Below are 57,671 nucleotides of genomic sequence, written 5' to 3' on the forward strand. Positions count from 1 at the left end.
GTTTATTTCGACACTAACAAATCGGATGTGAATGTGGCTTCACAAGAAACATTGAACAAGTTAGTCGATGTACTTAAAGAGTATGTTGAGACTAATGTAATTATTATCGGACACACAGATAGCTCAGGAAGTGATACTTATAACATGAAATTATCCGAAAGAAGAGCAAAATCTGTGACAGATTACTTCATTAAACAAGGTTTAAAATCAGATCGTTTCACTACAAAATGGTTTGGAGAAGAACAACCGACACACGACAACTCTACTGCTGAAGGTCGTGCTAAAAATAGACGTGTGAATGTGGTAATTGTTCCAAACGAAAAAATGAAGGAACAAGCTCAAAAAGAAGCAGGACAATAATTCTAAATATTTTTAAACGTAAAATTAAAGAGGGAAACTGTTCGAAAATTTTCGAACAGTTTCTTTTTTACAACCTTACATACAATCAAGAGAAGAGATTTACAAGTACAGTTCCAACCGAATAAAAAACATCCTCGTTTAAATTTATGTTACGGTCAAATTTCGTAACTTTGCCCTCGTATGATGCACGAGGTTTACATATCATTAGGAAGTAATATTGGCGACAGGAAAAGATTTCTGCAAGATGCTGTAAACGCTATAAATGAAAAAATAGGAAGCGTAAGGAATATTTCATCAATTTATGAAACGCCTTCATGGGGTTTTGAAGGTGAAGCGTTTTTCAATGTATGCTTATTGTTAAAAACTTGGTTGACACCTACCGAGGTTTTGACAGAACTTTTGAATATTGAGAGACAGCTCGGAAGAGTTCGGTCGAGCTTAAAAAAGGGGTATCAATCGCGATGCATCGATCTGGATATATTACTTTTCGATGACATCACATTGAATACGAACGAATTGACTATTCCACACCCACAGCTTCCAAATCGTAAATTTGTTTTGTTTCCGTTAGCAGAAATTGCTTCAGAAAAAAAACATCCTGTAATTCAGAAGAGCATCGCAACGCTAAAAGATGAGACATCCGACACTTCGGATATCCAAAAAATAACTGAAAAACTTATCTCTCCAAGATTCAATTCGCCTTTTGCGAACTACAATTATATTGCCATTGAAGGAAACATTGGAGCAGGAAAGACAACCTTAGCAACCAAAATTGCAGAAGATTTCAACGCAAAACTCATTTTAGAACGCTTTTCCGACAATCCGTTTTTACCAAAGTTTTATGAAAACCCAAAACGTTATGGGTTCACTCTTGAAATGTCCTTTCTTACGGAAAGGTATCAGGCCGTTTCTGAACAATTGATGCAGTTGGATCTATTCAAGCAATTTGTGGTATCTGACTACGATATTTTTAAATCTTTAATTTTCTCAAAAGTCACCCTAACCGAAGATGAATTTATTCTATACAGAAAATTGTTTTACATACTGCATAATCAAATTATAAAACCCGATTTATACGTATATTTATACCAAAATACAGACAGATTGATTGAAAATATCGCAAAAAGAGGACGATCTTATGAGAAAAACATATCTGCGGACTATCTAAAACGTATTCAGGAAGAGTATTTATCGTTTATTCAACAAAGTAATATGGAAAATACACTTATTATTGACATTACGTGCTTGGATTTTGTCAAAAATAAGGAAGATTACGATTATATAATTCAAAAAATAAGCAATTTTTCAAAATAGAAACGTAAAACCTCAGCTTTTAGCAACTCCTTCTGACAATAAAATATTGAATTGGAGGTAAAATTACATTACTATTTTGAACGGTGTAATTTTCGTTTCAAGTCACAACATAAAACTCTGATTATTATATGCTTACACCTGTTTTATCAACAAAAAAATTAAATCTTGACCAACAAAATAGATTATTAAACAAGGGGTATCAGTTGGTAGAATGGGATTTTATTACTACTGAATATATTGATATTCAATTGGACAGAATAGGAAATCTTTTGCTTTTTACAAGTCAAAACGCCGTGAAGAGTATACTCAGAAACAGAAACATTGACTCTCTGAAGCAAATTACAACAATCTGTGTAGGTGAAAAAACAGCTGATTTATTGACAAGAAATGGTTGGAAAGTACTTTGTTATAGAGAATATGCAACGGAATTAGGAGACTATATACTGCAAAATCACACTGAAGATAACATCACATTTTTCTGTGGAAATCTGCGTAGAGATGTACTACCTAATATATTAAAAAACAACAATATAACACATAAAGAATACGAAGTATATCGCACAAATTTTTGTTCTCGTCAAATTGAAATTCCTATCAAAGCTATTCTATTCTTTAGTCCCTCAGGTGTGATAAGTTATATGCAGAAAAACCTCATTTCGGATCAAATTTGCTTTTGTATTGGGACAACCACAGCTAATGAGGCATCGAAATACACAAAAAACGTAGTTATTGCCAAGAAGCCTACGATTGATTGTGTTATAGATGCGTGTACTGGATATTTTGAGAAGGATTATAGAGAAGTTAATGATGGCAAAGCCATTTAACGACTTTTAAAAAAAATCTCCTGTTTGAAATCTTTCGTTTATTTTTTCATATTCAAACATCTAAATTTCTGTAATCATCTCTTTAGACTTTTGCAGAAAGAATTTCTTACAAGGAGATTTTAAATTAACTTTAATTTTTCGTTGCAAAGATAGTGTTATTTTTTATCAATCCACATATTATAGCGAATTTTATAGTAAAATTAACATTTTTTACAATTGAATGAATAAAATATTCTCATAAAAACGTCTCAAATTACCTTTTTTGATTATTTTTTAGAATATTTCATTGAAGAAATATAATTTGAGAATATGACTTACAAGTTTTTCATGTTGAGAATTTTGATTCGCCATTCCTTCTTTGGTTTGCTGAAAGTTTATATGTGTAGTGAATTTAAAATAATTTGTTTTCCGTATCTTTGCCTTCGTGAAAAAATAAAGCAATGAAAAAAGTACTTATCACGGGCGGAGCAGGTTTTTTAGGTTCGCATCTATGCGAACGTTTCCTTACAGAGGGTTTTTATGTCATCGCTATGGATAATTTAATCACCGGAGACATCAAAAACATAGAGCATCTGTTACCTGACCCTAACTTCGAATTTCAACATTACGACGTAACCAAATTTGTACACGTTCCGGGAAATTTAGATTATATCCTACATTTTGCCTCTCCTGCAAGTCCAATTGATTATCTCAAAATACCTATACACACGCTCAAAGTAGGTTCTATCGGCACATACAATTTATTGGAATTGGCCAAAAATAAAAAAGCTCGTATCCTAATAGCTTCGACCTCTGAAGTTTATGGAGACCCCTTGGTGCATCCGCAATCGGAGGAATACTACGGAAATGTAAGCACTATTGGGCCTCGTGGAGTATATGACGAAGCCAAACGTTTCATGGAATCCATCACTATGGCATACCATCGTTCTTACGGATTGGAAACACGTATCGCGCGGATTTTCAACACGTATGGGGAACGTATGCGACTGAATGATGGACGCGTAATACCTGCCTTTATCGGACAAGTGCTTCGAGGTGAAGACCTTACCATTTTTGGCAATGGAGAGCAAACACGTTCTTTCTGTTACGTAAGTGACCAAATTGAAGGTATTTTTCGATTACTGATGAGCGACTATATTTATCCTATAAACATCGGTAATCCAGAAGAAATTTCTATCAATCAGTTCGCTCAAGAAATTTTAGAAATTACTCAAACTCAACAGAAAATCACTTATCTACCTCTACCAGAAAATGATCCTCTACAACGACAACCCGATATTAGCAAAGCACGGGAAATTCTGGGCTGGGAACCTCGTATAAGCCGAAAAGAAGGGATGCTACGGACGTATAACTACTTCAAATCATTACCTAAAGAAGAACTTCTTAAAAAGGAACATCGAAATTTTGAAGATTATTTATAACCTCCACTAATCATAAAAAATTCAACTCTTCTGGCGTTGGTAAAAAAGAGACGTGTCTCATCTCTAACTAAAATACAATTTGTATTTCTTCTTTGTAGTATTGTAGCGTAGCGTTAAGACTTGTCGTCCACCCATCTACAAAGATTTTACCGTTATTTTTGGAAATATCTTTAATGACGTTAGTAAAATAATCTTCACTAATGCGTTGACTGTTGGTAATGTAATAATAATGACCGATTTTGTATATACAATCCTTTAAAACCTCCTGTGGCACTTGGCTTGGCTCGTCTAAACCTACTTTGAAAATCATTGTATAGATACGCGAAAGGGCATCGTTGTGTAGGGTGGGCAACACGATTTGTCCGTTTTTGTCTTGGGTGAGTTTTGGGGCGTTGGTATGGTCAAAGACTTTAAAGCCGTAGTCCTCGCCCAATTCCTCTCCCCCCACCCTCTCCGAAAGAGAGGGAGCTTTTCCTTTATTAGAAGTCCCTCCTTCGGAGGGATTTAGGGAGGATACTCTCCTCAAACGCTCGATGGTGATGCTGGATATTACAGGCGGTAGGTCGTTGTCTATACAAAACTGATAGGCAGGCTTACCCTCGGCGATAGGCTCGTCTATCTGACAAAGGATAAACTTGCGGTTACCCCCATCTTCGGCATTAAGTGCCATTACGGCGTGTCCCGTGGTGCCCGAACCTGCGAAAAAATCAAGGATGATATCATTGTCTTGGGTACAAGAACTTATAATATCGTATACAAATTTAACTCCCTTTGGATAAGAAAAATACTCTACCAATTCCATTTCTTTTAATTCTTTGGTGGCTACTTGGTTCATATACTTGTTATCTGTAAAGTTCAAACTATCCAATGTACTATCCAAAGTTTTAAGGTCCTTTAAATATCTTTTATAGATAAATCCTCTTTCATCGGGTTTATGTTCTTTTTTAAAACAGATACGTCCTTCATCTATGTGTTTTTGAATCGTGTTTTTAGAAAACCTCCAAAACATTCCTTTTGGTGGATAATCTTCCTTACCTGTATAAGGGTTAATTACTGGGAAATAACCATTTTGAAAGTTCCCAGACTTGGCTGATGGGTCAGTAACAGCCCACCTGCCATTAGGGTCATTGTCTGGATTGGTATATTTTGTAGTATCTTTAAGACCTCCCTTCAGACGGTCTATTTTTTCGATATTTTTAGCATAACATAGTAAAAATTCGTGTTGATAATTTACGCCAGTTTTTGCGTCATTTGTTGTGGACTTTGTTTTACGAATAAAATCCGCCACAAAATTTTCTTCCCCAAAGATTTCATCGCAAAGGATTTTGAGGTTGGCTTGTTCGTTGTCGTCAATAGAGATAAAAATCACGCCGTCTTTTGCGAGTAGGTCGCGTGCCAATAGGAGGCGTGGGTACATAAAGGCGAGCCATCCGTTGTGGCTTTTTTTGGTTTTAAAGCTAAATTCCATACGGTCAAAATCCTCATCAGAAAGGCTTTCGGCAATGCCCAATACTTCGGCTTCGTGGCGGTCAAACTTATCGGGGTAAACAAACTCATCGCTACTGGTATTGTAGGGCGGGTCTATATAGATGCACTTTATCTTACCGCTATAATGGGGTTTTAGCAGTTTTAGGCTATCGAGGTTATCGCCTTTGAGTACCATATTTTGGGTAGTGTCGATATTCTTGCTTAGTGTTCGGTTGAGCAACAATTCTTTTTGAGTTTCTTGTGCGTATTTGGCACGCGCCACGCCACGCCCTACAAAGTTCAGCCCGTAGCCATTTACTTTTTCGTCAATGGGCAATCCTAAAATGGCTTTGAATTCAGTAAAATTGAGTTCGCCGTCTTTCAGTACTTGTGGATAGTGTTCTTTTATAAAATCTATCAATTTATTTTCCTTGTTTTCTGTGTCTAATACAGAAAAACCTTGTTGTATGAATGTTTGTTTATCGTTCATTTTTTTTCTTTTTTCGGTGGTAGAAAATTTTCACCTGTTATTACGCTTTTTCCTGTTTTTTGTTCTAGTTCTTTTCGTGCATTTTTGGCAATTGCTCCACCTTTTTTACTGGCTTGGGCGTTTTGGTTTACTCCCTTTGCGTTTTCACTTTCAGCAATTTGCCTCGTAGAAAGTTCAGCCAAAGCGGTAAAAAGTAGCTCTGCCTCACTCATATGGTCTCGTAAGTTTTGACTTTTAAGTCCTTTGAGTTCTTTGTGTTTTTTCACACTTAGCCCTGTCCATTCTTGGTGTATAATGTTAGTCAAATACGCAAAATCTTTCTTTTCTTCTATGCCTGATTCCTTCCAATAATCGGTGAGCTTGTTGCGGGTTTCTTGCCCTGTCATTCGCTGTTGAATCCACTTTTCGGAACGCCCCATTTTTTGCCAATTTTCTCTGGCTCGGTCTATGCTTTGGCTGGGGTCTTGAATTTCTTGAAGGCGTTCGTACCCCACTTTTGCCAACCATTGTTTAAAGGGTTCTGCTTTGGGGCTGGGTATAGACTGAATAAGGCGGAAAATTTGCTCTACATTGCCTACATCGGTCTTACGCATCTTGCCATCTTCAGCTTCCAATTTCAACTGGTTACAATTTGTAACCGTTTCGTTTCCTTCTTTTATAAGTCTATTTTTTAGCACTTTCCAATAATTCCTCGCCCCTTGATAATGTGGCTGGTCAGTAAGTATTCCTACAATATCAATGATTGAGAAATACCATACTTCCTCTTGTTCGTTGTAATGGCTACGGACTTTTTTGGTTTCAAATAGTTTTATTTCTTGCATTGTTTTAATGTTTTAAAAGGTTACTCAATTATTTCTTCCTGCTTTCTTTTTTGGCTTGTTTTTCCAATTGATGGAGGGTTTCTAGATAGCTTTCCTCTACGCTAGAAAGCGTTTTGGCGTTGTACTTTCGGTATTCGGTGAGGGCTTTTTCTTTGGCTTTATCGGTGGAGATTTTTCCTGCATCGGTCAGGATTTTTCGCCCTGTAGAGGAGAGGATATTGTCTAGCTCTCGTACATAATCTGCCATTTTCATTTCTCGCTCTTCGATGGCGTTGAGCTCTGCCAAATCAAAATACGCCGCTACCAAATTGTTGAGTACTTTGAGTTCTTGCTCTTTGAGGTAATTTTTGGCAATCATTGCTTCGGCTTGTGTGGGTTGTGAGCCTTTGAAATTCATTAGCCCAGCAAAGGGTTTGTTGCTATCCACGCGATAATAAATCACTTCGCTTGCGGTGTTGCCGTGTGCGGCGTAGTGGAGTTTGTTCTGCACGATTTTGAAAAAATCTTGACTCACTTTGCTCTTGGGGTCGTAGTCGGTAGCGGTGGCGTACAAGTCCAGTACTTGCCGATACATTACTTTTTCGGACGAACGAATATCGCGGATTCTGTCTAAAAGTTCTTTCCAATGATTGCCACCGCCGAGGTTTTTCAGGCGTTCGTCATTGAGGGTAAAGCCTTTTACGATGTATTCTTTGAGACGCTCTGTAGCCCAAATACGGAATTTAGTAGCAATGTGCGATTTGATACGATAGCCTAAGGAGATAATCATATCGAGGTTGTAATGCACTACATTGTAGGTTTTGCCATCGGTGGCAGTTGTTCGGAATTTCCGAACAACTGAATTTTCCTGCAATTCTCCTTCCTCAAAGATATGACTAATATGCTCACTTACATTCGATTTACTTGTTTGGTAAAGCTCTACTAATTGCTGTTGTGTGAGCCAAATATTTTCGTCTTCCAAACGGACTTTCAGTTGGTTATCTTCGGTGGTTTGGTAGATGATGATTTGTTTATTTTGGTTTTCCATTTTCTTTTTACTATTTTTCAGACTTTGACAAAGTGCCAAAACTTACCCCTTTACCAACGCCGACAACTGCGTTCGGTTAATGCGTTCTTTAAAGGATATTTTTATATTTTGGTTTTGGGCTCTGTAATATTCATTAAGGGTTTGGAAATATTTTTTGGCAAAATCAATTTTGGCTCGTTCGCTATCGGAAACATCACCCAATGTATCATACCCTTTGGCTTCTACTACCAAAAACACTTTATTGCCTTGCTCCCCTTTGATGGCGTAGCAAAAATCGGGGTTGTACTCACCTATTGGGGTTTTGATTTTGAGTTGTGGCAACTTCCCAAAAATGGCAATTTCCGAAATATTGGGGTCTTTCTCGATGATTTGTAATTCAAAATCACTATCGTACTCAATAACTTCTTCAAAAATCCATTTTTCTTTCAGGGCAAAATCCGTATCGATGTCCTTTTGGAATTTGCCCACGCTACCTTCTTTGAGATAGGTTTTGTCGTTTTCCGTTTTGAAAACATTGGCAAGGACTTTTCCACTGATGCCATCGTATCGGATATGGGCTTTTAGGGTATTGATGAGATTTTTATTGATGATTTTCTCTATTTCCTTTTGGGCTTGTGCAGGATTATTGGCAAGGTTTTCCGCCTTAAACTCTTTGCTTAACGCATTGAAAATCTTTACTATAAAAGCAAGTGGTGTTTTGGTTTTATTTGCCAGGAATTGCACCATTTCCAAAATATTGAGTTCTTTTTTTCGCTGTTGCGTACTCACAATCTCGGTAGTAATGGCATCTTTTCGGTCGATTTTATTTACATTGAGTGTTTCTCGTTTGGTTTGTAGGAATACTTCATCGATTTGCAAGTTTTCTATATCGGTTTTGATGTTTTCGATGAGTTGCTGTTGTTTTTCTTCGCCCAAAGTATCCAATACATAAAAAGCGTTTTGATTTATCGTATTCCAAAGGTCTTTAAACTCTTGCAGATGGCTTTGTTTGATAAATATTTTTTTCTTTTCTTTTACTTTATGGGCTTTTTGAATGAAAGTATTGATTTCCGAAGGCGACACAAATACATCCAGCAAGGCTTTTTCTTGCTCGGCAGGAAGATTTTGTTCTTTCAGTAGCGAAACGAAGTTATCAGCTTTTTCGAAAATCTCTTCTCCGTTAATCATTTCTTTAAATACAATCATTTCTGCATTTTCCAACTTGCGGAATAATTGACGAATGGTATTGACATCAAGATTTGTTTTTTCTTGTAAAATATTTTTAATTTCTTTTTCGGTAAAACTTTTAGACACAAGGAACGAATTACTTAAAATTTCATTTTGAATGCTCTCTACAAAGCCTTGTTCTTTGCTCGAAACTACGACATCCAAATTATTGATTTTCCAAAATTCTTCTTGATTATTGCCTAAATTCTTAAAAGTTTTTCGTTGCAGATTTTGATCTACACAGATACGCAAACCACGCCCAATTTGTTGCAGCTTAGAGATTTCGCTTCCTTGGTTAGAGAGTTTGCAAATGGTAAATACATTGGGGTTATCCCACCCCTCTTGCAACGCCCAAATGGAGAAAATAAAACGCGTAGGACTCTCAAAAGACAAAAGTTTTTTCTTGTCTTTGAGGATTTCGTCCACGCCGTCTTTTACTTTTTGGTCGGCATTTCCTTTATCGCCGGAAAAATACCCTTTATGCACTTGCAGATTTCCGTCCGTATCAAAGCTGTTTTTCAGATAGTGATAGTAGTCAGAATTTACATCAAGGGCAGCGATAACCTCATCATATTTCTTTTTAAATTCTTCTTCAAAAAAGGTTTTAATTTTCGGATTTTCGCCACGGAAAAGGCTCGTGTCGCTCTCCATAAAAAACAACGACAAGGCTTTGATACCCTGCTCAAAAAGCATCTGTTCTTTTTGGAAATGAATATCAATCGTTTGGGCTATCATCGCACGAAGCGACTCATCAGAGAGGTTATAATCTACCTTTTCGATGAAGTCATTTTCCAATACAATCGTATCTTTATTTATTTTTTTGATGGCTACTTCGTTAAATTTTCCGCCTACGCTTACTTCTCTTCGCACGATGGTTCCGTTGCTAAGCGTGTCAATCAAAGCAATGTTTTTTGAGCCTTTTTTCTCAATACCCACAAGCGTATCCACACTTTCCACGATATCTTGGGTATAAACCACAATTTTCTTTACCAAATTTTGGCGGAAAGACGAAATACTATCCAATACATACGCCACATTAGAGAGCTGTACGCTGTCTTTTTTTTGTGGAAAAGTAGCCCCAAAACGCAGGTAGTAATTATTAAATCCTTCGAAATACTTTTTAAATGCATCGCCGTCAAATCGGTGCGGTTCGTCCATTATCACAATCGGATTGAGCTGTTTGAGGCATTCCAAATAGGTTTTCGGAGTTTCAAAGTGGTCTTTATCTATCGTAAAAAGATTAATTTCGCGTTCCAAAGGTCTGTTCAGAATATTATCCTTGCTCGAAAACGAACTTGGCGTCATTATCAACACCGACAAATGTTGCGAATGAATAAAACTATTGACCGCCGAAATATTCCCACCCTCGTAGGTAAAAACTTCTATTTCTTTCTCCTTCTCGTTGGCATACAATCCTTTGAAATAGTCTTTGGTATCTTCCAAATTGGTTTTTGTTCCCTCGCGAATCGGCACGGTGGGAATGAGAATGATGAATTTTTGGTAGCCAAAGTTTCGGTTGAGTTCAAAAATAGTTTTGATGAAAGTAAAGGTTTTTCCTGTACCTGTTTCCATCATAATATCAATGTTTTTAGCATCTTGTACAGGGAAAGTGTACTGATTTTTATTTTTATGTTCGGTAAGCGTTTTTTCAAAAGAATCTTGCTCGTGCAAATTTTCAAAAATCTGTACAATATTATGGATACAATCTTCCTGATAAGATTGCGTTTCGTATTGAAATTGTTTTACTTTCATTACACTATCATATTTTTTTGTACTTTATCAAAAAATTAGACTTTGGACAAAGTGCTTATCTTTTAGCCTCGACAAATTTACACGGAAAAGCTGTACTTGCAAAATTATGATGTAAAGAAGAAAATTATGAGCGGAAAAAGTTAAACACGTTAAATATTATTTTGGGTACTATTTATAGCTAAACCACATAGATACATAGATTTTATTCTATATTTCTGTGTGGTTTAAAACTTTTCTACCTCTCAAAAGGCAAAAACAGGTCAAATGAACGGTTGATTATATGAAATTATTTTTTCTTGGCTCTACTTTTGACTACCTCGTTCATATCGTCGATGATTTTAGCTACTTTGTCGGCAAAAGCGGTGTATTTTGCCCCATCGACAAGGGTCATCGCCACCAAATACGGAATCAACTTTTTGTTTATCAATCCCAAAAGCGGTTTGCGAAGGCTACTAGCACTAACTTTTGAAAGGTTTTCGGTGAATGCTTCTTCGTATTGCAGACGTAATCTGGCAAATTCCTCCTGCGTGGTGCGGATTTGTGTAATCGCCTCGCTCACTCCCGAAAGTGCCGTCACAGATGCCTGAATCTCAGCCACCGACAAGTCTTTGAGCAACGAATCAATCAGGTTCGACTCGCTGGAATAGTTCTCTTCGGTAATTTTTACGCCGTATTTCTTGAAAATGAGAGCGATTTTCTGCCCGTGAGCTTTGGTATTTTCCACCGGAAACACCTCATAGGCTTTGAGCATTTTGTCCAACACACGAATAGCTTCGTCACGCTCGGCATCAGCATCTTCGAGTTTCGATACAGCTTTGTCTTTTTTTATGGCTTCGGTAATGGCATCGCCTTGGGTTTGTATTTCCGAAAGAAGGTTTTTCAAAAACGCATCGTCCTGCAAAGTAGCAGTACCTTTGTAAAGAACCGCCAATCGGTTGGCAACATCGCCCACTTCGGTAATTCTGGATTGATAATTTAATGGCTTCATAATAATATTTGTTAAATGTTTATGTCTGAATGTTTCATCGCAGTGAAAAGGGTGTTTTGTCTTTCGGTGAGGCTTTTCAATGGAGTGAAAGGAATGTTTGGTTTCTCGGTGAACGATTTCACTGCAATGAAAAAATCGTTAAGCTTACCGTTGAATGTTTTCACAACAGTGAAAAGGTCGTTTTGTTTTCCGTTTTGCTTTTTCACTATAGTGATTGCCAAATATAGAGAATATTTTTAATATTTCTGTAAAACAACATAAGGCTATCTAAAAACTTTTTAGGCAGCCTTATGTTTTATTAGAAAGGAAAGTTGTGCATCTCGCTCATCAAGTTGGTTTATATATTATTCCACTTGCACTTATTATGGGAAATTTCCCATATTTTTTATAAAATCCTTGTTGTAATTTGGTAATTGTTGGGCTTGAATTTTGGAAATCTTGAACAAGCGATAAAACCTAATATCTTTTCTTTGGTTAAAGAAGGTATTCGAGTTTTAATATGCTAGGAGTATCCCATAATCTGTGTAAGTTGAAAAGTTATTCTGAAATTTTTTGAGCCCTTAAAAGCTCAAAAAAAATTTCGGAAATAACTTTTTAACTATTTTTGACCCATAATTTAAACAGATATGATTAACAAGGAAGAATTGCTCAACAGCAAAGAATTTTACAAGTCATTTAAGACTGCTGAGGACTTGACAGGTTTCTTTAAAGAGCTCCACAAAAAAGCGGTGGAACATATGCTCAATGCCGAACTCGACGTTCACTTGGACAACGAAAAACACGACAAAACTAAAGATGGAAATTATCGTAACGGACACACTTCCAAGAAGATAAAAACTTCCTTTGGCGAAGAACAAATCCAAGTTCCTAGGGATAGAGACGGTAGTTTTAACCCAATGTTAGTCCCTAAACGCAAGAACGTTATCGATGGTTTGGAAAACATCATCGTATCGTTCTATGCCAAAGGAATGAGCGTGAGCGACATCGAAGAACAAATCCAAGAAATGTACGGCTTTGAAGTATCAACTTCCACAATATCAAGGATTACCAATGCGGTTACCAATGAAATGGTCGCTTGGCAGAACCGCCCGTTGGACGAGCTGTATCTGATTGTTTGGATGGACGGCATCGTTTTTAAAGTTCGTGAGAACTCAAAAGTTGTCAACAAAACCATTTACCTTGCTGTGGGCTTGAATCGAGAGGGAAAAAAGGAAGTTTTAGGAATGTGGCTCGGAAAGAATGAAAGTTCCGCCTTTTGGATGAGCGTTCTCACTGATTTAAAGGCTCGTGGAGTGGAAGATATTCTCATTACTGCCACCGATAATTTAAACGGATTTACGCAAACCATTCGCACGGTTTTTCCCCAATCACAAACGCAAATATGTGTGGTTCATCAGATTAGGAATGCTTGTAAGTATGTGGTTTACAAAGACAGAAAAGAATTTACAGCCGATATGAAACACATTTATACTGCCCCTAACAAGGAAGCTGCCAAGGTTGCTTTGGAGGATTTTGCCCAAAAATGGGAGTCAAAATACGGCTATGCTATCAAATCTTGGTATGACAATTGGGACGAATTGACCGTATTTTTCGATTTTCCGTTAGAGATAAGAAAAATTATTTACACAACCAATCTTATTGAGAATCTGAATGGTAAGATTCGGAAATACACCAAAAACAAGCTGTCTTTCCCAACAGACGAAGCTGTGCAAAAGTCCGTTTTCTTGGCTTTGAGAGAAGCTACCAAAAAGTGGAGTATGCCTATCCAAAATTGGGGGATTGTCTTGAACCAATTTATGCTTATATTTGCACAAAGACTCAAACTATAAAAACTTAACCCCAACTTTTTAACTTACACACTTAGAGGGATAGTGTCAATATGCTGTATAGTATTGTCTATCTGTTCAAATGCCTTGTCTATTTCACTTCCTTTGAGTTCCACAAAATAAAATTCGGTTTCATCAGATTTACATTCATAATCTCTTATAAAGAGATAATCACATTTCTTTGTTGTTTTATCAGCATTTAAACAGTCATCCACACGAATTTTCAGATAGTAATTCTTTGCACATTGAATCTCAAATCGTTTACCATTTTCCTTGGCGACCTTATTACTTTTAGCATCGCAACATTTAGGAAAATTTTCGATGATTGTTTGGATGCTACTCTTCATATCGAATACTTATTAGTTGATCTACCTGCTCGGTGATAATGTCTGAAACTTTGTCGATTGCATTAACATCTAAACCTTTAAATTCTTCATCTAAAAGTGAAATCACTTTACCGTCTTTTACTTCATAAGCTGATACATCTTCGTATCGAATCCATTTATCTTCCGAAATGATGTTTTTAATCTCCTCTTTTCTCTCTTCTTTTTCTATTGCCGTGTTACTTGCTAACATCATATTATTAAACGCTGAAAGTACATAAGGACTGTGGGTGGTTATTACCAACCGAGAGTTAATTCTATTGACGATAGAAACAATATGCTCAACAAGTTCTTTCTGTCGTTGAGGAAACAAACTAATTTCGGGCTCTTCTACACAAATCATTTGGTCAGAATCTTCCAAATCTTTTTTGGTCTCTGCTAAATAATTCAATACAACGATTAAAGGCAATATAGCTTGAACACCACTTGATGTATATTGTATATCCAATTTTTGCCCTTTGTATTCAATGTATTCTTTATCATCATTATTATGGTAAGTAAATCCTAAATCCGAATAATTTACTTTCGAACTATTTTTCTTAGCTACTTCATAATATCCCGCAAAATCTAAATAAGATTTAGACACGCTAACATTATTTGCCCATAATCCTGAGATACTTTTTCCTAACATTGAAAAAAACATTCTTTCTGCGGGGATGTAGATAATTTTGGAATATCTTTTTATAAAAGAACTTTCTTTGCGAAGTTCATCTATCTGTTGTTTTGCTTTTTCATATTGAGATTCGATTGTATCTAACTTTTCTTTATCTATATCATTCTTTAATAATTCAATGTCTTTTCCAATTTTTTTTATTATATCATCAAATGATATTTTCTGCATTATTTCTTTAATACGATATATATTAAGTAATTCGTCGCTTAGCTTTATTAAATTTTCTCCTTTAATTTTTACAAAATAATTATCCAAATAATACTCTATCTCAGAATCATCTTTCAAGAAATCAATATTGTAGTTTTTTAATAATGAATTAAAATCTTCTATCTTCTCAATACCCTCTTGCATAATCTTCTTAAAAATACAAATCAGTTTGGCTATGATACTTTTCCCTGTAGAAGTATCGCCTATCAAGAGTGTGTATTTTTTTATTTCAATTTCTACTTCGGAAATTGGACCAAAATTTTTAATGATTAATTTTTCCATTGTTCCTATCGTTTTTTGTACGATGTAAAAAAATTACCTCATACAGTTTTATTACTTTTTAATGGACGGATATCTCCCTACACCACCACATTCACGATTTGACGGATTTAAAAATATTTTTGTTTTAAAAATATTTCCAATTGAGTGTTTTGTTGTAGTAATTTTTCCGAATAGATTGCCTTATTGCAATCTTTTATACTATCAATCCTGTTTTTAGCAATTTCAAAATATTCTGGACTAATTTCAAAACCAATAAAATTTCTTTTTAATCGTTTTGCTACTACGCCTGTTGTTCCGCTTCCTGTAAATGGATCAAGAATAATATCTCCCTCTTGGCTCCCTAACAATAGAATTCTCTCTAAAAGTGTTTCAGGTTTTTCTGTGGGATGCGAGGTTTTGTGTCTTTCTGCATTGATTTCCCAAAGATTTCGCATTTGTTTTCCTCCATTTATCATTTTAGCCATTTCGTAATCAAAGTAATACTTTTTGGATTTACTGGCTACCCAAATGAGTTCTGTTGATGGAGCAAGGCGATTTTTTGATAGCAAAGGAGCTGCATTTCTTTTAAACCAAATAACATCATTAATAACCCATAAATTAAGTTTTTTTAAAATTACGCCAACTGATGGGTGATTATGCAATGTACCTGAAATCCAAATAGTTCCATTATCACTAAGAACACGAATACACTCCTTAATCCACAGCTCATTAAACTTATCTATATCTTCTATTATATCCCATTCCCCCTTATCACAAGTAACCATTTTTCCACTTTGAACCGTTTGAAATGTTGCTCCTGACAAATTGTAAGGTGGGTCTGCAAAAATTTGATCAATACTTCCTGATGGGATTTTTTTCAAAAGTTCTATACAATTTCCCAATTGTAAATTTATTGTAGTTTCAGATATAGTCATTATTCTAATATTAATCTTTGTTTTGCTATTTCGATATATTTAGGATTATTTTCTATTCCAATCCAATTTCGATTCAATTTTTGAGCAACAAAACCTGTTGTTCCTGTACCAAAAAAAGGGTCAAGAACAATATCATTCTCATTTGATGAAGCCTTAATGATAAGTTCCAAAAGTTTTTCGGGTTTTTGAGTTGGGTGTAACGCTCTTCCATTATCTCCTCTTAATCGTTCTTTACCTTGAACAATAGGTAATTCTATAAAATCCAAAAAATCACGCATTTGCTTGTCTTTTCCTTCCTTCGTCTTATTTGGATTAAATTTCTTAACTTCATCATAATTAAAAACCCAATTTTTGCCCTTTACAAACCAACAAACAAACTCCGTCGAATGCGTGTAAGTTCGTTTAGTAATATTTGGCATAGCATTAGTTTTATACCAAGTTAGTACATTATTGAGTTTAAAACCCATTTTTTTTGCTTCAACTAAAATTTCTCCTATATTATGTTGGGTACAAGAAATATAAAGACTTCCATTGTCTTTTAGTACTCTACGGCATCCTTTTAGCCAATTAGTTGTGAATTGTACATAATCATCATCATCAAATGTATCCCACTCTTCATTCACTTTGTAAAACGCTCCCCCCGTTTTATTATTTTCAAGATTTAATGTATTTCCTGAAAGATTATAAGGTGGATCTGCAAAAATCAAATTTATAGAATTTTCATCTATTTGATTTTTAAGGATTTCTACGCAATCTCCTTTGTATATTTTATTAATTTCCATTCGTAAAAATCTTATCTACTTCTTCTTTGTACCATTTAAAACCATCTCTTGTATCGGAATTTAACAATTTTGTAAACTTGTCTTGAAGTAATTCAAAATTATTTTCATTTTTCAAGAGATAAATCATATTTGAAACTGATAATGGCAGTATATCCATTGAATCTACAAAATATTCATCAGAATAGTACCAGGGAGAAAATTTATAATTTCTTAATACTACTAAATTATTTCTATCAAGTTGCCCTGCCACAAATAAAGCCAAACTATTAGGATTTACTTCTGATATATGTTTAGCCAAATGTCGTGGAACTGGTTCTGCTTCCATTTTCCTTTGTCCATCGTTATCACTCAATGTCGCTTCAATCAAATAATCCTTATCTTTATAACTAACAATAACATCAGCTTGTCCTCCTCCCATATGCGTTTTGGGCAAAAGATTTGCGTCCAAATTCGAATTAAGAATGTTGGATAATTTAACTTCTTTTCCTGAAAGCCAATAAAAAGATATTCCCAATAAATACTCAAATAAAGCAGGAATTGTTGCTTCGTATTCTTGATATTTATCCTTGATAAAATCCCTTATTTTTTTGTCATTTCTCGGATAAATATTCTCAAAAATAGTAATAATATTTTCTTTTGTAAATATATTGTTGATTAAATTTAATAATCGTTCTTCCTTTTTCTTTTGAGTAAAATTCTGTAACCCAAGTTTTTTAATTTCAGGAAAATCGGTAGCTATTTGAGCTGATAAATCTTTAAAATTTATTTTTAGAAAATCATATACATCTCCTATTTCTTTATGATTGGTCTCTAAATGTTTTCTATATTCTAAATTTGATGAAATAGGTTCTATACTCAGAAAATTATTTTTTACCGATTTAAATAAATACCAAAAGACAATATCAAGTTTGATGTTATCATACTCAAAAATAAAAATATCTAATAATTTCAAATGTCTTGTATTCAAATCTCTATATTCCTCACAAACAGATAATTTTTTAATATACATATACAGAATATGAAAATTCAGTATAAAATCTTTTTCTGTTTTAGATGCAATTAAAGATGTTTTTTCAAAAAATGAAATTATAGTGTTCCAATCCGAAGAATTATTTAATAATGTTGTATCAAATAATATTTCTAAGTAAAAACTTGGTTTTTTGCTTGAAATATCTTTATAGCGTGATTTTAGTCTGTTTTGAATAAAATTTCTTTTCTCTGTCTTATTCCATTGATTCTTATTTTTCCAATACAAATAAATGTCGTAAAATAATCCTATTGTTTTATCTTTAAAGCTGTTACCCTTTCCGTGAGGAAAAATTTCATACAAAAGTTCTGATAAATTCTCTGTGTGAGAAACATCAAAAGAATTAAAAAATAATTCAATATTTTCCTGTGCCGTTTTTGTACTTTCAGAATTTGCAATGGCTTTATAAACTACCTCACGATAATCAGAATTTAATTTATAATTTTCAATGTTTTGGACAAGTTCTTCCTTCGTTTGTGAACTTGCCCAAATATAAGTTACAAAATCAATTGGCAACTTATTTTCAAATTCGATCACCGAATAAATTAATGATAATAAAGGAAGAATTTTAAAATCATTCTGTTGATATTTTAAGAATTGCTTTAAGTAGGTATAACTATCTTTTGATATTTCAAAGTTATTAATATCATAGGATTGTGAATTTTCTATCAATTCTCTTCCTATATTTGTTACAACTCGTTCTTCCGTTGTAAAACCCAATTGCGAAATGAAACTTGTTTTTACTCTAACATCTTTATCTGAACTTACAACATTATTGGTTTTTATATCGAAAATATCAAGTTCAGTAAGTAACTTACCAAAATCTATTTGGTCTGCATTTTCCCAATTTGCATTTTGCTTTCTAAATTCAACAAGTGCAGATAAAATTTTTACATAAATCGCTCTTGGGTCGCTTAGTCTTGCTCCCGTATTCCCAAAGGAAACCAAACCACTATTTGATGTTATTTTTTTATAAATATTCATTTACTCAAATTTATTATATCTCGTCCCTACCCCACCACATTCACGATTTTCCCTTTTACTACGATGATTTTCTTCGGAGGGTTGCCACCGAGTTGGGCTTGGGTGCGTTCGTCTGCTAAGATTATTTTCTCTACCTCTTCGTTAGATAAATCCAAAGGCAATTCGATTTTGAAACGCACTTTTCCGTTGAACGACACCGGATATTCTTTGGTGCTTTCTACCAAATATTTCTCTTCAAAAGTTGGGAACGGCACTTGGCTGATGCTTTCGTTGTGTCCTAAAACTTCCCACAATTCTTCGGCAATGTGCGGTGCATACGGCGAAATCAGCACTGCCATCGGTTCTAAAATCGCTCGTTTGTTGCATTTTAGTTTTTGGAGTTCATTCACGGCAATCATAAACGCCGATACCGAAGTATTGAACGAGAAATTCTCAATGTCGTACGCCACTTTTTTGATGAGCGTATGCAAGATTTTGTATTCTTCTTTGGTTGGTTCTTCGTTGGAAATCGAAACCGCATCGCCATCGAAATACAGGTTGTAAAACTTCTTCAAGAAGCCTGAAACGCCTGTGATTCCTGCCGTGTTCCAAGGTTTTGCCTGTTCCAACGGACCTAAAAACATTTCGTACAAACGCAATGTATCTGCTCCGTATTGCTCACAAATATCATCAGGATTCACGACATTGTATTTGGATTTCGACATTTTTTCTACTTCGTGACCAACGATATAAGCCTCTCCCCCCGCCCTCTCCGAAGGAGAAGGAGCTTTTGAACCTATTGATGGTAAACTATTTGTAGCATTTACGCCCTTAGTTCCCCCTTCGGGGGTTAGGGGGATTCCATTCTCCAAAATAAATTCAGCATTTTTAAAATCAGGTCGCCATTGTTTAAAGCCTTCAATATCCAATTCCGAAGCATTGTTTACTAATGACACATCTGCGTGAATGGCTTGTACTTTTTTATCGCCAATTTGCCCTTTCGAAATGAACGTATTTGTACCTTCCAATCGATACACAAACGCACTTGTTCCTAAAATCATTCCTTGATTTATCATTTTTTGAAAAGGCTCTTCGGCTTGTATAAATCCTCTGTCTTTGAGGAATTTATTCCAAAAACGAGAATATAATAAATGCCCTGTGGCGTGTTCGCTTCCACCAATGTACAAATCTACATTTTGCCAATAATTTAGGCTCTCTTGCGAGGCAAATTCCTTTTCGTTGTGTGCGTCCATATAGCGAAGCCAATACCAAGACGACCCCGCCCAACCCGGCATCGTAGAAAGTTCCAAAGGAAAAACCGATTGATTATCAATCAAATCAGTACTTACAATTTTTTCTTCGGCTTCGTTCCAAGCGTATTCTTTTGCGTTTCCTAATGGTGGGTCGCCATCCTCGGTTGGGAGGTATTTTTCCACTTCAGGAAGTTCCAACGGCAAGGCTGAAAGCGGCAACGTGTAAGGCATTCCGTTTTTATAATAAACAGGCACAGGTTCGCCCCAATACCGCTGACGCGAGAAAATAGCATCTCTTTGTCGGTAGTTGATTTTAGCCTTGCCTACTCCCGTTTTTTCCAATTCTTCAAGGATTTTTTCGGTGGCTTCTTCGTAATCCATTCCGTTAAGAAAATCCGAATTTTGCAATTTGAAACCACCCTTTTCCGTGTAAGCTCCTTGCGAAATATCTTTATCAAAAATATTGATGATTTCAGGCATTCCTTCCGCACCTGCAAAATGTTTTGCAAAGGCATAATCACGTTCGTCCCCGGCAGGAACCGCCATCACCGCCCCAGTGCCGTAACCTGCTAACACATAGTCGCCTATCCAAATCGGAATGGATTGTTTGGTAATCGGATGCTCGGCATACGCTCCCGTAAATACGCCCGAAATAGTTTTGGTATCCGCCATTCTATCTCTTTCCGAACGCTTAGAAGTCGCTTCGATATAATCCAAAACGGCTTGTTTTTGTGCTTCGGTTGTAATTTGTAAAACCAATTCGTGTTCAGGAGCCAAAGTGAGATAAGTTACGCCGAAAATGGTGTCGGGTCTTGTTGTAAAAACGGTAATATGTTCAACGTTTGAAGTTTCAGGTTCAACGTCTTGGGACTTTGAACTTAGAACTTTAAACTTGATTAACGCCCCTTTTGATTTTCCTATCCAATTGCGTTGGCTTTCTTTTACAGATTCACTCCAATCCACCGATTCTAAGCCTTGCAACAATCGCTCGGAATAAGCGGTAATACGCATACTCCATTGCGTCATTTTCTTTTGAAAAACAGGATATCCGCCTCGTTCCGAAACGCCATTTACCACCTCATCGTTCGCTAAAACCGTTCCCAAAGCCGGACACCAATTAACGGTAGTTTCGGCACGAAACGCCAAACGATAATTGAGTAGAATGTTTTGTTTTTCTTCTTCGCTGTAATTTTTCCATTGCTCGGCGGTAAAGTGAAGCTCTTCGGTCTGAGCCGCATTTAGGTTTTCCGTTCCGAATTGCTCGAAATGCTGAACGAGCGTCTGAATATCTTCCGCCTTGTCCGTGTGGTTATTGTACCACGAGTGGAACAACTGAATGAAAATCCATTGCGTCCATTTGTAATAATCAGCATTTGAAGTCCTTACTTCTCTACTCCAATCGAACGAAAACCCGATTTTATCGAGCTGTTCGCGGTAACGAGCTATGTTTTCACGAGTGGTTTTTTCAGGATGTTGCCCGGTTTGTATGGCGTATTGCTCGGCAGGAAGTCCGAAACTGTCGTACCCCTGCGGATGCAACACATTGAAGCCTTTGTGGCGTTTGTATCGTGCGAAAATATCCGACGCAATGTACCCCAGCGGATGCCCCACGTGCAATCCTGCCCCCGACGGATACGGAAACATATCTAATACATAAAATTTCGGCTTTTCCGAATTGTTTTCTGTTTTAAAAGTTTGGTTTTCTGCCCAATATTTTTGCCATTTGGCTTCAATGTCTTTATGGTTGTAGTTCATTTCTCTCCGCAACCCTCTCCAAAAGAAAGGGAATTTTTATTAAATGGTTAATAATCTGATTAAAATGCAAAAGTAATATTTTTATGTTTAACAAACGTATCTCCAGAAAATTTATCTATCATCGCTAAGTATGTCGTTAAAAGAAATCCAATCGCCACGAGTAAAACGCCTTAAAATATTATCTTGCTTGTATTGATTTTTGAGTATAAACAAACGCGTTACGTGGGTGGGCTGTTTGGTAGTGTCTGCTTTTACGCCATCTTCGGTAACTTCGATGCCCAATTTTAGGGTGCTTTCTTTGTTATCGTAACGAGAAAAAATTGCCAGTAGGCGGTCGTCCAACTCCCAATGATAGGTAAATGAATCGTTATAAAAACTATTTTCTTTTACCGTTGGTTTGCCGTGTTTTTGTTCTAAATAATCAAGTAAGGCTTTAAAATCGTCCGTACCTTTGCTTTCACTTTCAGCAACTAACGCCATAAAATCGCCTTTAAGACTAGTTGCCATATTGATTTTGCAAAAGTGCATTTTCTGAAAATATGCCAAGCTATCACGAGTACTCCAACTTCGCATATCGTATCGATACGCCATCGGAGTTTTTTCTTTCGTAAATTCACCTTTAAAAACGGTGTCTATTTGAATGACGTGAAAACGCAAAAGTTCCCAAATTTTCTCAGTCAATTTTTCTCTTTCCTTTTCGGAAAGATTTTCCTTGTTTCTTTTTTCCAAAATTTTCTCGGATTCTTTCATATTTTTTTCAGCTTTTTCGATTTCATCGGTATAAAAAGCGGCTACATCAAAATTTAGATCGAATTTTTCCAAATCCAATCGATTTTTTCCGAGCTTGGGAGACGAACAACTATGCAACATAAGGATAAAAATAAAGAATAAGGTTAAACTTTTAATGGCTTTCATACTTTTATAAATATTTAAAAATTAAACAATTACATTATTAAAATACAGAAAATCACTTTTTGAGAACTGCATTAAAATCTATCCAATCGCCAGAGCGAAAATTACTAATGATACTATCGTATTTGTATTGGTTATTGAGTATAAACAAATGGGTTGTATTAAATCTAATGGTATCTGTCGTTGGATTGTTTTCAGTAGCTTCTTTACTTAATTTCAGTATTAGATTTGCCTGTTTTTGTTGTTTAGAAATCATTGCCAATAGGCGGTCATCCAACTCCCAATAATAAATAGGAAAATTTCGGAAGAAGTTTTTTTCTTTTACCGTTACCTTACCGTGTTTTTGCTCCAAATAACGGAGTAAGGCTTCAAAATCGTCCGTACCTTCGCCTTGGCTTTGGGCGACTAACGCCATAAAATCACCTTTAAGGCTTGTTGCCATATTTATTTTATGAAAGTGCATCTTATGATAATTCGCCAAACTGTCAGCAGAATTCCAGCCCCACATATCATATCGATACGCTATCGGACTTCGTTCGTACTCGTAAAATTGGGCGTTAAAAATTGTATCTTTTCGAATACTCTTAAAATTGAGAAGTTTCCAAGCTTTTTTGACCAATTCTTTTCTTGCCTTTTCAGAAAACCCTTCCTTTTCTCTTTTTTGCTCGAGTTTCTCCAATTCTTTCATATTTTCTTTGCCTTTCTTAATTTCATCGGTATAAAAAGCATCAACATCGAAATTCAAGTCGAACTTTTCCAAATCCAAACGGTCTTTTCCGAGCTTGGGAGATGAGCAACTATACATCATAAGGGCAACTGTAAATAATGGGATTAAACTTTTAATGGTTTTCATATTTCATTTGCCAAATTAATACCTTTTTAAAAGACAAAAATAGAATTTTTTATATTTCTAAAAGATGTTTTATTTCTTAAAAATCATTATTTCAGATATTTCTATTCCTGTATAAGGAAGTACCGTATAAGTTGTAAAATCTTCATCATACATTAAAATTTCAGATTCTGCTGGCATAAATTTTCTAACAAAATTTGAAAATTTATGAATGATAGATATAGAATTAGATTCAAAATATACCCCATTTAACTGTTTATCCAATAAGCCATAAAAAAAACTATTTGAAGATTCTATTTTCCATTCGTAACAAAAATTTCTTTTTTCATCTTTTATTTCTGTAATTTCTATATCTTCAAAAATATCTTTCAGTTGAGATATAAATTTTTCCTTATTTATTTTCCAATTTTCTTTTTCTTGCGGTGATATTAATAATTTCATCTTCTTACAGTTATCATTAGTTTTTTAAGGGTATTACAATGTATAATTTGGTAAATTTGAGCGTCTTGCTTTGTCTATTTAGTGAGTTTATTAAACATCTTTATCACAATATACAGCATTATAAATCCTATAATTCCGTATAAAAACAAAAAAACGTAGTCCACGTTTCGCAATAGTTCTCTGAGCGTAGGAGCTACCGAAGAAACTTCTGAATTAGATACCATTACGCCAAACAGATAGAAAATTACACCTGCCAAAAAACCTATAATCGCAACCAAATATTTTTTATTCATTTTCATTTTTACTAATTGTCGCATTTTTTACCGCTAAGCCAAAATATTTTTTCGTACCAATTCCCCCTTTGAAAGATATGAACGAAAGCGAGGAAATAAGTGGGGAAATATAAAATCCCAAAAAAATCCTCCATTATTTGCAGTTTTTATCTTTGATTTACTTATGCAAAATGATTTATTACAGGATATATAAATTGTATTTTTGACTTTTAAATCACCAAATAATTAAAAACAACAAATAAACAATATTTAAGAAGAACATAATACTCAACGATTTATTTGAAGAAATTCCGCCAGAGATATCAATGATATAACCACCGCCAAAGATAAATCCAATAAATAATGATAGCAATGCAAAAAAATATTTCTCTCTAAAGAAAAGAAAAATATCAAAATAATAAGTAAGATTTTTTTCAGATTGATTGAGTCCAAAAAAGGGAATATTTTCTTTTGGGTTAAATTGTGTATTTTTTTCTATATAGAAATATTGCGTCTCGCTATTTTCATATTTTTTATATTCTGCTACTTTTGCCCAATTGGTAACCAAGCCATTATATTTTCTTTCAAATTTTATTTTTTGATTTTGTTTTTCAACAAAAAAATAAACCCTTCTTTTACTGGCGTGTTTATCAATTGTTATTTTATTTGTTTGCAATTTTTCAGTAACTACCACTTCTCTTACAGGCTCTAAATTAGAATCTGTTTTCTTTATAACGGATACAAAAAAAATGGTAACCAATAAGGGAAAACCGAACATTATGAAATGGTAAAATCTGTTTTTCATTTTTATAAATCTCTGTTTGCTATATATAATAGTTATTTTTCAGTTTTTTTCAAAAAACATAACTGCATTTCAATAAAATATAGTTATATTTTGAGTGAAACCATACTTAACTCGCATCTTTTTAAGTTATTATGGATTAGATTGATAGTGATTGATTATCTCTAAAATCCTATTTTTGGTAAAATCTAACTCATTTTTTATATGCTCCTCTACATTTCCCTCATTGATAGCATAAATAAGGATAAGATCAGAATAATAACCAATTAAATACATAAATTCAAATTGAAAGTCCTTCTCGTGATTGTATTTATTTATTTTTTCTCTAATAGTCTGCAAAGATGATCCCGTCATTCTTCTTTTAAAGACTTTTAAATTTATTCTTCTTGTGGATTCGGGTAAGCCTGTATACTCAAATTGATCATAGATTATTTTCTTTAATCTATCATAAACATCTCTTTGATTATTTTCTAGAGAAATGAACATTTTTAGACCTATGCTAGATTCAACCCAAGTCCATATATCATAATTCCCCGCAAAAGGTATATCAATTATTAATGATAAAATTTCCTCACAAAACTCAATATTACCCTGTAGATGTGCAATATAGGCACTCTTACATAATTTTCTTAAAAAGGAAGGTAATTCTAAATTAACTTTAGTAGCTTCAATAACAAAAGCATAAGGTTTTTGATTTTCAAATTTGCTTTCTATTTTTTCTAAAATATTTTTCATTGTTCATTTAAGATAAAATTATAAATTCAATCACAAACCCATTTCTTTCTTGATGCTGAGCCTTTTATAAGGAAAAAGTTTTATTCATCATCTGAGTCATCAATTAAATATTCTGCAAATAGTTCATCAAAATCATCCGAAGTATAAAGTACTTCGCTATTTTTAATAGCCTGTTGTATTTCATACTCTGTTGGCTCTGAAGAAATAGTAAGACTTTCCAAAAACTCATCAAGATTAGCCGAAATTTTAGTTGCAGGCGTATTATTTCCCTCTAAACCTTGATCATTTATTTCGTGGTTCCAATAGTATATTTCCTGTGTATTTTTATCCATACAAAGCAAATCGCCACCATCCACACTACCAATAGGGAATAAATTTTTATCTGTTCTATTGGTATAGGTTTTTATCGTTTCCAAAAAATCTTCGTAAGCATTCTTAGAAAAACCGAACAAGTAGTTCAAGTCAAATTCCACCCTATCTTTATAATAGGTTTTTCTTGGTTTGGCAACATTATAGCTAATCAAATATTCCCTAAAATCATTAGGAATATTAAAATATGCTTGTTCAAATGCAGTCAATTTTTCTAAATTTTCCGATTTAGATACGGGATAAGTACTTTTTACGCTGTTCATAATAATTTTCATTATCGGCGATGTCAAAGTTATAAACTTTTTGGTAATGAGGGCAAAACCGCTATGTTTATAAAAAAACATAACTACATTTCAATAAAATATAGCTATGTTTTGAACAAAACCACATTAGGTTTTAGATAAAACCACACGTGGTTTTTTATTTCTTTTCAACGCAATTTATAATACAGATTCCCTTTCAATATCAAAAATATCAATATTCTTTTGCTCAAATAAATCTTCCAAAGCATCTTTTCCATATTGAGTTAAATACTCTAACTCATTATTAGAAATGGGAATTGCTAATAAAAAATTAATATTAACTTCATTTATAGAAAATTCCTCCAATTTATCTTCCCACAAGAAAGGGGAAGTAAAGTAAATATGCTTCATTTCTATATTTGGATAATACATTTCTATTAAAGTTTGGAAAACAGCTCCTTCTACTGATTTCCATTTATCTTTCAAAATAAAAAAAGCAATAGAGCTTAATACATTAGAAAAATCTTTAAACTGAACATAAGAAGCTGCTAATATTTCTGTATGATTATTTTCAGAAGCTAATTCAGATAACCCTAATGTACTATAAAAAAGTACTTTTTTATCGACAGGGTCAGGACAAGAGAGTATCCTTATAGAAAAATTCCCTGTTTCGTCACCATAAAGCTCTACTTTTGGCTGTGTCCCAAGTATTGGGGACAATTTTTTAAATAAATTAATTTGATATTGACTTGGTTTCATTGTTCTAAAAAAATATTTACTCATTAAAAAATCACTCCTCAATTGCAATTCCCATATCTGCCATATTATTTTTTAAAATCGTGCTGATATAATTTCCTTTTTTTCTGGAAATACAAGCGGTAGCAAATGTTGAAGGAGCAACATATTTTTCTACTTTATATTTTTTATCTGTTAAAACAGGCAACATATAGTAAGCGTTTTTTTTATTTTCGGTATCCATAACCCATTTTCCGCCGATATGTTTTCTAAATGTTTCTCCGATATATATCGTTAATAAATCTAATAGCTTTGCATTTTCTATCAACAACGTATTATTCTCAAAGTTGGTAAATATCCATTGTTCCAAATCATCCAAAGATTGGATACTATAATCCAATGTAAGATGATGTTGTTGGGCGAAATTTTGGGTAAAATCGTCCATTTTATCATCAATATAAAAAATCCAATCTTGGAAATTATCTTGTGTGTAGCTCATAATATTTCTTTTTTTACATATTGGGTCAATTTGTTTTTCGGTTGGGAAATCAGACCAATCTATCAATTCAGGATTTATTTGGTTTTCAATAGCTCCCAATAATAGCCTTTCTTTTTTGCGTAAAATAAATGCTTTTATCAGATGAAAAGGAGACAGCAATATCCCTTCTGTTGAGTGTCCTTCTATCACAGGAAAACCGTAGTAAAGCGAGTTATTTACTTTGTCCAAATTGCATTTCCATTGTGCATTTTTAAAATTTTTTCTGACCACTTCTCCTAAATATGCCGATAAATCGTTGTAATCATCGTTTTCAATAGTAATATCGTTATTTACGATATATTTTTCTATCAAATCTACACTTTTGATACTCAAATTAAAGTCTAAACCTTGCGATTTTGCTTTATTCTGAATACTTTCCAAATAATCATCTATATTGAAAATAAAGTTTTCAAACTTATCTTCTAATTCTTTAACAGTGAATTTTTCCATTTTTATAGCTACTTTATTTTTGAACCGATGTTGTCTGTAATGTCAAAGTTATAAACTTTTTAATGATATTATGCAAAAAAAATCACTCATTAAAGAAAGAATTTAGAAAATCCGTAAAAGATTCGGAAACCAAAATATAATTTTTATCCTCTAAAAATTCGGCTTCAATGATATAAATCTTACCATAATCTGAATCATCTAATGAAATTAAGAAGATATTATCGCCATTATCATTTGCAAAAGGAATTTTATTATTAAAATCCACGCCACTTTCTTGAAAGTCGTCTATCAGTTTTTCTATGGGAAGTGCTCCATATTTAATGGAATCAAAACTATTTATCGTAAAAATATTTCTCAGCCCTTTTACATACTCAAAAGAAGGATAGCCTCCGTTGAATTTTAGATAGTGTGCTTTAAAATCTTGCGGAAGTTTTAGTCCGATTTTTCTTTCAAAATCATCCATATCCGCCAAGGTGAGCTTTTGTTCTGTTTGTGAAAATTCCATAATGTTTTTATTTTAATTTACCCTTGCTAATGCACCATATCGTATGGGGAGTATGAGTTGTCTTTAAAAATACTGTCATTCATACCAATTTCCCGCAACTACATTGTCCATTTGTTTATAATATATTTTTTTTAAATCTTCATCATACTTAATCAATTTAGACTTAAATTCTGCTAATCTTTTTTGTATCTCTTCTATCGGATAATTTAAAAATTTCATCAAAATTAAAGCCCTTATAAAAACATTCTCAGTATTAGCATATCTTGCCCCTGTAGCTATCTGCTCTAATAAAAAATTGAGCATATTTTGGGGCTGGGTAATAAAGGGAATAAAATCTTTTACATATTTAGTATAAGAATCTATTAGCGCCTGACTAAAAGCTGGAATATCTTCCTCTGCTCTTATAGACCATATAGGATTGTTATTTATCCAATATTCTATGTTTAAAAAATAAGATAATGGAAAAACGAAGGTATGTCCTAAAATCCCAAATCCATCTATTTTACCGAATATTTTTTCTACTTCTGTAAGCTGTACAAAAAGTACAATATCATACATATATTCAGGGTGATATTCAAGATAAGTAAAACCGTATTCAATGCGATAAGTATCGGTCTTTTTTACATACGCCATATCTTTTTTTACATATTTAAACCCTTCTTGTTTAAAAAACGCTTCGGTTTGCTCTTGAATAATTGTGTTTATTTCTTTTGCTCTCAGATTCTTCCGTACTTTGTTCTTGACAACCTTTTTCCCCTCTAAATAATCTTTTACCTGTTGTATTTTTTGCAGGTCATTGGTCATTAAAACAAAACACCCTCTGTCTTCTTGAGCAACTTTAACCCCAATAAGTTCGGATAAAATCTGCTCAAAATTGTCACTTTCCTCTTCCGAAAAATAATTTTCCTCTTCATCCATAGGAAATTCTTCAAACAACAAAAAACTCGTACCATTATCAAACACATTGATAACGGGTGTGTTATCCTCAGGATAATTATTTATCTCTATTTCTTTTATAATATTCATCATTGTATTTTTTAAACTTTTTACTAATTTCCTGCGACTACATCGTCATTTGTTTATAACTGATTCCGATAAGCCCCAACAATACCATTATTTGTCGTCCTCCGTTTTTTGCCGTACTTGGCAACGGAAATAAAGCTCTCCCGCCTTAGCAACTTTTAGCATATCTTGGCTGTTTTCCGCATCAATTTCTTCTGCCTGTTGATAAAATTCATTCGTTTTGAAGGTAAGATGCCCCAACAATTCCTCTCCGAGAGTAAAAGTGGGCTTTTGTGCCAAGATAAGTTTTTGCTGTTGCATTTCAAGAGTGATATTGTCCGTCAGTGTATCGGAAAGAGTTTGTTTATAAGTGTTTCGCTCGTGCGTATCTTCCCAATAAAGGGTTTGGAAATCGTTCTTACTCAGATTGATATTAAACTGAAAACCTCCGAAAACCCAAATTCCCATTCGTATTTTGATGGTATCGTTGTCCAACACACAAGTACAATCGGTAGTGAAAGGCTCCTCTTCCGTGCTTAAAAACGGATATTCCTTGCCCTTTGCTAAAGTTTTAACAAAATATCGGCTGCGGTTGTCTTTGTATCGCAGAGCAGTGATTTTATGTTTTTCAATCATTTTTTGAACAAACTCTTGGGGCGTTCCCTCGATAAAGGCTTTGCCGTCGAGCATCATTTGTAGTTCTTCTTTTTGGTGCTTGTCTTTCAAAGAATCCAAACGGATTTCGTTTTTAGTCAGCGTTTCAAATCGTTCCAATTGAGGAATTTTTCCGATGTGGTACGCAGTTGGCGTTTGTCCGTTACTACAAGAATACATCGCCAAAGCGACAAATAATTTCAGTAAATGCTGAATTTTTAGTTTTTTGTTCATCATTTTTCTATGCTAAAAAGTTGATATTATTTTAATGCTTCCGCCGAATTGTCTCAACCGATACGTATCTATTGATTAACGGGAGCGTACCTATTTACTAACAGGTACGCTCCCGTTTAACAATGTAACCGCTTCCGTTGAAGGTTTCCAAAAAGGCGTTATTCATAATAGGTAATGACTCTTTCGGTAATGCCCGTTCGTTTATCGTTAATGTATTCATATCGAAGCATCCAATTACCTTGATTATCATACTCATACGAAAATGTTTTGGTATATGCTCCGTCTATTTCTTGTATCAAATCGCCGTTGGGGTTGTACTGCATCGTTTTTGTTTTTACAACAGCATCGTTTTCAAGTATCGTTTCCTTTAAAACCCTTCCGTGCGAATCGTTGGTGTAAAGAATATCCAAAATTCCGAGCGGACTTACTTCTTGAATTTTAGAAAGATAACCGTTTTCATCATATTCCAAATTATGCTCTCCTACTGATATTTTTTTTCGGGAAAGCGTTTGTTTTATGACGTTTCCCTTCTCATTAAGAATAATTTTACTTTCGGTAACGGTATTTTCTGTCTTTAAAACAGCTCCCACAAGTAGTCCGTTTTCATAAAAATATTGAATATTTGCCCAACGACTGCTCACCGCAATCGGCTGATGGTTTGGGTTATACTTCCAAACCACGGGAATAGAATCGTGTGGGGGATAGTGTTCAGTGAGGTTTCCGTGTGGGTTGTAGTTAAACAATTCAAAAAATCGTTTTTCCTGCTTCATAAATTCTTTCCCCTGCGGAGAAAGCGAACCTTCGTTATAAAAATAAGTTTCGATTGATTTTATTTTTCCTTTGAGGTTTTCGGATTGTAGGTCGTTTTGCCAATCTAATTTTGAGAGTATCAGTCCGTTTTTCTGTTCGGAGAGCGGTCTGTATTGCTGTGCCAAGAGCATTCCGTTTAGGAAAATTAGTGCGAGTGTGATTATTTTTTTCATTGTGAGGTGTTTTATTGTATAGCTAACTCTATATAATTTGTCTTTTTTTCTGTTCTTTTGTCTTGAAACAAAAGAACCAAAAATTCAAGACTTTGGATACTTCGCTAAAAATCAGATGAATTTCACTGAAAATCTCCAAACTCGCTTCGCTCAAACAATGGATATTTTCCACGCTCCATTCATTGATTTTTTTAACGCTTCGTCTCCAAGGTCATAAACTCACTCTTGAAAAGAACGACAATTTAAAGAGGATTAGCTATATGTTTCATAATTGAGTTATTTTAATGCTCTTCCATATGATCATACGTTTTTTGCGTATCATTTTATTCTATTTTTTTCAAAACAAATTCCCCTTTCGGACTGATTTCATAGGTAAATGTTATCACATTTTCGTAAAATTCTTTTCTTACAACAATCGAATTTTTGTGTAAAACGGATTCTGTAAATACAGCACTTTCGGCAATTTCATCATAAGCAATCAAAAGATAATCAATAATTTGATTGTTTTTATCCAAATTAAAAAGTATCGTTGAAAATTGATGTTCTCCCTGCTGAAAAGCCACCACTACGGAAGTAAAATCGTCCGAGAAAGGTACGCTATAAACGCGTTTAAAATTTTCTGCATCAGGGAACAATCCCGAAAGCAATAACCGAGCTTGATTAGCACTTAATGCAGGTAACGAATCGTAATTATCGGCGTTGGTTTGTTCCTTTTTAGGAAAAGAAACGGCCGGAAAATCAGACCACGCCACATCAGAAACGGTAGGTTTTAGAATGATTTTATAATGGATAAATCCTAATGTTCCCTGCTCGTCATAATTGGGATGTGCAAGATACAAGGTAGTGTCATCTGCCCAAAAAGCGCTGAGATTACAAAGCATTTTTGTTGTAATTTTTTCAAAAATATGGTCTAAGTTGATGGTTTTTTGCCACTGACCATTTTTGTACTGCTGAATGAAATAAAACACGCATTCTTGCCCTCCGTAGAAACCATTTAACCGAGCTTTATTATTCGGCGAAGCTATCACAAATTCAGGGTTGCCGACCTCTTCGGTTTGTTTGCCATTGGAGAGATTAAAACTTACATCAGAGCTATGCCCTCCCTCGAAAAGTACGATGTCTTCGGTAGGAAAATAAGCCACAAAACCAATTTCGTTCAACAAATCATAAATGGTGTCGAGCTTGGTTCCGTTACGAAAACGGATTTCCTGCGGAAAGAGCGTCCATTCCCTATCTTTTCTAAATGTTACAATGTCTTTCAGGTGTTTTTCCGCCTGAGCAAAGTTTGTAATTTTAGGGATTGAATCTCCTTTTCGTGCTTTGGATTGAGCGGTATGAAATTCCTTTTCGCTTATTTGACGAATTTCAAGAGGTAAATCTTCATTAAAAAATGATTTGATATACGTTACCTCTGTTATTGAATCATTTTTAGAAGTCTCATTGTCATACATTTCATCATTTGAAACGCTCTCTTTGCTTTTTTGTTTTTTATTTGAAGAAAAATCGCAAGAACAAAGTAATAACAGCAATAGAAATAATATATTTTTCATAAATTCAGTTGATTAACAATCGTGTGATTCGTAATGGAGTCGCTCGTAATGGTCTTCCATACGCTCGTAACTTTTTTGGGATTGTGGTAAGGCTTTGAGCTTTACTTGGAGTTGTTTTTTTCCGTCAGGGGCTATCCAAAGTCCTTCCAAAGTTTCGCTTCTGCGATGGAGTATTAAAATGCCTGTATTTCCGAATTCTACGAAAGTAAATCTTTCTTCTTTGTGGTCCATAAAAGACTCTAACAAAATGCGTTCGTTGGATTTTTCGTATTTGTAATAGGCTTCGGCATAGGTGTTTGGACATCCCGTTTCTTTAATGGCGAGGTAAAGCCCTACTTTCAAGTCCGTTCCGATAGTGCCTTCGTAATACGTTTGCGAAATGATGGTTTGTGAAAACCCTTGTAAGGAGAGTAAAAATGTTACGATTGTTGCTATTTTTTTCATTATCAATTGTTTTGTTTGTTATTTAATCTTGTAATTTTTTAATAAAACATTACTCTATCCATAGAGGTTTGGAAGACAAATGGAGAAAAAAATTTTTATTTGTATCCTAAAAAAACTACTTTTCAGCATTTCCTTTATGAATTCCTTTGATGATGCCCTCAGCTAATTCTTCTTCTACATCTTCAATGTTTTTATCTTTTTCAAGATTGTCTTCCTTATTGCGTTTTGATGTACTCACGGAAAGAATTAACCCTAAGGCAAGACAAGTCATCCAAATTGAAGTACCCCCGCTACTGATAAGAGGAAGATTTTGCCCCGTAACAGGGAATATTTCAACGGCAACACCCATATTAATAAACGCCTGAAAAATAATGGGTAATCCCATCCCCAAAACTAACAACTGACCAAAAACCGTCCGTGCGTTCATGGAAATCACCATAATTCGGAATAGTAGTAACATATAGAGCAACAACACTATCAAAGCTCCGAAAGAGCCATATTCTTCCGTAATGATTGCATAAATAAAATCGGATGAACTCTGTGGTAAAAAGTTTTTCATGGTACTCTTTCCTGCTCCTTCGCCTAAAAAACCTCCTTTAGCAATTGCCATTTTGGCTCGTTCAATTTGAAATCTTCCACTACTATTTTCATTGCTATCGGTAAATGAGTCAATACGACTAACCCACGTGGAGGCTCGGCTCGGAAGCAGTTCTGGAAAAGCTTTTGCTGTTATATAGAACATAACAACACCTACGGCACAAATTGATAGAAAATTTAAAATATTTCGCATAGGAAGTTTCCCGATGAAAGTAAGTATAATCACAGAAAAAGCAACCAACAGCGAAGTGGAAAGATTTGATGGAACAATGAGTATTATAGTAACACCAACAGGCATCCATAAGGGCCAAAAACTATCTGAAAATGTAGGTTTTTTCTCGAAATTTTCTGCTAAATATGAAGCCACATAAATCATAATCATAACGAAAGCAAAGGTTGAAGGCTGAAACGATACTCCCACGAATGGAACCTCAATCCAACGACTCGCATTAGCTCCCGCAATGACTGTTCCTTTCACAGCCGCAAAAACCAAAAATATGGCTGCCAAGACAATTCCAATTTTAGAAATAGGTCGTGAAAATCGATAAGGAACCTTGTGTACCAAATAGATGATCACGAATCCAACTCCCATCAAAAATCCGTGTTTTATGAAATGTCCAAAGGTTGTTCCTTTGCCCACAACATAAACCAAATTAGTACTGGCACTATAGACCGCCAAGAAAGATAGTAATGTGAATACCAATATGATAGCCCATACAACCTTATCTCCTTTAATGTTTTGTGCTATCCACTTTTGCATTTGAATTTATTTATAGTTTTTCTACTTCTTTTCTAAACGTATTTCCGCGGTCTTGATAGTTCTCAAATAGGTCAAAACTTGCACAAGCGGGAGCTAATAACACTGTATCTCCTACAGTGGCAAATCTACGAGCGTATTTTACGGCTTCCTCCATACTTTTTGTTTCCACTATGTTGGGAATAATGTTGCCAAAAGATTGTAAAATGGCATTATTGTCAATTCCTAAGCATACAATAGCCTTTACTTTCTCGTGAACGTAAGGCAATAAAGGAGAATAATCATTCCCTTTGTCCACACCACCTACAATCCACACTACGGGCGTTTTCATTGTGTCCAAAGCAAAGAAAACGGAGTTTACATTAGTAGCTTTAGAGTCATTTATGTAAGTTATACCCTCTACAGTTTTAACGAACTCCAAACGATGTGGTTCACCAATAAAACCTTTTAGGCTTTCGCGAATTTTTTCTTTACGAACTTTTAAAAGATGTGAGGCAACGGAACTTGCCATTGAGTTTTTCACGTTGTGTTTTCCTTTAATTGCAATTTCTTCTGTATTCATCTCTACCATATGATTATTAATCGTAATTATTATTGTATTTTTGTGATTATAAGAACCCTGTTTAATTTCTTTTTCCAATGAAAAAGGCAATTTTTTTGCTTTAATGGGATTTTTTTCAAGCCATTGCTCTATCACTGGATCATCAGCATCGTAAATGAAATAATCATCTTCGGTCTGATTTTCAGTAATTCTGAATTTCGATGCGATATAATTCTCCATTTTGTAATCATACCTGTCCAGATGGTCGGGGGTGATGTTCAGTAAAATGGCAATGTGCGGCTTAAAACTCGTAATTCCGTCCAGTTGAAAACTGCTGATTTCCAAAACATAATATTCTTTATCATCTTCCGCTACCATTTGAGCAAAACTCTTCCCGATGTTCCCTGCTACGCCCACATTCAGTCCGCTTTCTTTCAGAATGTGATACGTTAGGCTGGTTGTGGTGGTCTTTCCGTTGCTACCCGTGATGGCAATAATCTTCCCTTTGGTATAGCGATAGGCAAATTCAATTTCAGAAATGATTTCGATATGTTTTTCCTTTGCTTTTTTGATGATTTCTACCGTATCAGGAATTCCTGGACTCTTTATGATACAATCTGCCGAGAGGATTTCACTTTCGGTATGCTTATTTTCCTCCCATCGAATGATATGTTGATTGAGTACCTCAGCATATTTGGTTGCTACCTTGCCTTTGTCAGACAGAAATACATCCCAATGCTTCTTTTTACCAAGAATTGCAGCTCCAACACCGCTTTCGCCTCCTCCTAAAATTACTAATTTTTTCATTTTTTATATTTTGAACTATAAATCGATGTCATTTTTCATACATTGATTGTTAAGTTAGTTATCAAAGTCTTCGTCTTCTTCCATATCTTCCTGAAAACGATTATTAAACTCATTATTTCTCCTCATATTTTGCTGAGAATAGTTGTTTAAAACATTTTCATAGTTAATTAAAAGAGAATCTATCTTCTTTTTGGTTTCAATTGAGGTATTTCCTTCCTTTAATTTCATAAGTTCTTGCTGAGCATTTTTAGTAAATTGTGTGATTGCGAGTATTTCCAATGCTCCTAACTCTCCTTCAGTGATGTTTTCTTGCAGAAGAGAAATTCTCTCGGCAATATTTTGATATTCAACTACCTTTAAAGCTACATTTTCGATACTTTCCAAATGTTTTACGTTCAGTAACTCGTTGGTGATGGCTTCCAAATTGACGTTTTTTAAAACTTCGTCTTTAATTTGGTTTGTACTTTTAGAAATTTCTGTCTCAATGCGTTCAGAGCTTTCCGATATTTCGTTACTGATGTTATTTACCAATTGATTGACGTTCTCACACGAGGCAAAAATGTTTGCACAAAGTATGATAAATAGTATTTTTTGTTTCATTTTTTCTTTTATGTTAAAATAATTAATCGTTTTTACTTTAATTTCCAAATACCTGTTTTGTCACTCCCCACGCGATAGATAACTCCTTTTTCTTTAAATGCTTGGATACGTCTTTTCGCTGTACTAATACTTATTTTTAAAATTTCACTTATTTGCTTGATAGTAATATTTGGCTGCTTTTGAATGAGCAACAATAGAGGGTCATTTACAGGTTCATTTTGTGTGTTTACAGGTTCAAAGTGAACGTGCATTTCTCGATTTCTAAGCATATGATTTTCTCCTAAAAGTAAATTCGATAGAAATCGGATTAAAAAAACATCGGTTTTATGTATTCCTTGTGACAAGTCTTCATAATTAGCTCTAACAAGAGCATTACGAAAAAACCACGAATGACGAGCGAACATATCATTATTTATTTGTTTAAATCCTAATTTTCGAAGGTATTTTATAAGAAAAACAGCCGTAGTCCGCGTATTTCCTTCTCCAAAAATGTGTATTTGCCACAGATAAGAAATGAAATGTGCGATATGCTCAACAATCTGTTGCTTGTTTAACCCTTTGTAGCTAAATATTTTTTCCTGAGCAAAGTCATAATCTAAAGTTTGTTTTAAATTTTCGGCACTTGCATAAATCACGGTTTCTCCATTTAACACCCATTCGGCTTTGGTAATGTTGTAGGTACGGATTTTCCCCGCGTGTGGATAAATCCCTTCAAACAATCGACGGTGAATACTGATATATTCTATGGGCGAGAATGAAAAAGTATTTTCGCCTAATATTTCCGCAATGCGAACAGAAACTTTATCAGCTTCTTCTGTGCGATTTTCTTCATTTTTAGAGTTTTGCTGCTGATAGTAGTTGTTTATTTGTTGCTTCGCTTCTTCGATAGATATATTTCCTTCAATATTCTGCTTTGCTGTTTTTATCAGATAGTCCGATGGTTTTATGCCATCAACCTCTTGTAAACCAATAGCAGTATTCCAAGCGTTTGCTTTTTCGCGCTTATTGGGTTCTCCTTGTTGCAGATACTCCTCGAAAATATCCATTTTGCTCTGAATTTTATTATTAATTGTCAGTTTGATTTTCTTTCTGAACTTCGATTACCTAATTTTTAAGGTCACGAAGGACATTATTGCCAGAATGATGCCCACAATTAAGAATCGCATCACAATTTTACTCTCGTGATAGCCTTTTTTCTGATAATGATGATGCAAAGGTGACATCAGGAAGATGCGTTTGCCCTCGCCATACTTCTTTTTTGTGTATTTGAAGTAAGAAACTTGCATCATAACCGATAGATTTTCAATCAGGAAGATACCACACAGCAATGGAATGAGCAATTCCTTACGAACTGAAATAGCAATCACGGCAATTACGCCCCCAATGGTCAGGCTACCTGTATCGCCCATAAAAACCTGAGCAGGATAGGTGTTATACCACAAAAATCCGATGAGAGCCCCAGCAAATGCAGCGATGAAGATGGTCATTTCTCCTACATTGGGGATGTACATTATGTTGAGGTACTGCGAAAAAATGATATTCCCCGATACCCAAGCGAAAATCCCAAGTGTTAGCACAATGATTGCCGAACTTCCTGCTGCCAATCCGTCAATTCCGTCGGTGAGGTTAGCTCCGTTGGAGACTGCCGTCACAATTAAAATAACTATCGGAATAAAAACCACCCAAACCCAGTCTTTACTTCCTTCACCTGCCCACGAAATCAGGTCGGCATAGTCAAATTCGTTGTTTTTCATAAACGGAATAGTGGTTTTGGTAGATTTTATTTCTTCCTGCTGAATTTGAACTTCGGTTACTGTACTTGCTTTTGTGCTTTCGTTCTTCACGGTTACATTAGGGTTGAAATAAAGCATCGCTCCGACAAAAAGTCCGAGACCTATTTGTCCCAAAACTTTGAATTTGCCTTTAAGTCCGTCTTTGTTCTTTCTAAAAACCTTGATGTAGTCGTCCGCAAACCCAATGATTCCCATCCAAATCATTGAAACTACAAGTAAAATGATGTACACGTTTGCCAGTTCAGCAAACAGAAGTACCGGTACGAGCGTTGCCAAGATGATAATCACGCCTCCCATTGTAGGTGTTCCTGCTTTTTCGTTTTGTCCTTGCAGACCTAAATCACGAATGGTTTCTCCCACCTGAAGTGCGTACAGCCTACGGATAATTTTCTTACCGAAGATGGTCGCAATTAAAAGTGAGAGAATCGCCGCAATCCCCGCACGGAACGAAAGGTATTGAAACAATCCTGCTCCCGCCAAATTGTATTCTTTTTCTAAGTAATCAAATAGATAATATAACATTTTTAAATTGTTTTTGTTGTTGTAGGGGCGTAATGCTTACGCCCTTATGATTATTTTTTTATTAAAATTATTTGTTTGGACGTACGCAAACGCCTCTACATTGTTTTATTAATAAAAACAATCCTCTTCCCATTTTGCGGGATTGTTTTCGATATATTCGTGAATTTTAAAATACGATTCCTCATTTCGGATAATGTGTTCGTAATAATTCCGTTGCCAAACGGAAAATCCTATTTTTTTAGACACCGCCGATTTGTAACCGCGAACAATTGCACCTAATGTTTGCGATGGTGACCGTAGGGGCGTATTGCATACGCCTTTTTCATTATCATTGGGTGTATGCAATGTTATATCATTGGGCGTATGCAATACACCCCTACATTGGTGGGTGATTTCTATAATGGCGTGAAAATGATTTGGCATCACCACAAATGAATGTAATACCACATTTTTGCGAATTGTTTCCGTATTTATCCATTCATTATAGGCAATTTTTCCTATTTCATTCAATTGCATTTTACCATCTACAATTTCACCAAAATAATGTTCTCTGTTTTGACAACAAATCGTAATGAAATATAACCCTTCACGACTGTAATCATATCCTTTCAGACGAATCGAACGCCTCTTGTGTATGTCGGAGTTGTATTTTTTCATTTTTGATTTGTTTTTTTTCGTAGTAAGGGCGTAAGCATTACGCCCTTACGGTATTAAAAATTCCTCTTTCAGTTTGCTGTAAATTTCCAAATCTCGGAATACATTTTCCGAAACGCGTTCGCCTTGCCGTTCGACGCCTTCAAAGGTAAATCCCAATCGCTTTGGAATGTTTTTGCTTGGTAAATTACCAACAGCACAACGGATTTGTACGCGGTTCATTCCCATTTCGGTAAAGGCAAATTCGCATATTCGCTTAGTGGCTTGGGTTGTGATGCCTTGTTTTTGGTATGTTTCTGAAATCCAATAACCGATTTCAGTTTTCTGATTGAGTTTGTCTGTTTTGATAAAACTGATAAGCCCGACGAATTCGCCTTCTTTTCGAATGCAAAAGATGTATTCTTTGGTCTGTTCCATCGTTTCCAAAGCTGATTTTATAAAATTTTCTTCATCAGCAAGATTTTTTATAAAAGAAACGAACGGAAGCCACTCGCCCAAATATTTTCTCTGTGTGTCTATTGTACTGAAAATGGTCTCAGCATCAGATAATTGTACCAATTCGAGATATAATTTTTCGTTTATGATTAGTTTCATATTTTGTTTCTAATGAATGGATTATTTAATCATTGTAGCTAATGTCCCGAAAAAATTACTGAAATTATGGGACAAAATCGCTAACAATATACTTCGACTTTTTAGGGTTATCCACCCCCAAAGGTATCCTGCAAAAGTGGTTTGTATAAAATAAATAGATTCAAAATCAATCGCATAGTTTTTATCAAGAGTCAAACTATGCATAAGTCCGAATAGAATCGCCGTTAGTAAAACGCTTGGATTTCCTACAAAAGTTGTTTTTTCTTTCAATGAAGAAGCCAAAAGTCCGAGTAGAATTCCGCGAAACATTATCTCTTCATCAACGCCCGGCAAGGATATTTGAAAAGCCAATGTTTCCATATCAAATTCGGATTTACCCAATAAAAACCAAACCACAACAGATAATAATACCACTCCCACCGCTACAATGAGAGTTGGTTTTAAGTTTTCTCTATTTTGTTTTAAAGTGAAAAAATCATTTTCGTGAAAATATCTTCTAAAAATGAAATAACAGCTTATTCCACAAATGATTCCCAATGCTTTTCCTTCCCAATTCCAACGACTTTCTATTACATCGAACACTGCATTGATGCTCGGAAGCACGAGAAATAACTGATATGCCACATAGCAACCTACAAAAATCAATAATCGTATGAAACTGATTTTGCTTTTTTCTTTCAGAAATAAAATTGCAAAAGGAAGCAACAGAGCTATTTGTAAAAAAGATTCAGCTAAAATTTTTATCATTTTTGATTTGTATTTTGTTGTCGTAGGGGCAAAGTCCGTGAAAACGGAGTATGTGAGCTTACGCCCTTTTCGTTTTGTTTGGGCGTATGCAATGTTCATCATTGGGCATATTCCATACGCCCCTACACGTTCAATATTTTCTTCACTTCTTCCATATCATCAAAATGGGTGCGTTCGCCTTTTACTTCCTGATAGGTTTCGTGTCCTTTTCCTGCAATGAGGATAATATCTCCCGATTGAGCAAACTGACAAGCGGTTTTTATTGCCTGACGACGGTCGGCTATGGTTACGAACTTTTTGTAATATTCTGCTTGGACTCCTGCTTCCATTTCTTCTAAAATCGTTTGTGGGTCTTCGTCTCGCGGATTGTCGGAGGTAAAAATCACTCGCGAACTTTCCTTCGTGGAAATATCCGCCATTACAGGGCGTTTGCTCTTGTCGCGATTGCCTCCACAACCCACCACCGTGATAAGTTGTTCATTTTTGGTACGAATGTTGTTAATCGTATCCAACACGTTTTGCAGGGCATCGGGCGTGTGGGCATAATCCACAATGGCGGTAATTTTGTCTTTGGAAACAAAATATTGAAAACGTCCGCCCACCGATTGCAACGTACTCAAAGCGGTTAGATTTTGCATTTTATCAAGTCCGAGCAAATCGGCAACGGCATAGACCGCCAACAGATTATAAGCATTGAACTGCCCGATAAGGTTTGTCCAAACTTCCTGTCCGTCTATTTTCAGCACCAAGCCCGAAAATTGATTTTCCAATATCTGCAAGCGATAATCTGCAAACGATTTCAGAGCGTACGACTTCTTTTGTGCTTTGGTATTTTGCAACATTACACCGCCATTTTTGTCGTCGATATTGGTAAGAGCAAAGGCTGTCTTTGGCAATTGGTCGAAAAACTTCTTTTTAGCATCACGGTAATTGGCAAAGGTTTGGTGATAGTCCAAATGGTCGTGTGTTAGATTCGTAAACACGCCCCCTGCAAATTGTAAGCCTTCGATGCGTCGTTGCTCCACACCGTGCGAACTCACTTCCATAAAGCAATACTGACAACCTGCATCGACCATCATTTTCAGATACTTATTCAGGGTCAAGATGTCGGGCGTGGTGTTTTTCGTCTCGAATTTTTGGTCATCGACATAAATGGCAATGGTGGAAATCAGTCCCACCTTGTAGCCCACTTTTCGAAACAACTGATACAGCAAAGACGTGGTGGTGGTTTTTCCGTTCGTACCTGTAATGCCCACCAATTGGAGTTTTTCGGACGGATTGTCGTAAAAATTGGAAGCCATCGTTGCTAATGCCGCAGTGGTATCGGAGACTTCTATCACAGTACAATCCCCTCCCCTCACATACTCCGCTTTCGCGGACTTCCTCCCCCAAGGGGAGGGGCTTTTGGACTCAGCTGTTTGTGTGGTGTTTTTTCCGCTCTCACAGACTCCCTCTCCTTGGGAGAGGGCGGGGGGAGAGGATACCACGATTTTCGCTCCGTTTTCAATGGCTTTATTGATAAATAAATGTCCGTCAGAGGCAGTTCCTTTGATGGCGATAAACAGGTCGTTGGGTTTTACGGCTCTTGAATCCTGCACGATATTGCCCACTTCGCGGTTGGTTTCCCCCGAAAGGGAAATGATTTCTATGTTTTGTAATAATTTTTTTAGGTTCATTAGGTTATTTGTGATTAAGGATAATATGCTATTGTTCGTTCTGTAATTTCGGCTTTGCCATTTTTTTGAGTGGTAATTCTTTTTGTCCAATTCCCTTGATTATCATATACATACTTGCTTTTTTCTCGAATGCCAGTACTTCTGTTTTTTAGCATCGTCAGATTTCCTTTGCGGTCATATTTATAAACCATTTTACTTTTTGATTTCTTTACAGAAAGTGCAGGTACGTAATGATTGGAAGACACAACGTTTGCCAGTTCTTTCTTTTGGTTCTTTTTTCGTTCTCTATAATCTCGTTTTGTGATGTATATTTTTTTACGCAATTTCCCTTTTCGGTTAAATTTTTCTACTGAAATATCGGTATAGCGATTCTTATTTGAAAATTCCTTTTTTACGTTTTTTCTCTTGCCATATTTTCTAACTACTTTGACTATCACTTCCCAAGAAGTTGGATAGGTTTCGATGCGTGTTTCCGTAAATTGCTTTTTGTCGTACCACTTTTCTTTATAATTGAAATAAGCGATTCCTTTAAGTTCATTATCAGTACTGTATGCAAATATTCGTGATTTTCTCCCTTTGTCATCATAAACAAATACATTTTTACTTTTAAGGGCATTATCTGTATATAAAATTTCTTTTTCTTTAACTCCTTCGTTGTTGTATTCGTAACGTGTTCTTTCAGTGTATCTTCTCCATTCTTTCTGATATTCAACAAGTTTATCTAAACTATTGTATATATGTTTAGTGTATAAGCAACGAGAACCGTACAAATCACAATCTTTCTTTTCGATTTCATTTCCGTTTTCGTCATAAGTATAAAAACTTTCGGAAGAAGAATTTTTGCTTTTGAACGTATATTTTGACAAATATCCCAAAGAATCATAAGTGTAAGTTCTGGTAGTTTCAGCCGACACAAGTGAACCGTTGTCGTGGGTGATTTCGGTAACGAGTTTTACCTTTCCGATGAGGTTGTTTTCCCAACTTGTATTCGGAATTTGAGAGAAGACAACTGTTGCCATTCCCACGAAAAATACGAGAATTTTGTCTTTTAGATTCATAGTCTTGTGTAATAAAAAATCTAACTTTTCAAAACCTTGTCGTTGCTGAAACAAGATACTTTCAATAAAGCGATGTGTTTTTCTCTTTCTGTTCTAACTGCTTCCATATCGTTGGGAAACAGTTTGTTGATAAGAGTTATTGCGAAATCTGTTGCCCATAATCCGTGAAATTTGGTGTGCGGACTTGCAGCAATTTGAGCCATCGTTCGGTAAAATTTTACTTTTGCTACATCACTTTCTTCTTTTGCTAATCTGCTGATTTGGAAACTTATGTTTCTTGCTTTATGATAATTGGTTTTTCCATCAAGCCATTCTTTCATCGCCTCAAAAGCCAATAACATTTCATCGCAAGGCTCAAACTTTGTAAAATCTATGAGATGTTGTGCTAATGACAGACAGAATAGCACAATTTCCTGACGATTTTTGGTGTCGAAAATTGTGATGAATTCATCGCGTAATGCAGAAATATCTTCTATTTTTCCGACAGGTTTTTGATATTTATAAAAATCCATTTTTTCATTTTTGTTATCATCGAAGCGGATATATCCAATCTCACAATATTACGAATTAATTTTCCATTTCCTCCGCCAACGCTACCAACTTCGTTAATGTATTGAAATTGCGTGTGGTGGCGATGATGTTAAGTTTCTTTTCTAAAAAATTGTTACTGAGTTTGCTACGACTGGCATCTTTGGGTAAATACATATACAATGCTTTTTCGCTAAAATCAAATTTTTCCTCGCCAAAATCCTGCTTTTTGAGTTCCTTTGCCAATGACAGCGATAATTCATCATTAAAAAGCGTAAAGAAAACGCGTTTGCTGTCGTGATTCTCGGTAAATGGATTTTCGCTTAAAACTTGCTGAATTTCATCAGCGGTTTTTACAATCACAGGGAGTTCTGCACCAATGTTTTCCTTGATAATTTGATGTACCTTCCCGCTCACTTCCACAGGAGAAAGCTCCGTTTGTAAGACGATATTTCCACTTTGAATATAGGTTTTCACATTCGCAAATCCGCCTTTTTCCAAAATTTCTTTCAGAAAAGCCATACTCGGAATTTTGTTTTTCCCTGTGGGCATCACACCACGCAAAAGGACGATATAGGTATTCATATTTTTGGTTTTTTACCATTTACTATTTCATTGTTGGGGCAAAATATTTTTTGCCCTTACATTATCGAGCGTACGCAATACGCTCTTACAATATTTTACCTTTCTATTTTGAAAGTGTTCTTAAAGCTTTTTTAATAATATATTGCGTTGATTTTGTAAGGCTTTCTTTTTCCCAACGCTTGCACAACTCCTGTACAAAGTCGGGGCGAGATTTACTTGCATCATTCAGCCAATTGCCTACGCTATCTTGCACATATTTAGCCGAATCCGATTTTAATTTCTCCAAAATAGGCAATGCCAATTCAGGTGAATTTTTCAAGGTCTCGATATGCGAACACCACACCCCACGCGGACGCAAGGCTTCCGAAGAAAAACGACGGATATTTTCATCTTTATTTTCTGCCCAAACCGATAGAAAATCAATTGAAAATGCCAAATTTTGGCTCAATTCAGGTCTGAGTGCCATCCAAACCACTTCACGCACCCCAAAATGCTTGTCTGCCACCAACGGCTGTAACAAACCGAGCTTTTTTTCAAGCGAAAAATCGCTATTCAGAGCCATAAAATAAGTGGCATAACAACGTACCGAATCAGACAAATGTGTGGCTAATTTTTCAAAAACGGCTAAATAATCCGTTGATTTTGCGTATTTTTCATAAAGAAATGCTCCAATCAATTTAATGGTATTCATCGTTGATGGCTTTTTTTGATTTTTTATGAGCTCTTGAATTTCAGAAATATACGCATTTGAAATCCCTATTTTGGGGAACACTGTAGCCACCAAATCCGTATGATTTACAGCAAGCCACTCGGTTAAATTAACGCTTTCTATTGTACCTTCGTTCAATAATTTTAGTACTTGTTCTGGAATGTTTTCAAGTTTGGTTGCCCCTTTACGGTTTTGTATTTCGTGCGTCATATTATTTCCTTTTAAAAATTAAACGATGTATATACCCCATAGGAGAAGGCTCTTTTTACTATAAAGTGTCTAATGAGTGCGATGTAGGTGTTTATTTTTGAGTTGTTTATTATCGGATTAAGTCCAATAGGGAAATTAACAGAATTAGCAATAAAACAAAATTCGTGAGCTTTTTCGTGTAGGTCAATTGCTTTTTCTACCATTTCTTTATCAGAAACCACCACGATAGGATTTAAAGTTATTTCCTCAAAATATCCTTTTCCACTTTTTTCCTCTATCATAATCCCTTGTGGCGTATCAGAATATTCTTCTACAATCACATTGTTTTCCGAGCAAAGATGCAGATACCAAAGCATATGACACGAAGCCACCGCACTTATCAATAAATCCTCAGGATTATGCTTTGTTTTGTCGCCACGAAAAGCAGGGTCAGAAGACCCTTGGATTGCCGATTTCCCTTCAGCTTCAATAAGATAACTTCTTTCATAGGTGGTATAAGTTTTGGTGCCTTGCCCTTGATTTCCTGTCCATAATATAGTGGATTGATATTGATGTTTTTTCATATTTTTAGGTCTCCTATTTTGAAAAAAACAATTTTTGTTACTCAGCTTATTTTACTTCACCGAAACGAAAACCTCCACTTCGGATTGGTCGCCGTTTTGGGATTTTTCGCCATAGACTTCAAAATCGTACTGGTAGGCACGATTCAGCACTTCATCTTGTTCCCAAATGGTTTTCCAAGTCTGCATAACGGCATTGGGCATTTCTCCTTTGGCAATGAACTTCTGAAATTTTGTAGCAGGAAATTCTCGCCCAATCATTCCGTTTGGAATTTCGTCTAACGAATTGACTTTCTTTCCGATAATCGCGGTATAAGCTCCTTGATAATCACTTTCATAATCGGTGTAAATGGCGATAATTTCCTCCGAAATGGTATTCGGGATTTTTGAAATGGTGTCGCTCATAAATTGCCCCCAAAGTTTGCCCAAATCTGTTGCGGCTTGTCCGTTGGCATTGGTCGTTCGTACCGCGATGCCGATGATTTTAAATGCGTGTGTCATAATATTTGTTTTTAAGTTTTATATTTTCTTTCTTCTCACCAAAACCATAATTCCCAATCCGAAAAATGCTAACAGATACAGTACTACAAAGAGATTTTTCAGCAAACTGAAAAAAGGCAATACGGATAAAACAGCATCCGAAAGCGACGGAAAGCGGTAAAGCGATATGCCGATACCGATATTTTCCAAGTAGTCAAACACTGCCGCCAAAATGGGTAAAAAGACCACCCATCTTACCCTTTTAAAGTTCAATTTATCAATGAAATGCTTTAATATCTGTCTGTAAGTAAAGGCATAAAGTAGCGGGTATATCATATCAATGGGTAATTGCCTGTACAGATAGTAATGTCTGCCCTCGCTTTCTAAATATTCCAAAAGACGCACGACATATTCATCATCGTAAAAAGGTAGTACATCAATGATTTTCAGTCCGTTGGCAAGGCGATTCAGTGTGGGTATGGTAATAAAAACCATCAACAAATACACCGACATTGTGATGATAAAATATAGCCAAAGTTTTGTTGTATGTTTCATATTTTTACTTATTGGGGCAAAATATTTTTTACTCTTATATTGGAATACCTTGTATGTCCTATGGCTAACAAATATAATATTTTTAAGCATTATACGGCATTGATTTTCATTTTTATATCTTTGAATTATCAGGGCTTATAGCATCTTATTTTCGATGTACTCGCAGATTTGCTGTGCGATGTATTTTTTTTGGTAAAAGTTGTGATACGCCTCATCAAACAGGTATGGCGATGTTTTCATTGTATCATACCACGCAGTACTGGGCAGATGATGGTCTTTTTTACCATAAAATAGGTGAAGCTGAGCTTTTGGAGGTATTGTTTCATACCGCAATCGGGTGGAGGATACGGCTACCAAATGTTGGGCTTTTAATCCGCTGTGTAAGGCTCTCCAAGCAATATAGCCACCTATGCTAAAACCTAGTATGGCGAAGGTTTCTTTTTCTTTGTAGGCTAAGTTTTGTACAGATTGTAGAACGCCACCGTCCATAAATTGCTGATGCAGTGCCACCTCGGTATATTGACTTACATCTATCTGCCCTAACTGACAAGCGTCATAAAAGATAACCTCAAAATGTTTGGATAAGGTTTCGGTGTAATATTGCCACCATTGTGATTGTTTTACACCCCATAAATCCGAAATAACGATGAGTTTTTTCATTGGTTTTCCTTTTTGTTTAGTAACATACTTATCATTTTCTCCAAACGCCTTTCTTTGGTTTCTTGCTTTTGGGCTTCATTTATCCATTGGATATACTCGTTTTTGTGAGACGGACTCAGTTTTTGAAACACGGCATATGCCTCGGGGGTTTCTTTTAATATGTTTTCTATGTCTATGCTGTTAATGGCTTGGGTATGCCTTTTTTCAGCTTCATCAAAATCAGTAGTAGTTCTGGGTGCATTGGGCAATTGTTTGTCTAATGATTTTCGATACTGGATACATCCTTGCATAAACTTATCCCACTGCGGAACAGATATATCCACCTCATATTTTTCAGGGAGTAAATTCCATAAATCAGGATGAAACCAACACAAATCGTGTTCGCTGCAATCACGGTGCTTACGAATGGCATTGCGTAATTTTTCGACCTCCGAAATGAGTTGCTCTCGGGTCATTTGTTGTAAATCTTCGTCCATTTCTTTCATATTGTTTATTTTCTTATCGCTTCAATTCCGTAGAAGTGCAATACAATCTTGGTAAAGACGCAAACACATTGCGTTTCTACAATTGGTAATATGTTCAACATTTGGGCAAATGTTGATTTGCCCCTACGGGGTTATTTGTGAAAACAATCTTCTGTCCATTTTGCAGGATTATTTTCGATGTATTCGTGAATTCTGAAATACGATGCCTCATTTCGGATAATATGTTCGTAATAATTGCGTTGCCAAATTTGATGGATATTTGTATTGGAACGCACCCATTTGGTTACACCAATTTTAAAACCACGCACGATGGAACCAATGGTGTTTGATGTCCCCCGTAGGGGCGAAATATCTTTCGCTCTATTATCATCGGGCAAATGTTGATTTGTTGGGGCGAAATATTTTTCGCCCTTATTATAGGGCAAATGGTAATTTGCCGTTTCATTATGGGGCAAATGTTGATTTGCCCCTACGGGGGTTACAATTTCTATTATGCCATGAATGTGATTGGGCATCACCACAAATGTATGCAACAAAACATTTTTAAAATGATTGGGAATGTCTCTCCAACATTTTTGGGCAATTTCTCCTATTTCATTTAATTGCATTTCCTCATTGATGATTTCCCCAAAATAATGTGCTCTGTTTTGGCAACAAATCGTGATGAAATACAACCCTTCACGGCTGTAATCATATCCTTTCAGACGAATAGAACGCCTTTTGTGTTTATCGGGATTGTATTTTTTCATAATCAATCTATTATTGGGGCGAAACATTTTTCGCCTTTATTATAGGGCAAATATTGATTTGCCCTACAATATTACGAAACCTATATTGGAAAATCCTTAATAATTGATAATTAACCATTAACAATTATAATAAAACCCTGTTACTTCAATACGCATACCGAAGAATTTTTCCAATTGGGGCAGATAATTATCCAAATCATATTCTTTGGCACCGAAAATTAGCATTGGGTATTTTTGTTTTTTGTAATACACTCGCAGGGTATCGGCACCACTGCCTTTGGCAGGAAGCATACGCTCGATGTACACTTTTTTAATATTCGATAGCGGAAAAATATTGCAAAATTCACCCACACTTACCCCGAGTTGTTTATTTACTTCATCTCGCCACAATACGGCTTGGTCGCCAAACCTTTCCGTTAGTAAAGGTGGACGGCGTTTTACGATTTCGTTTTCTTGATAGTTGGTCTCTATTCGGATGTATTCTTTCGGAAATAACACCCAATCGGTAAGTTGTATATTCTCCTCATTTTCAATTGGAGTGATTAATTCGGGATATTTACGGGCATTGATAATATTAAAAAACACATATTGATGCTGAGGTTCTCCGTAATAAACGCTAAGAAATGTCATTCCGTCTTTCTGAAAAAATGAATAGAGGTCTTCACGAGTTTTATAGTGTTCATTGAGAGGCAAATGTTTTTCTAGTTGCTGATGCACTTGCCAAAAATCAAATTCCTCTACCTGTGTGTCTCCATTGGCATAGTATTCTCGTACGGCTATATCCCTACGCTGGGTGTTATGAATGCGAAATTCAAATTTGGAAAATAGCAAATTGCCCACCCGCACCGGATATTTAAAATAGTAATACTCATACACCTCATAATCCAAATCAAAAGGGCTGTCCCATTCCACCAAAGGCGATGCGATAACTTCCTCGTAGGTAGCGTCCCACGAAATAAATTGTTTTTCAGGTGATTGCACCTCAAAACCGAGGTGGTAATCGTTGTGGTTTTCGGAAAGTAAATAAATTTCTTGCATATCTATTCTTCTCTTGAAATGATTTTGGTAACCAATTTTAAAAAATCCACAGCCAAGAAGTATTGGTCGCCCAAAGCATTGTATGCCAAGTCTTCCGAGAGTACTCCGTGGGGCATTCCTTCGGGAATTTCACCACGATTGGAAGCGTCATAATCTTTTTGCCATTGGTCGCTTCCGTAATAGGCGTTAAGTTTTTGCACTTCGGGAAGTAATTCCTGCCATTGTTTGAGAAATTCTTCCGCTTTCGGGGTGAAATCTTCTATTTTATTGAGGATTTCCTCCATTTCTTGAATGTTTTGTAATTGTTTTTGGGTCATAGCTTATTATTTTTTACATTTAATATGTAAGATTGTTTTTCTGTGTCTTTTAGAAGTAGTTTTTTATGATTTGGAAATGATTTTTTAGCCTTGAAATTGATTAACTGCGGTTAGATAATCGCTAACCGCAGTTTGATAATCAATTTCTTTGTGTATAAACTTAATTTGCGTTCGTTTCCCAACGAACTTTTTACAATGAAAATCCTCTACAATATTTTAAAAAATCCCATTATGTCAAAGAACGTTAGGGTTGCTTTACTTACCCTTATGCTGATTCTTTATAGAATCTAATTTTTTTGCTAAATCAATCACTAATTGTGGTTGTTGCTCAGCAAGATTTACTTTTTCCGCTGGATCTTGCTTTAAGTTGTACAACTGTGGTTTGTCGGAAAATCCTGTTTCTATTCCTGTTTGCCAAGCCACTTTCATTTTACTTTTTGAAGGTTCTATATATTTGTAATCACCCTCAACTATCGACAACGTATTTTGTATAGCTTCTTGTACAATTTCTGAGCGTCCTTTTTTATCTTTTCCTATCCAAGAATCCCATTGGTTTTTAGCATCAAAGGCTTGGTTAGAATCAATTCGAACGTTTAACATTGCTCCAACTGATGCAATAAAATCAGTCTGACTAACAAGAGCTTGTGAGGTTTGCTTTTTTATATTTCCTTTCCATGAAACAATCATTGGGATTCGAGTTCCTGCTTCGTAAACACTGTATTTTGCACCTCTAAGAGCCCCGAAAGGATTGTGTTCTCCTGACTTTTCAATGGCTTGATCTGCATAACCATCATCAAGTACAGCTCCATTATCACTCGAAAATATAATTATAGTATTTTCAGCAATTTGTAAGCTATCCAAGGTTTTTGAAATAGAACCAACCATATCATCTAACTCTAAAATAGCATCGCCTCGCAATCCTTGTGATGTTTTCCCTTGAAAACGTGGATGAGGCATTCTCGGCACATGTATGTTGTTTGTTGCTAAGTATAAAAAGAACGGTTTTTGTTTATTTTTGATGATGAATTTTTTTGATTCACGTACAAAATCATCAGCAATATTTTCATCTTTCCAAACGGCACTCATTCCTCCTGATTGATATCCAATTCTGCTTATTCCGTTGACAATTGTCATATCATGCCCGTGTGAATATTTCAGTTTTAACAATTCAGGATTTTCTTTTCCTGTGGGTAAATTGCCTATTTTTTTCTGATAACTTACAGCCAACGTATCTGTTGGATCGAGGTTTAGAACTTTTCCATTACTTACATACACACAAGGAACTCTGTCGGAAGTGGCAGGCATAATAAAACTCTCATCAAAACCAATATCCTCAGGAATGTTACTTATTTGAGTGTTCCAATCAATTCCATTTTCATCACCTAATCCTAAATGCCATTTACCGATAACGGCAGTAGTATATCCTGCTTTTTTGAATACACTCGCCACAGTTTGTCTTCCGCTTGGGATAAGTGCTTTTTCATTTCCGTTAATTACTCCACGTCCTTTTTCTCTCCAAGCATATTCTCCGGTGAGCAATGTATAACGAGACGGAGTACAAGTCGATGCGGCAGCGTAAGCATTACAGTGTAAAATTCCGTGGTCTGCCAAACGATCAATGTGAGGAGTAGCAATTTTTCCTCCATAGCTACTTAAATCACCATAGCCCAAATCATCAGCGTAAATTAAAATTACGTTGGGAAAAACAGTCTTTCCTTTTTTTTCAGTTGACTTACAGGATAAAACGAATGTCAGTAAACAAAAAAAAGATACTTTTAACCAATGCTTTTTCATATTGATAAACTATTAAATTAGGTTCCTAATGTCAAAATCACATTTTCGTTTTTTCTTATTTTTTGTCCGCTTGGCAGAGACTGCCCTCTGACTTTTCCTTCTCCTACCAACTTGACACGAACTCCCATATTTTCAAGAAGAGCAATAGCATCCATTGCATTCATTCCGAATAGATTAGGCATAACTGTTTTGTATTTTTGAGCCTTTGTGTAGTACAAATCATATTCCTTTTCTGTTTGAAGCGATGAATTTTGAACGTCTTCTATAGTATTTATTAACAATGAGTTAGTATGTATTTTTTGTGCAATACTTTTGAATACAGGCCCAGACACATCAGCTCCGTAGTATCCAACACTTTTGTCTGGCTCATGAATAACTACGATACACGAATACTTCGGTTTATCAACAGGAAAAAATCCTGCAAAAGATGAAATATAATTAAATCCCCTACCCTTTTGGTTACTTCCATAATCTTTTCGGGCGGTTCCCGTTTTTCCTGCCATCGAAAAATTTGGAGAATAGAGTTTATGCCCCGTACCGTAGGATTTTTCAACCACATCAGCAAGTAATCCTTTGGTTTTTCGAGCAGTTTCTTTAGAACAAATACGCCTATCGATAATTTCCACATTAAATTTTTCGATGGTTTTATTCCATTCTTTAACTTCCTTAATCAGACGTGGACGTACCATAACACCTTCGTTAGCAATAGCATTATAAAAAGTTAAACTTTGTAAAGGTGTAAGTTTTAGTCCATAACCAAAGGACATCCATTCGAGTGATATTCCACTCCAATTCTTATCCTTAGGCTTAGGAATGTAAGGTATTCCTTCACCCAAAATAGGCAATCCCAAAGGTTTGTCTAAATTCATTTCACTTAATTTATCGGTGAAATCTTTCGGATTTTTAGCAAATAAATGATGTACCATTTCAGTCATCCCTACGTTTGATGATATGGCAAAGGCCTTTGCTATATTGATTTTTCCTCTGAAACTTCTTTGTGAATCTTCTACTGTTTCTTTATAGTACTCTGCTTTACCTTGTTTAATATCAACTACATAAGTTGTATCTATACCACTTTCTTCCATGGAAGCAACTACTGCCATAAGCTTAAAAATGGAACCTGGTTCGTGTGTTTCTCCTACGGCATAATTATATCGCTCGGAATAAGTATTGTTTTTTGGATTTAGTTCTAAATTTGAAATAGCCTTGATTTCACCTGTACTAACTTCCATTACGACCACGCACCCGTGATGAGCTTTATATTTCTGGAGTTGCGAAAGCAAAGCGTGATGTGCAATGTCCTGAATATTAACATTTATGGTTGAAACTACATCATATCCATCCTTAGGCTCAATGATATTAAACCCACTGGCAAGTTTCCATTGTCCTTTTGCTATCTTTTGTTCCATGCGTTTACCCTTCGTACCTACGAGGTAATTGGAATAAGCTCCCTCCAACCCTATTCGATTGACGTATCCATCTTCCCCAACACGTGAATATCCTATACTTCGATGAGCAATTCCTCCTAAGGGATACTCGCGTTTGATGATTGGTTCAACAATAATTCCGCCTTTGTTAGCACCCAAATTAAAAAGTGGAAATTTTTTAATTCGAACATATTCTCCATAGCCTAAATTCTTTCCAATCAATAGATAACGATTTTTTAGATTACGTTCCTTACGGAGTAAATTTTGATAGTAAGAACTTGGTTTTTTAAACATTTTTCCCAACGAATCACTCAAAGCTCGGATATGTTTATTAAAATCCTCATTCTTGATAGAGGCCACCGCATCCCATCGGATATCGTAACGGGTCACTGAGGTTGCAAGTAAACTTCCGTCATCGGAATAAAGATTTCCTTGATTAGGCTCAATATCTGCCTCACGCAAATACCTTTTGTCGGAGTCTTCTCGATAGTCTTTTCCGTTAATTTGAATGTTTATGAGTTTAACCGATATGACAACAGCTAATATGAATAGCATAAAAGCCACCATATAGGCACGTCCTCGAATTTTGTTTTCTTTTTGAGTTTTCATTTTTATTAGGATATAGGATTCTTAATGTTCTAATCTATTCTTGGATCGCATATCTAGCCATGCAAACTTCGTATGGAAACAAAATATCAATAATTGCTTCAAACTTCGTTTATATTTTCCTTAAAGATTCATCAATTAGCAATCGAAATACCGAATGATCTGTAAAAATCAATTACTTACAATCACTTTTATCTTGTGAGGAGGGCGTTCAGGTTGTTTAAGTCCTTTGCTTCGTAATTTGTCCAACAATGCTGATTCTAACTTGACTTTTTGCAATTTCGACCGAACATAAACAAATTCGCTCTTCAATTCATTAACCTCCCTATTAAGTTGTGCAATTTCGTGTACCTTGCGATCGGCATTGTGAGCACTCGTAATCATTATCACGCTCAGTACAAACAAAAAAGCAATGACTGTCCAATTTTTAATAGCATTTTTTCCCTCTACTAAAAATTTTCCACGAATAAAATTTTTTATTTCATTAGTTGCCTTTCCCATTAGTTATCAGATTCGTTCGGCAATTCGTAACTTGGCACTTCTTGCACGATTATTTTCTTTGATTTCTTCATCGGTTGGGGTTATCATTCCTCCTATTTTTTTAAATGGTACGAAAGTATTCCCATAAAAATCTTTCTCGGCAGCTCCATCAAATTTGCCATCACGAATGAATCTCTTAACCAATCTATCTTCTAATGAATGGTAACTTATGAAGCTAATACGCCCACCAACTGAAACAATATCAGGTAATTGTAACAAAAAATCTTCTAAAACTTGCATTTCTTCATTTACCTCAATGCGTATGGCTTGATAAATCTGTGCTAAAGTTTTATTTTCCTTGAATTTCTGTAAAAATGGCTTTAAAATCTCTTGCAATTCACTTCCTGTTCTGATAGGTGTATTGACTCGTGCCGCAACAATAGCTTTGGCAATAGCCTTAGCATTTTTCAATTCGCCATAATTGTAAAACAACCTATACAGCTGATTTTCATCATATTCATTTACGATATTTTGAGCTGAAACACCTCCATTTTGATTCATACGCATATCCAAAACACCATCAAAACGAGTAGAAAATCCACGTTCCGGAACATCAAACTGATGTGATGACACACCAAAGTCGCCCAAAATACCATCTACTTTTTTAACTCCGTAGAATTTTAAAAATCGGGCAATATATCTGAAATTTTGGTTTATGAGCGTAAATCGTTCATCATCAATACTATTTTTAATAGCATCCTCATCTTGGTCAAAAGCATAGAGTCGTCCTTTTTTTCCTAAACGATTGAGAATTTCACGCGAATGACCACCTCCTCCAAAGGTAACATCAACATAGATTCCTTCCTCTTTAATATTGAGTGCATCAATACTTTCGGTTAGTAAAACGGGTTTGTGATATGAATTAGTTGCTGTCATTTCTAAGTCCTCCCATAACTTTCTCAGCCAATTGTGAAAAATCCTCTGTCGTTGTATCGATTGCTCTTTCGTAGGCATTTTTGTCCCAAATTTCAACTCGACTTCCAAGGGCTGAAAAGACAATTTCTTTGTTGATCTGAGCAAAATCAAGCAAATCTTTAGGAATTAATATTCTACCAACGGCGTCAGTTTCAACAAGTTTCACTCCCGACATAAATTTTCTGATGAAATCATCATTTTCTTTCACATATCGGTTCAAACTTCTGATTTTTAGCATTTCATTATTCCACTCCTCAGTAGTATAAAAGTCAATACAACGCTGAAAATCGGAGCGTTTCAGTACAAAACCAACTTCCAAATCTCCCAATTGTTTTTTGAGAGGAGCTGGTAATACTACTCGTCCTTTAGCGTCAATCTTACATTCATATGTCCCTATAAGAATTTTCAACGAAATATTTTTAAAATTATTTTTCGACAAAAATAGAAATTTTTTCCCACATTCCACCACTTTTTCCCACTTTGTTGATAAGTTTTTGAGAAATAGATTTTTATATACAGAAAAATAAGATTATCTGACAAAACTCAAAACAATATTTTAACGATTAAACCTGTATAAATTTCTTCTACTAAGCAGTATTTATTGCAGAATAATTTATGAACTGGATGTGATTCTAAAGTTTTGAAAATTAATAGCGGAGTTGTTGTAGGCTGAATACACGAAAAAAATTATAGCTGTTATTAAAACACATAGAAACGTAAAATAAACTTCACATTTCTATGTAATTTAAAACTTAATTTACGGAAAATTTATGTTTCTTAGTTAACTTTCAAGGCTTAAGAATAACTCAAGTAAACGAATTAAAAATTGATAAATTTCATACATCAACCTAATAAAATTCAGCAGATTAAACATATCATAAAATTATTATTTGAATGATATAGGAAAGTAGCAATTTACTGAAAAATCAAACAATAGACTTCCATTTTTTACCAAAAACAGCAGCAAAGAATCTTATTTTTCATAAATATAATTTAACCGAAAATAATGTAATTTAAATTAATTAAATAATCTTGTAAAATTCCTGCATGAACGAAAATATATAGCTATTTTCGTAAAAAAGAGTTTAACATACAAAAGAAAAATATTAACAAAATACCAATTTCCCTCCAAAAAGTATTCAAGAGTTAGATTTTTCGTATCAACTACAACCTAAAAATACTGCTATTTTTCAATAAACATAAAAAGTATAAAAAAACTACTTTTAATTTCTGAGAAATCTATAAATACATTTAAAATTCAACAGAGAAAAAAAACCGTAATGGGTAAAATTTATGTATTCAAAATAGTTTAAAAACGGAAAAATAAAAACATTAACCTCATCATGGATAACAACGAAGAATAAATAATCAACGATATAATTTAAATTTGAAATTTTAATCTCTATGTATAAAACATTTATCTACTACAAGTAAGAAGTAGTATCTTCTAGTGAATACTATGCTAAGAATATTCCACTACAAGTAGTGATGATGGCATTTGAACAAATTTCCCTGGATTTATTAGTCGATATTTTTTGGTGAAAATAAATTTAACAAGAAAAGAAAATTAGTAAAGATTATTTCCTTTAAAAAATTGCCGAAACATTGAGAAGTTTTCAGAAAAATGTAATTATTTAAATAAATTTCATTACAGTGACTTTAGAAAATAAATTATACAATAACTAAAAATAAACTCCCATAGTTCAGCTTAAAA

57 protein-coding genes and 1 pseudogene (1 of these 58 only partly in view) are annotated in these 57,671 nt (G+C 35.1%); 5 read left to right on the forward strand and 53 right to left on the reverse strand.

Annotated features, from left to right (window positions below; all coding sequences use genetic code 11):
• The 4 genes from ACF3OB_RS05965 to ACF3OB_RS05980 all read left to right on the forward strand — a co-directional run.
• Positions 1 to 360 carry the 3' portion of an OmpA family protein gene (locus tag ACF3OB_RS05965; RefSeq protein WP_212895746.1) on the forward strand. It extends 321 nt beyond the left edge of the window, so the window shows 360 of its 681 coding nt (coding positions 322–681); its start codon lies off the left edge, out of view; it ends in the stop codon at positions 358 to 360.
• Positions 361 to 540: 180 nt separating this feature from the next.
• Positions 541 to 1,674 (forward strand): 2-amino-4-hydroxy-6-hydroxymethyldihydropteridine diphosphokinase, encoded by a 1,134-nt coding sequence (gene folK, locus ACF3OB_RS05970; RefSeq protein ID WP_042344640.1) that lies wholly within the window; start codon positions 541 to 543, stop codon positions 1,672 to 1,674.
• A 128-nt stretch (positions 1,675 to 1,802) separates the two neighbouring features.
• A complete protein-coding gene (locus ACF3OB_RS05975) occupies positions 1,803 to 2,498 on the forward strand; it encodes a uroporphyrinogen-III synthase (protein WP_095912149.1) in 696 nt (231 codons plus the stop codon).
• Positions 2,499 to 2,938: 440 nt separating this feature from the next.
• Positions 2,939 to 3,919 (forward strand): UDP-glucuronic acid decarboxylase family protein, encoded by a 981-nt coding sequence (locus ACF3OB_RS05980; RefSeq protein ID WP_042005735.1) that lies wholly within the window; start codon positions 2,939 to 2,941, stop codon positions 3,917 to 3,919.
• Positions 3,920 to 3,986: 67 nt separating this feature from the next.
• Here ACF3OB_RS05980 and ACF3OB_RS05985 read toward each other — a convergent pair whose 3' ends face one another.
• The 6 genes from ACF3OB_RS05985 to ACF3OB_RS06010 form a co-directional block, all read right to left on the reverse strand.
• Positions 3,987 to 5,876 carry a site-specific DNA-methyltransferase gene (locus ACF3OB_RS05985; RefSeq protein ID WP_392447043.1) on the reverse strand — a complete coding sequence of 630 codons (1,890 nt, stop codon included), beginning with the start codon at positions 5,874 to 5,876 and terminating at the stop codon, positions 3,987 to 3,989.
• Positions 5,873 to 6,697 carry a Bro-N domain-containing protein gene (locus ACF3OB_RS05990; RefSeq protein WP_042347462.1) on the reverse strand — a complete coding sequence of 275 codons (825 nt, stop codon included), beginning with the start codon at positions 6,695 to 6,697 and terminating at the stop codon, positions 5,873 to 5,875. The genes ACF3OB_RS05985 and ACF3OB_RS05990 overlap by 4 nt, the downstream gene beginning before the upstream one ends.
• Before the next feature lie 28 nt (positions 6,698 to 6,725).
• Positions 6,726 to 7,724, reverse strand: a complete 999-nt coding sequence (locus ACF3OB_RS05995) for a virulence RhuM family protein (RefSeq protein ID WP_095893737.1) — start codon at positions 7,722 to 7,724, stop codon at positions 6,726 to 6,728.
• A 42-nt stretch (positions 7,725 to 7,766) separates the two neighbouring features.
• Positions 7,767 to 10,682 carry a DEAD/DEAH box helicase family protein gene (locus tag ACF3OB_RS06000; RefSeq protein WP_392447045.1) on the reverse strand — a complete coding sequence of 972 codons (2,916 nt, stop codon included), beginning with the start codon at positions 10,680 to 10,682 and terminating at the stop codon, positions 7,767 to 7,769.
• A 286-nt stretch (positions 10,683 to 10,968) separates the two neighbouring features.
• Positions 10,969 to 11,670, reverse strand: coding sequence for a DUF6261 family protein (locus ACF3OB_RS06005; protein ID WP_392447048.1), 702 nt, complete (start codon positions 11,668 to 11,670; stop codon positions 10,969 to 10,971).
• 11 nt (positions 11,671 to 11,681) lie between these two features.
• Positions 11,682 to 11,891, reverse strand: a complete 210-nt coding sequence (locus ACF3OB_RS06010; protein ID WP_155848710.1) for a hypothetical protein — start codon at positions 11,889 to 11,891, stop codon at positions 11,682 to 11,684.
• Between the two features lie 405 nt (positions 11,892 to 12,296).
• Between ACF3OB_RS06010 and ACF3OB_RS06015 the strand changes: the two genes are divergently transcribed.
• A complete protein-coding gene (locus ACF3OB_RS06015; RefSeq protein WP_095893597.1) occupies positions 12,297 to 13,499 on the forward strand; it encodes an IS256 family transposase in 1,203 nt (400 codons plus the stop codon).
• Positions 13,500 to 13,522: 23 nt separating this feature from the next.
• Here ACF3OB_RS06015 and ACF3OB_RS06020 read toward each other — a convergent pair whose 3' ends face one another.
• From ACF3OB_RS06020 to ACF3OB_RS06250, 47 genes and pseudogenes are all read right to left on the reverse strand, one after another.
• Positions 13,523 to 13,843: a hypothetical protein gene (locus ACF3OB_RS06020; RefSeq protein ID WP_392447050.1), complete on the reverse strand. Its 321-nt coding sequence runs from the start codon at positions 13,841 to 13,843 to the stop codon at positions 13,523 to 13,525.
• The gene (locus ACF3OB_RS06025) at positions 13,833 to 15,041 is read right to left on the reverse strand and encodes an AAA family ATPase (RefSeq protein WP_392447052.1); all 1,209 of its coding nucleotides are present in this window, start codon (positions 15,039 to 15,041) and stop codon (positions 13,833 to 13,835) included. The genes ACF3OB_RS06020 and ACF3OB_RS06025 overlap by 11 nt, the downstream gene beginning before the upstream one ends.
• 107 nt (positions 15,042 to 15,148) lie before the next feature.
• Positions 15,149 to 15,955, reverse strand: coding sequence for a DNA-methyltransferase (locus ACF3OB_RS06030; protein WP_119652457.1), 807 nt, complete (start codon positions 15,953 to 15,955; stop codon positions 15,149 to 15,151).
• Entirely contained in the window at positions 15,955 to 16,737 is a 783-nt protein-coding gene (locus tag ACF3OB_RS06035) for a site-specific DNA-methyltransferase (RefSeq protein ID WP_172917502.1), read from the reverse strand. Before ACF3OB_RS06035 ends, ACF3OB_RS06030 begins: the two co-directional genes overlap by 1 nt.
• Entirely contained in the window at positions 16,727 to 18,748 is a 2,022-nt protein-coding gene (locus ACF3OB_RS06040) for an AlwI family type II restriction endonuclease (protein WP_392447054.1), read from the reverse strand. The genes ACF3OB_RS06035 and ACF3OB_RS06040 overlap by 11 nt, the downstream gene beginning before the upstream one ends.
• Before the next feature lie 26 nt (positions 18,749 to 18,774).
• On the reverse strand, positions 18,775 to 21,735 hold the full coding sequence (locus ACF3OB_RS06045; protein ID WP_392447056.1) for a leucine--tRNA ligase: 2,961 nt from the start codon (positions 21,733 to 21,735) through the stop codon (positions 18,775 to 18,777).
• Positions 21,736 to 21,846: 111 nt separating this feature from the next.
• Positions 21,847 to 22,650 carry a hypothetical protein gene (locus tag ACF3OB_RS06050; RefSeq protein ID WP_392447057.1) on the reverse strand — a complete coding sequence of 268 codons (804 nt, stop codon included), beginning with the start codon at positions 22,648 to 22,650 and terminating at the stop codon, positions 21,847 to 21,849.
• A 52-nt stretch (positions 22,651 to 22,702) separates the two neighbouring features.
• Positions 22,703 to 23,500, reverse strand: a complete 798-nt coding sequence (locus ACF3OB_RS06055; protein WP_392447059.1) for a hypothetical protein — start codon at positions 23,498 to 23,500, stop codon at positions 22,703 to 22,705.
• Positions 23,501 to 23,569: 69 nt separating this feature from the next.
• A complete protein-coding gene (locus ACF3OB_RS06060; RefSeq protein ID WP_392447062.1) occupies positions 23,570 to 23,938 on the reverse strand; it encodes a hypothetical protein in 369 nt (122 codons plus the stop codon).
• Positions 23,939 to 24,012: 74 nt separating this feature from the next.
• Positions 24,013 to 24,255, reverse strand: coding sequence for a hypothetical protein (locus ACF3OB_RS06065; protein ID WP_241697312.1), 243 nt, complete (start codon positions 24,253 to 24,255; stop codon positions 24,013 to 24,015).
• Positions 24,256 to 24,445: 190 nt separating this feature from the next.
• Positions 24,446 to 25,015 carry a hypothetical protein gene (locus ACF3OB_RS06070; protein ID WP_392447064.1) on the reverse strand — a complete coding sequence of 190 codons (570 nt, stop codon included), beginning with the start codon at positions 25,013 to 25,015 and terminating at the stop codon, positions 24,446 to 24,448.
• A 129-nt stretch (positions 25,016 to 25,144) separates the two neighbouring features.
• Positions 25,145 to 25,747: a DUF6707 family protein gene (locus tag ACF3OB_RS06075; protein ID WP_392447066.1), complete on the reverse strand. Its 603-nt coding sequence runs from the start codon at positions 25,745 to 25,747 to the stop codon at positions 25,145 to 25,147.
• Positions 25,748 to 25,827: 80 nt separating this feature from the next.
• Positions 25,828 to 26,391 (reverse strand): SMI1/KNR4 family protein, encoded by a 564-nt coding sequence (locus ACF3OB_RS06080; RefSeq protein ID WP_392447068.1) that lies wholly within the window; start codon positions 26,389 to 26,391, stop codon positions 25,828 to 25,830.
• A 165-nt stretch (positions 26,392 to 26,556) separates the two neighbouring features.
• Positions 26,557 to 27,117 (reverse strand): suppressor of fused domain protein, encoded by a 561-nt coding sequence (locus ACF3OB_RS06085; RefSeq protein WP_392447070.1) that lies wholly within the window; start codon positions 27,115 to 27,117, stop codon positions 26,557 to 26,559.
• A 31-nt stretch (positions 27,118 to 27,148) separates the two neighbouring features.
• Positions 27,149 to 28,081, reverse strand: a complete 933-nt coding sequence (locus ACF3OB_RS06090; protein WP_206676008.1) for a hypothetical protein — start codon at positions 28,079 to 28,081, stop codon at positions 27,149 to 27,151.
• An 82-nt stretch (positions 28,082 to 28,163) separates the two neighbouring features.
• A complete protein-coding gene (locus ACF3OB_RS06095; RefSeq protein WP_392447072.1) occupies positions 28,164 to 28,586 on the reverse strand; it encodes an SMI1/KNR4 family protein in 423 nt (140 codons plus the stop codon).
• A gap of 75 nt (positions 28,587 to 28,661) precedes the next feature.
• Positions 28,662 to 29,615 (reverse strand): hypothetical protein, encoded by a 954-nt coding sequence (locus ACF3OB_RS06100; RefSeq protein ID WP_392447074.1) that lies wholly within the window; start codon positions 29,613 to 29,615, stop codon positions 28,662 to 28,664.
• Between the two features lie 84 nt (positions 29,616 to 29,699).
• Complete coding sequence (locus ACF3OB_RS06105; RefSeq protein WP_392447076.1) at positions 29,700 to 30,479, reverse strand: hypothetical protein; 780 nt, start codon at positions 30,477 to 30,479, stop codon at positions 29,700 to 29,702.
• Positions 30,480 to 30,634: 155 nt separating this feature from the next.
• Positions 30,635 to 31,459: an RHS repeat protein gene (locus tag ACF3OB_RS06110; RefSeq protein ID WP_095900136.1), complete on the reverse strand. Its 825-nt coding sequence runs from the start codon at positions 31,457 to 31,459 to the stop codon at positions 30,635 to 30,637.
• Between the two features lie 323 nt (positions 31,460 to 31,782).
• Positions 31,783 to 33,009 carry a hypothetical protein gene (locus tag ACF3OB_RS06115; protein WP_392447077.1) on the reverse strand — a complete coding sequence of 409 codons (1,227 nt, stop codon included), beginning with the start codon at positions 33,007 to 33,009 and terminating at the stop codon, positions 31,783 to 31,785.
• Between the two features lie 12 nt (positions 33,010 to 33,021).
• Positions 33,022 to 33,453: a hypothetical protein gene (locus ACF3OB_RS06120; RefSeq protein ID WP_392447079.1), complete on the reverse strand. Its 432-nt coding sequence runs from the start codon at positions 33,451 to 33,453 to the stop codon at positions 33,022 to 33,024.
• Positions 33,454 to 33,568: 115 nt separating this feature from the next.
• A complete protein-coding gene (locus ACF3OB_RS06125) occupies positions 33,569 to 34,810 on the reverse strand; it encodes an FtsW/RodA/SpoVE family cell cycle protein (RefSeq protein ID WP_095912133.1) in 1,242 nt (413 codons plus the stop codon).
• A gap of 10 nt (positions 34,811 to 34,820) precedes the next feature.
• Positions 34,821 to 36,155, reverse strand: coding sequence for a UDP-N-acetylmuramoyl-L-alanine--D-glutamate ligase (gene murD, locus ACF3OB_RS06130; RefSeq protein ID WP_392447080.1), 1,335 nt, complete (start codon positions 36,153 to 36,155; stop codon positions 34,821 to 34,823).
• A 54-nt stretch (positions 36,156 to 36,209) separates the two neighbouring features.
• Positions 36,210 to 36,755 carry a hypothetical protein gene (locus ACF3OB_RS06135; protein WP_392447082.1) on the reverse strand — a complete coding sequence of 182 codons (546 nt, stop codon included), beginning with the start codon at positions 36,753 to 36,755 and terminating at the stop codon, positions 36,210 to 36,212.
• A gap of 32 nt (positions 36,756 to 36,787) precedes the next feature.
• Positions 36,788 to 37,801 (reverse strand): Fic family protein, encoded by a 1,014-nt coding sequence (locus tag ACF3OB_RS06140; RefSeq protein ID WP_172919923.1) that lies wholly within the window; start codon positions 37,799 to 37,801, stop codon positions 36,788 to 36,790.
• Positions 37,802 to 37,855: 54 nt separating this feature from the next.
• Positions 37,856 to 39,070, reverse strand: a complete 1,215-nt coding sequence (gene mraY, locus ACF3OB_RS06145; protein WP_041995970.1) for a phospho-N-acetylmuramoyl-pentapeptide-transferase — start codon at positions 39,068 to 39,070, stop codon at positions 37,856 to 37,858.
• A gap of 108 nt (positions 39,071 to 39,178) precedes the next feature.
• Positions 39,179 to 39,727 carry a transposase gene (locus ACF3OB_RS06150; protein ID WP_095893723.1) on the reverse strand — a complete coding sequence of 183 codons (549 nt, stop codon included), beginning with the start codon at positions 39,725 to 39,727 and terminating at the stop codon, positions 39,179 to 39,181.
• Between the two features lie 45 nt (positions 39,728 to 39,772).
• Positions 39,773 to 40,318 carry a GNAT family N-acetyltransferase gene (locus tag ACF3OB_RS06155; RefSeq protein WP_095893722.1) on the reverse strand — a complete coding sequence of 182 codons (546 nt, stop codon included), beginning with the start codon at positions 40,316 to 40,318 and terminating at the stop codon, positions 39,773 to 39,775.
• Between the two features lie 21 nt (positions 40,319 to 40,339).
• A complete protein-coding gene (locus tag ACF3OB_RS06160; RefSeq protein WP_392447085.1) occupies positions 40,340 to 41,065 on the reverse strand; it encodes a CPBP family intramembrane glutamic endopeptidase in 726 nt (241 codons plus the stop codon).
• Between the two features lie 122 nt (positions 41,066 to 41,187).
• A complete protein-coding gene (locus tag ACF3OB_RS06165) occupies positions 41,188 to 42,741 on the reverse strand; it encodes a UDP-N-acetylmuramoyl-L-alanyl-D-glutamate--2,6-diaminopimelate ligase (RefSeq protein WP_392447087.1) in 1,554 nt (517 codons plus the stop codon).
• A 14-nt stretch (positions 42,742 to 42,755) separates the two neighbouring features.
• Positions 42,756 to 43,799, reverse strand: coding sequence for a hypothetical protein (locus ACF3OB_RS06170; RefSeq protein WP_392447088.1), 1,044 nt, complete (start codon positions 43,797 to 43,799; stop codon positions 42,756 to 42,758).
• Between the two features lie 20 nt (positions 43,800 to 43,819).
• A complete protein-coding gene (locus ACF3OB_RS06175) occupies positions 43,820 to 44,311 on the reverse strand; it encodes a putative immunity protein (protein WP_392447090.1) in 492 nt (163 codons plus the stop codon).
• Between the two features lie 55 nt (positions 44,312 to 44,366).
• Positions 44,367 to 44,912, reverse strand: coding sequence for a DUF1697 domain-containing protein (locus tag ACF3OB_RS06180; RefSeq protein ID WP_392447092.1), 546 nt, complete (start codon positions 44,910 to 44,912; stop codon positions 44,367 to 44,369).
• A 103-nt stretch (positions 44,913 to 45,015) separates the two neighbouring features.
• Complete coding sequence (locus ACF3OB_RS06185) at positions 45,016 to 45,831, reverse strand: DNA alkylation repair protein (protein WP_392447094.1); 816 nt, start codon at positions 45,829 to 45,831, stop codon at positions 45,016 to 45,018.
• Positions 45,832 to 45,938: 107 nt separating this feature from the next.
• Positions 45,939 to 46,394 (reverse strand): annotated as a pseudogene (locus ACF3OB_RS06190) (OsmC family protein); the annotation flags it as partial.
• A 51-nt stretch (positions 46,395 to 46,445) separates the two neighbouring features.
• Positions 46,446 to 46,892, reverse strand: coding sequence for a GyrI-like domain-containing protein (locus ACF3OB_RS06195; RefSeq protein ID WP_172919915.1), 447 nt, complete (start codon positions 46,890 to 46,892; stop codon positions 46,446 to 46,448).
• A gap of 18 nt (positions 46,893 to 46,910) precedes the next feature.
• Positions 46,911 to 47,426: a hypothetical protein gene (locus ACF3OB_RS06200; protein WP_392447096.1), complete on the reverse strand. Its 516-nt coding sequence runs from the start codon at positions 47,424 to 47,426 to the stop codon at positions 46,911 to 46,913.
• A 135-nt stretch (positions 47,427 to 47,561) separates the two neighbouring features.
• On the reverse strand, positions 47,562 to 48,086 hold the full coding sequence (locus ACF3OB_RS06205; RefSeq protein ID WP_392447098.1) for an alpha/beta hydrolase: 525 nt from the start codon (positions 48,084 to 48,086) through the stop codon (positions 47,562 to 47,564).
• Positions 48,083 to 48,571, reverse strand: a complete 489-nt coding sequence (locus ACF3OB_RS06210) for a YdeI/OmpD-associated family protein (RefSeq protein WP_212895706.1) — start codon at positions 48,569 to 48,571, stop codon at positions 48,083 to 48,085. The genes ACF3OB_RS06205 and ACF3OB_RS06210 overlap by 4 nt, the downstream gene beginning before the upstream one ends.
• Before the next feature lie 131 nt (positions 48,572 to 48,702).
• Positions 48,703 to 49,320: a transposase gene (locus ACF3OB_RS06215; RefSeq protein WP_392447100.1), complete on the reverse strand. Its 618-nt coding sequence runs from the start codon at positions 49,318 to 49,320 to the stop codon at positions 48,703 to 48,705.
• A 117-nt stretch (positions 49,321 to 49,437) separates the two neighbouring features.
• Positions 49,438 to 50,358, reverse strand: a complete 921-nt coding sequence (locus ACF3OB_RS06220) for a hypothetical protein (protein WP_392447102.1) — start codon at positions 50,356 to 50,358, stop codon at positions 49,438 to 49,440.
• 2 nt (positions 50,359 to 50,360) lie between these two features.
• On the reverse strand, positions 50,361 to 50,675 hold the full coding sequence (locus ACF3OB_RS06225; RefSeq protein WP_392447104.1) for a DUF4298 domain-containing protein: 315 nt from the start codon (positions 50,673 to 50,675) through the stop codon (positions 50,361 to 50,363).
• Positions 50,676 to 50,930: 255 nt separating this feature from the next.
• Positions 50,931 to 52,469 (reverse strand): sulfatase-like hydrolase/transferase, encoded by a 1,539-nt coding sequence (locus ACF3OB_RS06230; RefSeq protein WP_042010368.1) that lies wholly within the window; start codon positions 52,467 to 52,469, stop codon positions 50,931 to 50,933.
• Positions 52,470 to 52,486: 17 nt separating this feature from the next.
• Positions 52,487 to 54,505, reverse strand: coding sequence for a penicillin-binding protein (locus tag ACF3OB_RS06235; protein ID WP_241693926.1), 2,019 nt, complete (start codon positions 54,503 to 54,505; stop codon positions 52,487 to 52,489).
• A 168-nt stretch (positions 54,506 to 54,673) separates the two neighbouring features.
• Positions 54,674 to 55,003 carry an FtsL-like putative cell division protein gene (locus ACF3OB_RS06240; RefSeq protein ID WP_042344100.1) on the reverse strand — a complete coding sequence of 110 codons (330 nt, stop codon included), beginning with the start codon at positions 55,001 to 55,003 and terminating at the stop codon, positions 54,674 to 54,676.
• A gap of 6 nt (positions 55,004 to 55,009) precedes the next feature.
• Positions 55,010 to 55,918: a 16S rRNA (cytosine(1402)-N(4))-methyltransferase RsmH gene (gene rsmH / locus ACF3OB_RS06245; RefSeq protein WP_042344099.1), complete on the reverse strand. Its 909-nt coding sequence runs from the start codon at positions 55,916 to 55,918 to the stop codon at positions 55,010 to 55,012.
• On the reverse strand, positions 55,905 to 56,366 hold the full coding sequence (locus ACF3OB_RS06250; RefSeq protein WP_042344119.1) for a division/cell wall cluster transcriptional repressor MraZ: 462 nt from the start codon (positions 56,364 to 56,366) through the stop codon (positions 55,905 to 55,907). Before ACF3OB_RS06250 ends, rsmH begins: the two co-directional genes overlap by 14 nt.
• Between the last annotated feature and the right edge of the window lie 1,305 nt (positions 56,367 to 57,671).

The organism is Capnocytophaga canis (assembly GCF_043187445.1).
GTDB classification, from domain to species: Bacteria; Bacteroidota; Bacteroidia; order Flavobacteriales; family Flavobacteriaceae; genus Capnocytophaga; species Capnocytophaga canis.

What these genes read in the sequence shown, in the direction of transcription:
- ACF3OB_RS06240 (WP_042344100.1), bottom strand. Translation starts at nt 55,003, where the DNA reads ATGGGAAAGGCAACTAATGAAATAAAAAATTTTATTCGTGGAAAATTT.
- ACF3OB_RS06155 (WP_095893722.1), bottom strand. Translation starts at nt 40,318, where the DNA reads ATGAAACTAATCATAAACGAAAAATTATATCTCGAATTGGTACAATTA.
- ACF3OB_RS06040 (WP_392447054.1), bottom strand. Translation starts at nt 18,748, where the DNA reads ATGAATATTTATAAAAAAATAACATCAAATAGTGGTTTGGTTTCCTTT.
- ACF3OB_RS06230 (WP_042010368.1), bottom strand. Translation starts at nt 52,469, where the DNA reads ATGAAAAAGCATTGGTTAAAAGTATCTTTTTTTTGTTTACTGACATTC.
- ACF3OB_RS06200 (WP_392447096.1), bottom strand. Translation starts at nt 47,426, where the DNA reads ATGAAACATACAACAAAACTTTGGCTATATTTTATCATCACAATGTCG.
- ACF3OB_RS05995 (WP_095893737.1), bottom strand. Translation starts at nt 7,724, where the DNA reads ATGGAAAACCAAAATAAACAAATCATCATCTACCAAACCACCGAAGAT.
- ACF3OB_RS06220 (WP_392447102.1), bottom strand. Translation starts at nt 50,358, where the DNA reads ATGCAAGAAATTTATTTACTTTCCGAAAACCACAACGATTACCACCTC.
- ACF3OB_RS06150 (WP_095893723.1), bottom strand. Translation starts at nt 39,727, where the DNA reads ATGAAAAAATACAACTCCGACATACACAAGAGGCGTTCGATTCGTCTG.
- ACF3OB_RS06165 (WP_392447087.1), bottom strand. Translation starts at nt 42,741, where the DNA reads ATGAACCTAAAAAAATTATTACAAAACATAGAAATCATTTCCCTTTCG.
- ACF3OB_RS06125 (WP_095912133.1), bottom strand. Translation starts at nt 34,810, where the DNA reads ATGCAAAAGTGGATAGCACAAAACATTAAAGGAGATAAGGTTGTATGG.
- ACF3OB_RS06075 (WP_392447066.1), bottom strand. Translation starts at nt 25,747, where the DNA reads ATGAAAAATATTTTAGAAAAAATAGAAAGCAAATTTGAAAATCAAAAA.
- ACF3OB_RS06085 (WP_392447070.1), bottom strand. Translation starts at nt 27,117, where the DNA reads ATGAAACCAAGTCAATATCAAATTAATTTATTTAAAAAATTGTCCCCA.
- mraY (WP_041995970.1), bottom strand. Translation starts at nt 39,070, where the DNA reads ATGTTATATTATCTATTTGATTACTTAGAAAAAGAATACAATTTGGCG.
- ACF3OB_RS05980 (WP_042005735.1), top strand. Translation starts at nt 2,939, where the DNA reads ATGAAAAAAGTACTTATCACGGGCGGAGCAGGTTTTTTAGGTTCGCAT.
- ACF3OB_RS06050 (WP_392447057.1), bottom strand. Translation starts at nt 22,650, where the DNA reads ATGAAAGCCATTAAAAGTTTAACCTTATTCTTTATTTTTATCCTTATG.
- ACF3OB_RS06035 (WP_172917502.1), bottom strand. Translation starts at nt 16,737, where the DNA reads ATGGAAATTAATAAAATATACAAAGGAGATTGCGTAGAAATCCTTAAA.
- ACF3OB_RS06020 (WP_392447050.1), bottom strand. Translation starts at nt 13,843, where the DNA reads ATGAAGAGTAGCATCCAAACAATCATCGAAAATTTTCCTAAATGTTGC.
- ACF3OB_RS06105 (WP_392447076.1), bottom strand. Translation starts at nt 30,479, where the DNA reads ATGATGAACAAAAAACTAAAAATTCAGCATTTACTGAAATTATTTGTC.
- ACF3OB_RS06060 (WP_392447062.1), bottom strand. Translation starts at nt 23,938, where the DNA reads ATGAAATTATTAATATCACCGCAAGAAAAAGAAAATTGGAAAATAAAT.
- ACF3OB_RS06210 (WP_212895706.1), bottom strand. Translation starts at nt 48,571, where the DNA reads ATGAAAGAAATGGACGAAGATTTACAACAAATGACCCGAGAGCAACTC.
- ACF3OB_RS06180 (WP_392447092.1), bottom strand. Translation starts at nt 44,912, where the DNA reads ATGAATACCTATATCGTCCTTTTGCGTGGTGTGATGCCCACAGGGAAA.
- murD (WP_392447080.1), bottom strand. Translation starts at nt 36,155, where the DNA reads ATGAAAAAATTAGTAATTTTAGGAGGAGGCGAAAGCGGTGTTGGAGCT.
- ACF3OB_RS06225 (WP_392447104.1), bottom strand. Translation starts at nt 50,675, where the DNA reads ATGACCCAAAAACAATTACAAAACATTCAAGAAATGGAGGAAATCCTC.
- ACF3OB_RS06015 (WP_095893597.1), top strand. Translation starts at nt 12,297, where the DNA reads ATGATTAACAAGGAAGAATTGCTCAACAGCAAAGAATTTTACAAGTCA.
- ACF3OB_RS06135 (WP_392447082.1), bottom strand. Translation starts at nt 36,755, where the DNA reads ATGAAACAAAAAATACTATTTATCATACTTTGTGCAAACATTTTTGCC.
- ACF3OB_RS05990 (WP_042347462.1), bottom strand. Translation starts at nt 6,697, where the DNA reads ATGCAAGAAATAAAACTATTTGAAACCAAAAAAGTCCGTAGCCATTAC.
- folK (WP_042344640.1), top strand. Translation starts at nt 541, where the DNA reads ATGATGCACGAGGTTTACATATCATTAGGAAGTAATATTGGCGACAGG.
- ACF3OB_RS06000 (WP_392447045.1), bottom strand. Translation starts at nt 10,682, where the DNA reads ATGAAAGTAAAACAATTTCAATACGAAACGCAATCTTATCAGGAAGAT.
- ACF3OB_RS06005 (WP_392447048.1), bottom strand. Translation starts at nt 11,670, where the DNA reads ATGAAGCCATTAAATTATCAATCCAGAATTACCGAAGTGGGCGATGTT.
- ACF3OB_RS06160 (WP_392447085.1), bottom strand. Translation starts at nt 41,065, where the DNA reads ATGATAAAAATTTTAGCTGAATCTTTTTTACAAATAGCTCTGTTGCTT.
- ACF3OB_RS06115 (WP_392447077.1), bottom strand. Translation starts at nt 33,009, where the DNA reads ATGAAAAATATATTATTTCTATTGCTGTTATTACTTTGTTCTTGCGAT.
- ACF3OB_RS06090 (WP_206676008.1), bottom strand. Translation starts at nt 28,081, where the DNA reads ATGGAAAAATTCACTGTTAAAGAATTAGAAGATAAGTTTGAAAACTTT.
- ACF3OB_RS06025 (WP_392447052.1), bottom strand. Translation starts at nt 15,041, where the DNA reads ATGGAAAAATTAATCATTAAAAATTTTGGTCCAATTTCCGAAGTAGAA.
- ACF3OB_RS06215 (WP_392447100.1), bottom strand. Translation starts at nt 49,320, where the DNA reads ATGAAAAAATACAATCCCGATAAACACAAAAGGCGTTCTATTCGTCTG.
- ACF3OB_RS06110 (WP_095900136.1), bottom strand. Translation starts at nt 31,459, where the DNA reads ATGAAAAAAATAATCACACTCGCACTAATTTTCCTAAACGGAATGCTC.
- ACF3OB_RS05975 (WP_095912149.1), top strand. Translation starts at nt 1,803, where the DNA reads ATGCTTACACCTGTTTTATCAACAAAAAAATTAAATCTTGACCAACAA.
- ACF3OB_RS06170 (WP_392447088.1), bottom strand. Translation starts at nt 43,799, where the DNA reads ATGAATCTAAAAGACAAAATTCTCGTATTTTTCGTGGGAATGGCAACA.
- ACF3OB_RS06065 (WP_241697312.1), bottom strand. Translation starts at nt 24,255, where the DNA reads ATGCGACAATTAGTAAAAATGAAAATGAATAAAAAATATTTGGTTGCG.
- ACF3OB_RS06100 (WP_392447074.1), bottom strand. Translation starts at nt 29,615, where the DNA reads ATGATGAATATTATAAAAGAAATAGAGATAAATAATTATCCTGAGGAT.
- rsmH (WP_042344099.1), bottom strand. Translation starts at nt 55,918, where the DNA reads ATGACAGCAACTAATTCATATCACAAACCCGTTTTACTAACCGAAAGT.
- ACF3OB_RS06070 (WP_392447064.1), bottom strand. Translation starts at nt 25,015, where the DNA reads ATGAAAAACAGATTTTACCATTTCATAATGTTCGGTTTTCCCTTATTG.
- ACF3OB_RS05985 (WP_392447043.1), bottom strand. Translation starts at nt 5,876, where the DNA reads ATGAACGATAAACAAACATTCATACAACAAGGTTTTTCTGTATTAGAC.
- ACF3OB_RS06120 (WP_392447079.1), bottom strand. Translation starts at nt 33,453, where the DNA reads ATGAAAAAAATAGCAACAATCGTAACATTTTTACTCTCCTTACAAGGG.
- ACF3OB_RS06195 (WP_172919915.1), bottom strand. Translation starts at nt 46,892, where the DNA reads ATGACACACGCATTTAAAATCATCGGCATCGCGGTACGAACGACCAAT.
- ACF3OB_RS06185 (WP_392447094.1), bottom strand. Translation starts at nt 45,831, where the DNA reads ATGACGCACGAAATACAAAACCGTAAAGGGGCAACCAAACTTGAAAAC.
- ACF3OB_RS06205 (WP_392447098.1), bottom strand. Translation starts at nt 48,086, where the DNA reads ATGAAAAAACTCATCGTTATTTCGGATTTATGGGGTGTAAAACAATCA.
- ACF3OB_RS06140 (WP_172919923.1), bottom strand. Translation starts at nt 37,801, where the DNA reads ATGGATATTTTCGAGGAGTATCTGCAACAAGGAGAACCCAATAAGCGC.
- ACF3OB_RS06045 (WP_392447056.1), bottom strand. Translation starts at nt 21,735, where the DNA reads ATGAACTACAACCATAAAGACATTGAAGCCAAATGGCAAAAATATTGG.
- ACF3OB_RS06055 (WP_392447059.1), bottom strand. Translation starts at nt 23,500, where the DNA reads ATGAAAACCATTAAAAGTTTAATCCCATTATTTACAGTTGCCCTTATG.
- ACF3OB_RS06030 (WP_119652457.1), bottom strand. Translation starts at nt 15,955, where the DNA reads ATGACTATATCTGAAACTACAATAAATTTACAATTGGGAAATTGTATA.
- ACF3OB_RS06235 (WP_241693926.1), bottom strand. Translation starts at nt 54,505, where the DNA reads ATGAAAACTCAAAAAGAAAACAAAATTCGAGGACGTGCCTATATGGTG.
- ACF3OB_RS06095 (WP_392447072.1), bottom strand. Translation starts at nt 28,586, where the DNA reads ATGGAATTTTCACAAACAGAACAAAAGCTCACCTTGGCGGATATGGAT.
- ACF3OB_RS06080 (WP_392447068.1), bottom strand. Translation starts at nt 26,391, where the DNA reads ATGAAAATTATTATGAACAGCGTAAAAAGTACTTATCCCGTATCTAAA.
- ACF3OB_RS06175 (WP_392447090.1), bottom strand. Translation starts at nt 44,311, where the DNA reads ATGGATTTTTATAAATATCAAAAACCTGTCGGAAAAATAGAAGATATT.